Below are 57671 nucleotides of genomic sequence, written 5' to 3'. Positions count from 1 at the left end.
CGCCATATCCGTCATGGCCAGGCGCGAAAGCAGCCGAAGCGCCGAGGAGTAGTAGTAGGGCGGGCGCGCCGCATCGGCGCTGCGCCCCGGCTGCGCCTGGCCCGAGGCGCGGGCGCTGAGCCAGGCCACGCCCGCGATGCCGGGGTCGGCGGCATAGGGCGCAATCTCGTCCGTCCTGAGGTCCGCCCAGGCCGGCATGCGAGGCAGGGACGGATCGTGCCAGAAGCGGCTGGCGGCCTCGACCAGCGGCTCCGAACCGAAGCCGCCCCAGGCCAGGTAGAGAGGCACCCGCACGGCGTCGTAGGAGAAGCGGGGCGCCCGCCCGGGAGCGATCCCCGGACGGCCGGGCATGCTGCCCGACATCGCCACCCAGTCGGGCACCAGGCCCCAGCGCCCGAAGCGCGCGGAACGCGCCAGGCGCAAGCCGGAGGTCTCGAGCGAGGACCAGGCGGGCGAGGCGTGCACGCGGCGCAGCGCGTTGAAGGCGGGGTAGATGTAGTAGCTCGGATTCACCACCAGCGTATCGCGCTCGCGGAAGCCCATGATGCCGGGCAGCAGCACGCTGCGATCGCCGCTCTGGACCACGAGCTTGCCCAGGATGTCGCGGCACATGGCGACGGAAAGGGCGCGGTAGTTCGGCTGGCCCCATTTGTCCGCCGCCTCGGCCAGCGCCCAGGCCACGAAGAGGTCGCCATCCGTCGCGTTGTTGCGATCGGAGGGCCGGGGCGCCTCGCCGGGCCGGTGGCACCAGGCCAGGAGATGATCGTCCGGCCGGGAAAGGGTGGCGCGCGTCCAGCGCAGAAGGGTCGCGAAGGTTTCGGGCTCGTCGAAACGCACGGCCATGAGCATGGTGAAGCCCTGGCCCTCGGAATGCGAGACGCCGCCATTGTAGTTGTCCACGACCCGCCCCTCGGGCCGCAGGAAGCTGGTCTTGAAGTACTCCCACTCGGCCAGGGCCGCATCCCGGGGCGGGCGCGTCGCGGCATGGGCCGGGATGGCCGCCGCCGCGAGGGGGAGCGCGAGCAGACCTCGGCGCACAATCGAAGGTTGTGACGGTTGGCTCGAGGGCAATGACGGGGTCGGCAGCATCGTCTGGCTCGGCGGAGGGGTGGATCAGATTTCGACGCCCCAACGCCGACGGGCCAGCGGAGAAACTTAAGGGAATGTTGAGGTTGGGCTGTCCTATGTGGATATTTGTCGATCCAAAACGCGCTGTTTGAACCGGTAGCAGGGCCCGGGGGCGTTGCAACCTTAAGTTGCTGAGCGGCACGCGTGCATGTTCCTCACACGGCCATCATGGAATCGACAATTGTGCACAATGTCGTGTGCAACCTGGGGTTGCCGACCGCAGTTCTGCACGCCTCTCTGCCCGCCGGGGCAGCCCTCGACGCCTAGGCTGCCCGCAGCCTCTTCTGGGTCCGCGAATGCTGTTCCGACTGCCCCCACCCTTCCGCGTGCTGCCGCCGGCCAGTTTCGGAATCGACCTGCCGCCTGGCAGCGAGGAGCGGGCAGCCTCTCTGCTGGGCCGCCTGGCCAATCATTTTCCGCAGGGCGCGGCCCATGCGCTGCGGGTCGCGCAACTCGTCATGGCGATGTGGGAGACGGACCCGGAATGGGTCGGGCCCGCTGATGCCGCGCTGCTGGGAAGCCTGCTGCACGATGTGGGCAAGCTCTACGTGCCGCGTTCGATCCTCGAGTCGGATCAGCCGCTCGACGGGGCGGAGCGGGTCCTGATGATGGAGCATCCGGCGCTGGGGGCCGAGTTGCTCGCAGCCCAGGGCTTCGGCGAGGACGTGATCGCCGTTGCACGTGATCACCATGAGCGCTGGTCGGGTCCGGGCGGATACCCTTCCGGGCGGCCGGCGGCGTCTATGCCGCCCGTCGTGCGAGTGGTGGCGGTGGCCGATTCCTTCGTCGCCATGACGGAGCCCGGCCGCGGCTACCGCCCGCCGCTCAGCCACGCGGCGGCGCTTCGCGAGGTCGCGGCCTGCGCCGGCACGCATTTCGACCCGCGGGCAGCCGACTTGCTGGCGCGCAGCCTCGTGGCATGGCGCGAGATGGCGTTCGAGCCGACGGCCGAACTGGCCGGGGAGCCGGTCTTCTGGCCCTACGGCCGTGGCTTCGCCGCCACGGCGCCCGTGTCCGGGTTCTGACTCAGACGGGCAGGCGCAGCCGCGCGCGCAGGCCGCCCATCGGGCTTTCCTCCAGCAGGATGTCGCCGCCATGGGCACGGACGATGTCGCGCGCGATGGCGAGGCCGAGCCCCGTGCCGGTGGCCGAACCGCTGCTGAAGGGGCGAAAGGCATCGGCCCGTTCGGCGGCGGGGATGCCCGGGCCGTCGTCGTCCACGGTCAGCTCCGCCCAGCTGCGTCCGGCCTCCTGAGTGGGCCGGACGCCGATCGCGATGCGGCGCGCATGCCGCCGCGCATTGTCGAGCAGATTGCCGAGCGCCCGCTTCAGCGCATCCGCGCGGATCGGCAGGACCAGCGCTTCCGGCGCCGCCACGTCCACCGCCGCCCCGCTGCGCCGGGCCTTGGCCGCCATGTCCTCCACCAGGTCCACGAGGTCGGAAGGCTCGGGGGCCTCGGTGCGCTCGCCGCGGGCGAAGGCGAGGTAGCTTTCGACCAGCCTCTCCATTTCGTCGAGATCCTGGCTGAGTGCGGCGAGGTCCTCCTCGGTCTCCGGCGTGCGCGGCAGCATCACGAGGCCGAGGCGCATGCGGGTCAGCGGCGTTCGCAGGTCGTGGCTGATGCCGGCCAGCATCTCCGTCCGCTGGTTCACGAAGCGCAGGATGCGCTCCTGCATGGCGTTGAAGGCGATGGCCGCCTGACGGACCTCCCGCGCGCCCTCGGGCTTCATGGGGCCCGTCTCGCGGCCCAGGCCGAAATCCTCCGAAGCCTCGGCGAGGCGACGGATGGCGCGCACCTGGTTCTTCATGAACAGCACCGCGATCCCCGCCAGCAGCAGGGCCGAGCCGACCAGCCAGAGCACGAAGACGTAGAGCGTCGAGGTGAAGAGGCGCTTGCGCGGCGCCTCGACGCTCAGCACGCCGGAATGCAGCTGCACGCGGATGACCAGGGATTGCGGGTCGCTGCTCCAATCCGCGTCGAAGGCGTAGTTCATGCGCTCGCGCAGCGCAGCGTCGAGGTCTTCCTCGAGGGGCAGGAAGGGCATCCAGGCGGGGCGGGCAGGCGGGGTGCCGAGGCTCGCGCCGGGTTCGAAGCCGAGCGAGAGGCCGAGCCGCCAGTTGCCTTCGCGCAGGATCTCGGCCCGCATCTCCGGCGGCGCCATGTCGATGAGCTGGCCCACGAAGGCCACGTCGCCCGCCAGCGCCGAGGTGAGCCGGCGGGAGATGACGTCGAGATGTCCGCCGTAGAAGAGCTGCAGCGCCACCGCCTGCACGATAACCAGCGGCACCAGCATGATGAGCAGCGTTCGCGCCAGCAGCCCGCGCGGCAGCACGGTCGAGGCGCGGCGGGAGAGGTATTTGTCGGGCCGCCTCATGGGCCCGGTCTTAGCACATATCCCTTGTGGCGGATGGTGTGCAGGAAGCGCGGCTCGCGCGGGTCTGCCTCGATCTTGCGGCGCAGGCGCGTCACCTGCACGTCCACGCTGCGCTCGCCGGCGTCGGGGGTGCCGAGCGCCTGGGCGATCTCCTCGCGCGAGAGCACTTCGCCCGCGCGGCGGGCCAGCGCCGTCAGCAGCGCCGCCTCGCCGCCCGTCAGGCGCTGCGTGCCCTCGGGGCCGCGCAGCTCGCAGCGCTCCGCGTCGAACCAGCGCGGGCCGAGCTGGATGGGGCCGGAGGGCAGGGCGATGGCCGGCTGCGCGGGCGCGGCGCGGCGGAGGATGGTCTTGATCCGCAGCGCGAGCTCGCGTGGGTCGAAGGGCTTGGCCAGGTAGTCGTCGGCGCCGTGCTCGAACCCGGCCACGCGGTCGTCCGGTGCGCCGCGCGCGGTGAGCATGAGGATGGGCGTGTCCTGCCCCTCGCGCCGGAGCCGCTCGGCGAAATCCAGGCCCGTCTCGCCCGGCATCATGACGTCGAGCACCACGAGGTCGAAGGCCATGGCGCCGATCGCCGCATAGGCCTCCGCCGCATCCGCTGCGACGGCGACCCTGTGTCCCTGCTCGGCCAGGTAGCGCTGGAGCAGGGCGCGCAGGCGCGCATCGTCATCGACGACCAGGATGTCGGCGGTGGCTTCGGCCATGTTGCTTCCTTCAGGAGCGCCTGGCCTCGCCGGGGGCGAGGCGCGGGGCGGCGGCGGGCGAGAAGGCGGTGGTGGTGCGGCCCGGGGCGGCGGTGCGCTCCAGCTGCTCGAACTGCGCGCGGGCCTCCGTGCCCATGAGGCCGCGCATGACCTGGCGGAAGCCCTCGACCGCCTGCGGCCCGGCCTCGCGATAGGCGCGCAGCACCCATTCGCGCTGGGCGGCGAAAAGGCGGCGCTCCAGCTCCTCGCCCTTCTCGGTGAGGAACAGCAGGCGCTGGCGCTTGTCCTTCAGGCCCGGCGTCTGCCGGACGAAGCCCTGCTCGATCATCGGCTGCAGCACGCGGCCGAGCGACTGCTTGGTGATGTCGAGAATCAGCAGCAGGTCGCCCACCTTGATGCCCGGCGCGCGGCCGACGAAATGCAGCACGCGGTGATGCGCGCGGCCCATTTCCATGGTGGCGAGAATGCGGTCCGGCCCGGCGGTGAAGTCGCGATAGCCGAAATAGAGCAGGTCCTGGGCGAGGCGCAGTTCCTCCTCGCGCAGGAAGAGAAGGTTGCGACCCGCCCCGGCGCCGCGCGGCGCATCCGGCTTCTGCGGTTCCGGCCGTTCCGCCATGTTTGCCACGCTCCCGGAGTCTGTCAGCTTTGTTGACACGTTTTTTCCAGCCATTCCACGAAATGCGACGGCGAATCCGAGCCGCCCTGTCCTCCACAGAAGGCTTCATTAGGACGGCCCGCCTGATAAGGCGAGCATCCTAGGCAGGCCCCGCGCTTGACGAGACCCGCCCGGGCGGGGGATTCCTGCAAGCCAGCCGGAGACGGAGCTTGATGGGGTTTTTCGGGTCTATCCGTCGTCAGCTGGGACTCCTGGCCGGACTTCAAAAGGCCCGTGCCGCCCGGGCGGCCGCCCGCGCCGGGGACCAGGCCCGTGACGACCGCAACTGGCCGGCCGCCGTCGCCGCCTATCGCCGATTCATCGAGATCCGTCCCCAGCACGCGGGCGTCCTCGTCCAGCTCGGCCATGCGCTGAAGGAGAATGGCGACCTGCGGGAGGCGGAGGCCGCCTACCAGCGCGCCGCCGCGATCTCGCCCCGGGACCACGACATTCCGCTCCAGCTCGGCCATGTGCTGAAGTTGCAGGGGCGGCTCGCGGAGGCGCGGGCCGCCTATGCGCGCTCGGACGAGCTCGCGCCGGTGAACCATGCGGCGCTGGAACTGGCCTCGCTCTCCGGCCAGCCCGTCGCCCGCGCGGCGGTGCCGCGCGATGCCGGCCAACGTGCCCAGGACGAGGAAGCCGAGGGCCGCCTGGCCCAGGCGCGGGCCGAGGCCGCGGCGGCGAAGGACGATCCGGCGGCACATCGCAACCTCTCGGCCGCGCTGCTCCGCGCGGGCGAGCGTGAGGAAGCCATCCTGGCCGCCCAGGCCGCCTATGCCCTGACGCCCGACCGGCGGAGCTGGCAGGCCGTCCGCCGCGCGGGCGGCGCGCCGGCCATGCCGCCGTCGCGGCCCGATGCCGGGCCGCACCTCTACGACCTGACGGACCTGCTGAGCCTGGTGGAGGGCACGGGCCGCGCCACCGGCATCCAGCGCGTGCAACTCGGCCTCGCGGACGGGATTCTCTCCGACCCCGAGGCGGGCGGGCAGGCGCGCTTCGTCTTCCTGGCGGAGCGTTTCGGTCCCCTCTGGACGCTCGCGCGCGAGGATCTCGAGGCCATCATCCGCTACTGCCTGCACGAGCCGCACAATGCCGGGCGCGCGCGCATGCTGGTGCAGCGTGCGATGGACAATGCGATGCCGACGGATCTCTCCTCGGCGCGGCTCTTCCTCATCATGGGCGCCTTCTGGTTCTGGTCGGGCGCGCCGGCGGCGCTGGCGCGGCTGCGCCAGGCGGGGCTGCGCATCGGCGTGCTGGTCTACGACCTCATTCCCGTGACGCATCCCGAGCATACAACCCAGGGCACGGTGGACGCGTTCCGGCGCGGCCTGCAGGAGGGTGCGGGCCTCTGGGACTTCGCGATCACCATCTCCGAATATACCGCCCGCGAATTGCGGAAGGCGCTGGCGGAGATGGAGGCGCCCGAGATGCCGGTGCGCCCCATGCCGCTGGCCCATCGCTTCAGCACGCCCGAAGCCGTGCCGGCCGATGCCTTTCCCGAGGCCGCCGCCGATCTGCGCGGCCGGGACTACATCCTCTGCGTCGGCACCATCGAATCCCGGAAGAACCACGTGGCGCTCTTCCAGGCCTGGCAGCTGCTGATGCGCGAGGGTGCCGAGCCGCCGCCGCTGGTGCTGGTGGGGCGGCCCGGCTGGCGGGTCGGCGACCTGATGGCGCAGCTGGAGGCGACGCGCTTTCTCGACGGGCGCATCCGCATCCTGCACGGCATCTCGGATCCCGAGCTCGAGGGCCTGTATCGCGGCGCGCTGTTCAGCATCTTCCCCTCCTTCAACGAGGGCTGGGGCCTGCCGGTCGGTGAATCGCTGGCGCTGGGCAAGCTCTGCCTCGCGGCGATGGAGGGCGCCACGCCCGAGGCCGGCGCGGGCTTCGCCGAGCCCATCGACGCCTACAGCCCGCGCGACATCGCCGGGCGCGTGCGCCACTTCCTCGAGGACCGCGATGCGCTCGCGGCGGCCGAGGCGCGGCTGCGCGCGGAATTCGTGCCGCGCACCTGGGCCGACGTGACGCGCCATTTCCTGCACGAGGTCGCGGACTGCATGTCCCGCCCGCCGCCGCAGCGGCCGGAGCGCGAGGCGCCCAAGCTGGCGGAGGGCCAGGCGCTCTCCTTCGCCGCCGGGCCGGACGCGGCGGCCTGGCCGGCGTCCAGCCTCGCGCTCGGCGCGGGCTTCGACGTGCCGGAGGAGGTGGGCTCCTGGCTCATCGGGGAGTCGGGCACGATCCATCTGGAATGCGCGGCGCCGCTGCGGCTCTGGCTGCGGCTCGGCGCGGCGCCCTGGGCGCGCGACAACCATGCGGGCGTGGCGCTGGAGGATGGGCCCATCCGCTGGATCGGCCTGCGCGGGGGCGAGGATGCGACCCTCGCGATCGATGTGCCAGCCGGTCCGGTGACGCTGCGCCTGGTGCTGTCCGGGCCGCACGATCCGCCGCGGGGCGAGACGCGGCCCATCCGCGTGGCGCTGCGCGAGATCACGGCCGCGGCGCCCGAGGCGGCCGAGATCGCGCCGGCGCGGCTGGTGGTCTTCGGTGGCGGCGACCCAGGCTGGCACAGCCTGCTCGGCGAGGGCTGGGACCTTGCCGCCGATAGCGGCGGCGTCGCGGCGCGCGAGGCGCGGGCGGTGCTGCGCCTCAACCTGCCTGCCGCGCCCTCCGCCGAGATCAAGCTGTTGCTGCAGCTGACGCTGCGGCCCGGCGCCTCGGGCACGCTGCTGCACCCGGCCGGCACGCAGGAGCTGCCGGATTCCGGCGGCACGCTCCTGTTGCTCACCAGTGTCATGACCGATGCGAAGGGACGCGCGGAGCTGGTGCTGGCGATGGAGGGCGGCGGCGTTCCGCCCATCCGCCTCGCCTCGCTGCGCTGGGCGGCGGCGGACGACATGGCCGGGCGCCTCGCCATGCTGGAGGCGATGACGCTGGCCGATCCGCGCACTGGAACCACCCTTTCGCCCGAGCGGCTGCGCGCGCTGGAGGCGCGGCTCGCCGCCGAGGTGAAGGCCGGCCCCGCCGCGCTGCCGGGCGGGGAGGGCGGGCGCGCCGCGCTGCGCCTCGCCGCTGCCCGGAAGGGCTGAGGTGCGGCTTCTCCTCGATCTGCAGGGAGTGCAGGGCGCCGCGCGGCATGCGGGGCTCGGCCGCTACAGCCTGGCGCTGGCGCGTGCTCTCGTGCGCGGGCGGCGCGGGCACGAGATCTCGATCCTGCTGAACACGCGGCTCTCGGAATCCGCGGCGCGGCTGGTGGAGGAGTTCGAGCCGCTGCTCGGCCGCGATGCCATCCGCCGCTGGCACGCGCCGGACGGCTCGGCCGCGGGCAGCGATCCGCAATCGCCGCGCCGCCGGTTCGCCGAGCAGCTGCGCGCCCAGGCGGTACACGAGGCGGCGCCGGACCTGCTGCATCTCGGCAGCGTCTTCGAGGGCTGGCGCCACGACGTCGTGACCACCTGGCCCGACGAGTACGAGCGGCCTGTTATCGCCGCGACGGTGCACGATCTCATCCCGCTCACGCTGCGCGAGACCTATCTGGACGGCATGTGGCGCGATGCGGGGCTGGTGCCGTGGTATGCGCGTTGCCTGCGCGAGGTCTCGCTCTGCGCCCCGCTGCTGGCCAATTCCGAGGCGACGCGCGCGGAGCTTTTGCGCCACCTCTCCCTGCCGCCCGACCGCGTGCGCGTGATCGGCGGCGGTGTCGCGGCGGATTTCGCGCCGCCGCGCCTGGATGGTGGCGCGCGCGCGGCGCTGCTCGCGCGGTACGGCCTGCGCGAGGGCTTCCTTCTCTATCTCGGTGCAGGCGATCCGCGAAAGAACGAGGGCGTGCTGCTGCGCGCCTTCGCCCGCCTGCCCCCCGCGCTGCGCGCGCGCCATCCGCTCGCCATCGGCCATGTGAACCCGCCGCATCTGCGCGAGCAGGCACGCGCCGCCGGGGTCTCGGACAGCGAGATGATCTGCCTGCCCTTCGTGGAGGAGGCGGACCTGCCCGGCCTCTACGAGGCGACCGCGCTCTTCGTCATGCCCTCGCTGGCCGAGGGCTTCGGCCTGCCCATCCTGGAGGCCATGGCCTGCGGCGCGCCCTGCATCGCGAGCGACACTTCCGCCATGCCGGAGGTGGTGGGACGCGCGGACGCGCTCTTCGACCCGCGCGACGACGCGGCTCTGGCGGCGCTGATGACGCGGCTGCTGGAGGCGCCGGAGCTGCGCGCGGACCTCGCCGCCTATGGCCCCCGCCGCGCGCGCGAGTTCAGCTGGGACATGGTGGCCGCCCGCGCGTGGGACGCCTTCGAGGCCGCGCCCATCCGCCGCCTGGGCGGCAGGCCGAGGCGGCGCCGCACGCTCGCTTTCGTCTCGCCGCTGCCGCCGGTGCCGAGCGGCATCTCCGACTACGCGTCGGAGCTGCTGCCCGTGCTGGCCGAGCACTATGCCGTGACGCCCGTGACCGGCGCGGCGGTGGATGGCTGGCTCGCGGGCGCCTGGCCCTGCATGAGCGAGGCGGATTTCCTGCGCGACGGCGCGCGCTTCGACCGCGTGCTCTACCAGCTCGGCAACAACCCGCTGCATGCGCAGGCGCTGACCCGGCTGCTGCCGCTGCATGCGGGCGTGGTGACGCTGCACGATTCCGCGATCACCGACCTGCGCAATCACATCGACGCCCAGGCCGAGAGCGAGCCCCGCGCGCAGCGCCTCGTGCGGGAGGAGGGCTATCCCGCCTGCTTCTCCTCGCGCGTGCTGACGGGCGGCGCCGGGCCGCTGACGGATGCGCTCGCCGTGGTGCTGCATTCGGGCCATGCGCGCTGGCTGCTGGAGGCCGAGTACGGTCCCGCCATCGTGCAGGGCAGCGCCGTCATCCCCCATCTCCGCCAGCCGCTCCGCCTGCCCGAGCGCGAGGCGGCGCGGGCCGCGCTGCCATGTCCCCCGCGCGCCTTCCTGCTGGTGAGCTTCGGCCTGATGACGCCGAAGAAGCTGCCCGGCCGCGTACTCTCCGGCTTCGCCGCGATCGCGCGGAAGGATCCGGATGCGCGGCTGGTCTTCGTCGGCGGCTCGGAGGAGGGGACGGGGCCCGCCGTGCTGGCGGAGGCGGAGAAGCTTGGCCTCGGCGGCCGGGTGACGGTGACGGGGCGCGTCTCGGTGGATGTATACCGGCTGTGGCTCGCCGCCGCCGATGCCGCCGTGCAGCTGCGCCAGGACAGCCGGGGCGAGAGCTCGGGCGCCGTGAAGGACGTGCTGATGGCGGGCCTTCCGCTCATCGCCAACCGGCATGGCGCGATGGCGGAGCTGCAGGATTCCGGCGCACTGCTGATCCCGGAACCCGCGGCACTCACCGAACTGACGGATGCGCTGCTCGCCCTCTGGGGGGACCCTGCGCGGCGCCTCGAGATGGGGCAGGCCGCGCGGCGATGGGCGGAGCATGAGCTCTCGCCGCGCCGGATCGCGGCCGCCTATGCCGCCTTCATCGAGCGCGCCTACGACCAAGGGCCGAAGGCGGCGGCGCAGGCCATGCTGCGGGCGGGCGCGGAGCTGCCGCTGACCGGTGCCGATGCGGGCGCGCTGGGCGAGGCGCTCGCGGCCTCCTTCCCGCCGCCGCGCCAGCCGCGCGTCTGGCTGGACACGGCGATCGGCGCGATGGAGCCCGGCTTCCTGGCGCTGCTGCGCGAGGGCATTCCCGGCTGGCGTCCCGAGCCCTGCCGGCGCGAGGGCGGGCGCGTGGTGGCGGATCACGGCTGGGCCTGGCCGCGCCTCGGCCTGCCCGGCGCGCCGCCGGAGGAGGGAATGGCCGTGATCGCCCCGGGCGACTGCGCGCTGATGTCCGAGGGCGAGGGGCGGGACATCGCGCGCGCCCATGGCGCGCGGCTCCTGGATGTGCCGCGCGAGGATCTTCTCTCGCAGGGCGCGCCGACGCAGCGCGCCCTGGTTCAGCGGATGGTCCTGGTCTGACCCGTCAGGGCGGCAGGACGGTGATCCGCCCCGTCGCCTGCCGCGCGAAGAAGGCCGGGCGGTACATGTCCGAGACCTCGGCGCCGGGCAGCTCGAAGCGGCCCGCCGTCACGGCCCTGATCCGCACCGCCATCCGGAACTCGCGCTGATCCGAGGTGAAGGTGAAGGCAGCGGCGAGACGGTCGTCCAGCGCGGGCTGGGCATCGGGCTCCGGCAGCTCGCCGAGGCCCGGAAGGCCGGGCACGGCGCCGGGGCCGAGCCGCGCCACGATCTCCCATCCCGCGGGCAGGCCCTGCGTGATCATGGCCAGGTGCTCCTGCCCGGAATCGGCCCGCGCCTCCACGACCATGATGAAGGACTGGCCGGCCTTCAGCTGGTCGAGGTTCAGCGCCATGCCATCGAGGCCGACGAAGCGGCGGCGGATGGTCATGTTGTTCCGCCCGGCCGGAAGCGCCTCCGCCGGGATGCCCGTGACGGTGAGCACCACCGGCAGCGGCGCGTCGCCCAGGTTGCGGAGCGCGCCGCCGGCCGCGACCGGCAGCGAGCGCCCGGTGACGGCCTGCCCGTCGAAGCTGGCGCGGACGGGCCTCCCGTCGCGCCCCAGCGAGGCGGCGGCGAGCATGGCCCAGGCCTGCTCCTGCGTGGAGGCGGATTGCGGCGTCAACTCCGGCCCCGGAAGGCGTTCGAGGGCTTGGCGCTGCATCGCCGCGGGCGCATTGCCCTCCCGCAGCAGGACCACGAGCGCCATGGCGTCGCGCGCGGCGCTGCCATAGTCGTAGAGCCAGTCGCGACGGCCCGGCGCGGCCAGGGCGGCCGCGAAGGCGCGGTTCGCGCGCTCCTGGTCGCCGGCGCGGGCGAAGGCGGCGCCGAGCTGCGCGCGGGCCAGCGGCGTCGGCAGGCGGTCCATCATCTCGATCAGCCGGCGCGCCGCGCCCAGCCGGTGGCGCCCGGCGAGCGACAGCGTATTCAGCCGCGCCGCCTGGGCCGCGAATTCACGGGGATCGTCGGCCGAGGTCTCCTCCAGGCGTTCGTTGAGATCGGTGAGGGAAGCCTCCAGCGCGGCGTCCGCCACGGCGGCGCCGGCGGCGCGCGCGCGGATCAGCGCCTCGGCAGCATAGGCCGAGGTCCAGAACTCCGGCTCCGCCTGGGCCGACCAAAGGCCGAAGCTGCCGTCGAACCGCTGGCGCGAGAGGATGCCATCCACCACGCGCTGCAGCCGCGCCGCCTGCTCGGGCGTGCTGCCCTCGCTGATGGCGGCGCCGATGCCGAGCGCCTGCGAGGACAGCTGCTCCAGGCAGGCGAGCGGGAAGGCCTCCAGCCGGCGCAGCATGCCCTCCGCGTCGTAGCGGACGGGCGTGCCGAGGCGGGCGCGGGCGCGCCAGGCGCCGGGGATGAAGCGCGCGGCATCGGGCGCCAGCCGCGCCTCCTGGCCGGGCGCGATCTCCATGGTGGTGGCGGCTGTCGCCAGCCCGCGTGAGGAGCGAACCTCGATCCGCGTCTCGCGCGTCGCGGTGAAGCCGTCCGGCCCGGCGACCGCGATGCGCAGGATGCCCTCGCCCGAGCCGGTGGCTCGCAGCGTGGTGGCGGGCTGGGCGCGCGACCCGGTCGCGAGCCGCGCGGCGAGGCGCGTCGGGCCGCCGATGGCGATGGCGCCCTCGGTGGTCAGCGTCGCGCTCAGCTCGCCCGGCGGCAGTTCCAGGTTGTGCAGCAGGACGGGCATGGTCGCCTCGTCGCCCGGCGCGAGGAAGCGGGGCAGCAGCGGCTCGGCCAGCGCACGGTCGCGCACGGTGAGCGCGCGGCTCGCCGAGCCCACCTTGGGGCCCTGCCAGGCGACGGCCATCAGCCGCAGCTCGCCGGCGAAGTCGGGGATGTCGAGCGGGATGGTCGCGCGGCCGTTGGCATCGGTCGTCACCACGCCGCTGAACAGGACGACGTTGCGCTGGGGAATGCGCAGCGCGCCGAGATTGCCCAGCTCGTCGCCGCCCTGGCGCAGCGCCGTGGGCATGCCGTCGTCGTAGCGGATCAGGCGGCCGTAGTCGTCGCGGATGTCCGCGCCCAGCGTGCGCCGGCCGGTATAGTGGGCCAGCGGGTCGGGCGCGGCGAAGCGGGTGAGGCGCAGGATCCCCTCATCCACCGCGGCGAGGGTGAGCTTCACCTCGCCCTGGGCGCCCGCGATGGTCACCGGCAGCTCGATGCGCGTCTGCGGCCGCGCGAGGTCGGGTCCGCCGAGGCTCACCTCCAGCCGCCGCGAGGCGGGGTCGATCTGCAGCCACGCCAGGCCCAGCGCGCGGCCGGGCGCGTCCTGCGGCGCGCCGGGGCGGTAGACGGTGACGGCGGCATAGGCGCCGGCTCCCCAGGCGGGGTCGGCTTCCAGCGTCACCTCGCCGCCGGCCTCCGGCACTTCGATCTCGCGCAGCGAGACCAGCCGGTCTGTCAGGATGGCGAGGCTCGCGCGGCCGGCGAAGGGCGGCGTGATGCGCAGCGTCACCGGCTGCCCCGGGGCGTAGGAGGGCCGGTCCGCCGCGACATCCACCTTGTCCGGCACCTCCGCCGATTCACTGGCGACCCAGCCGGAGCGGAAGCGGAAGGAGGCGATGGCCATGCCGTTCGCCTCCCGCGCCTCCAGCCGGTAGCGGCCGAAGGGCAGGCTGCGCGCGAAGCGGGCGGGCTCCGTCGCGGTGGCGCGGGCGGTCGCCGTGTCCACCGGCTCGTCGGTCCAGATCGTCTCGTAGCGGGAGTAGCTGCCGCGCACGACCATGCGCCAGCTCGGCCGCTCGCGGACGAGGCGCAGGTTCAGCTCGGCGGCCTGCGGCTGGCCCTCGGGATTGGCGACGACAATCTCGAAGGCTGCCTCGGAGTTCGCGTTCACGGATTGCGGGCCGCGGATGCCCACCAGCCGCTGGGCGCCGGCCACGGCGATGTTGAGCTCCGTCCGCGTGCTGCGGCCGCCCGGCTCGTCCACCGAGATGGTGACCTCGCCGCGCAGGGGGCGCGTCGTGTCCGGCGCGCTGGGCAGGCTGAGCTCCAGCGTGGCGCGGCCGTCCGCATCCGTCTCGGGCAGGTCGGCGCCGATGAGGTCGGGACTGAAGCTCTCGTCCTCCAGGCCGAACTGGTAGTCGCGCAGCTCAGGGAAGGGGCTGCGCTGGGTGACGAGGCGCAGCTCCGCGCTGCCGGTCAGGCCCGAGCCGGGCGCGCCGTAGAGGAAGCGGGCGGTGACCGGGATGAGCAGCGGCCGGCCCGGAACCAGGGCGCCGGGAACGGGACCGGCCTCGACTGCGAGGCGCTCGGGCACGAAGGCGTCGACCCGCAAGCTCGCCTCGCCCACCGGGGGCGCGTCGGGGTCGGTCAGCGCTTCGATCTTCCAGACGCCGACCGGGGCCGCGCTGGGCAGGGTCACGGGCCAGTGGCCACCGTCGCGCACCACCGTCTCGGCGGCGACCTGGCCGTTGGGGCGGCGCAGGCGCAGCCGGAGGGGAACGTCGGAGGGCTGGCCGGCGGCATTGCGCAGCAGCGCCATGGCCTGGACCGTCTCGCCCGGCCGGTAGATGCCGCGGTCGAGCCAGAGGAAGGCGTCCAGAGGCCCCGGATGCTCGCGGCCCGAGACGCCGCGGTCGGAGAGGTCGAAGGCCGCGGCCTCGAGGTCCAGCGCCACGAGATCGTCATCCGTCATGGCATGCAGCGAGACGGGCGCCATCGGGCCCTCGCCGCGCAGCAGGGCGGCGGCGAAGCGCACCAGCCCGTCCTCGCCGCTCGTCTCCTCGGCCAGGATCTCGTTGTTGCGGGACATGAGGGCGACGCGGACGCCGCCCGCCGGGCGGGCCGCGCCGAGGCGGCGGGCCTGGACCGCCATGCCGCCCTCGCCGCGCCAGACGGTGAGGCCGAGGTCTGTCAGCACCACGGGCTGCGCGGCCGTCAGCTCGTCGGCATTGCGCGTGCCGTCATTGGGGCGGGCGATCAGCATGTAGAGGCCGGGGCCGGCTTCGCGCAGCTGCGGCGGCAGGGGGATGCTCAGGCGCTGGATCCGGTTGGCCTCGCCGCGCGGCAGGTCGACCGTGCCCTGCCAGACGATGCGGCCCCACGTGTCGGGCAGGTCGCTGGCGGTCCAGTTGTTCATCGCCTCGCCCAGGCGCCAGTCGCGCGTGAGGGGCACGAGGTTGCGCTCCGCGACGCGGACGATGCGGAGGTTCAGCGTGGAGAGGTTCATGGCCGCCAGCGGCACGCGGGCCTCCTGGCCCCGCGCCAGGATGAAGGCGCGGCTGTCGAAGGCGAGGCGCGGGCGCCGGTCCGGCATGGCGATGTTGACGGGGGTGTCGTTGAGCAGGCGGAGGTCGTCCTCCCCCGGCAGGCCGGCGCGCAGGATGACGCGGGTGGTCCGCCCATGCGGCAGGCCGACGACGCAGAGGCTGTCCTGCTCCCGCTGGAAGGAAAGGCCGGGCTGCGGCGGCTCCGCCCGGAGCCAGTCCTGGGGTTGCCAATCGCTGCGGCGGGCGGGCGGGACGGTGAAGGTGAAGCAGGCGCGGGCCGGCTCGGCCTCCGGTTCCAGGTTGAGACGGGCGATCAGAAGGCCGGCGGCGCGGCGGGCCTGGGTGAGGGCCTCCACGTAACGCTGCTCGCCGGGCGCGCGCTCCACCACCGCCTCCAGGGCCGCGATCTGCTGGGCAGGGCGGTTCAGGCGCTGCAGGGCTTCGGCGATGACCAGGAGCGAGGGGATCTCGGGCGGGCCGCCGGGGACGGACATGAAGTTCTGCCAGGCGGCGGAAAGCGCCCGCGCGGCTTCGGGCGGCGTGCGGCGGAGCTGGGCGCGGGCGAGCGAGAGCCACTGGGCGGGCGAGGCCTCGCCCATCGCGGCACGCTCTTCCCAGGCCTGGGCGGCATTCGCCCAATTGTTCTGGCGCTCGGCCGTGGCGGCGCGGGCTTCGGCGGCCGTGCGCTGCTGCGGGGTGCCCCCGGCGGGGAAGCGGCGCTCCAGTTCGTTGCGGTATTGCCCAGAATCCCGGCTGAGTCCGGGCAAATCGAAGGCATGTGCCGCAGGTGCCAGGAGCACGAGCAGGAGAAACACCCAGCGCCGCATGGAAAACTGTCCTTCCCTATTTTCCCGAACCAGGGCACGCTTTTTGAGCGGAATGGTTACGTTTCGTTGCTAATCTGCGGATTGGAATTCGACGAGGCGGATGGTGAATGGAAACCGCGTTGTGACGGTCCGCAACCTGCCTATCGTACACATGATTTCCCGCTGGGAGCTTGCGATTTCATGATCTTGCGCATTGCCGTGCTCGCGGTGCTGTTCGCGTTCCCTGGGCTTGCCCCTGTGGCGCTTGCTCAGCAAGCGGCCCCTGTGACGACGGATGCGGCGGTGGTGGGCACGGTGCCGGTCGAGATCATGGCCAATGGCACCGTCCAGTCCGAAAGCGTCGTCACCATACGAACGCGAGTCGACGGGCAAATCAATCAGGTTCATGTATCGGAAGGGCAGGTCGTGCGGCGCGGCCAACCGCTCTTCACGCTGGACGCACGGCTGAACCAGGCCCTACTGGCGCAGCAGGAGGCTCAGTTGCAGAGCGCGCGGGCCCTCGCCACCCGCACGCAGCTCGACGCGGCCCGCTACCAGAGCCTGCGCGGCGAGAGCTATGCCTCCCAGCAGCGGTTCGAGCAGGCCCAGGCCGATGCCGCCGCCGCCGCCGCGAACGTACTCGCGACCCAGGCGTTGATTTCCCAGACGCGGCTCAACATCGACTTCGCCCAGATCGTCGCCGAGGTGGACGGCGTTCTGGGCTCGTTGCCGCTGCGCGCCGGCAATTTCGTGCGCCAAGCCGAGAACGTCTCGATGGGAACCATCACCCAGACCAACCCCATTCTGGTGCAATTCAACGTGCCCGAGCGCTGGCTGGCCACCATCCGCCGGGCCACGAATGCCGGCCGGGCCATTCCCGTGCGCGCCCAGGCGGACGGCGACACCGAGCAGCCCGTGGCGGGCGAACTCGTCTTCGTGGACAGCCAGGTCGACGTCGCGACGGGCACCATCATGCTGAAGGCGCGCTTCGACAACGACCATGGCCGCCTCTGGCCTGGCCAGTACGTGCAGATCGTGCTGACCCCGGCGATGGAGGAGAACGCCATCACCATCGCCAGCGCCGCCATCCAGACAGGGCAGCAGGGCCGCTATGTCTTCGTGATGAACGAGGGAACGGCCCGCCGCCGCTCCGTTCAGGTGATGCGGATCGTGGGTGACCGGGCAGTGGTCCGGGGCCAGATCGCCGACGGCGAGAAGGTGATCGTCGATGGCGCGCAGCGCGTCGTGGATGGATCGAGGGTGGAGGAAAGGAACAGGACAAGCTCGGCCAATCCGCGCGTCTCGGCGCTGGAGACCGCCCGATGAACATATCCGAGCTCTGCATCCGCCGACCGGTCATGACCTGCCTGCTGACGGCCGCCGCCGTCGTGGCGGGCATCGTCGCTTATACCCGCCTGCCGGTCGCCGCCGTGCCGCGCGTGGACTTCCCCGTCATCCAGGTCTTCGCGACCTTCGCGGGCGCGAGCCCGGAGACGATGGCAACCTCCGTCGCACTGCCATTGGAACGCGAGTTCAGCACCATAGCCGGCCTGGACAGCATGAGCAGCGTCTCCGGCCAGGACACGCTGAACCTGACCCTGCAGTTCCAGCTCGGCCGCAACATCGACAGCGCGGCGCAGGACGTGCAGGCCGCGATGACCCGCGCCCAGCGCCGCCTGCCCATCGAGATGACCATCCCGCCGAGCTACCGGAAGGTGAACCCGGCGGATGCCCCCGTCCTGCTGCTGACGCTGAGCGGCGGCGACACGCCGCTGTACCGGCTGAACGACGTCGCCAGCACCATCGTCGCCCCGGCGCTGAGCCGCGTGCAGGGCGTGGCCCAGGTGCAGACCTGGGGCGAGCAGCTCTATGCCGTGCGCGTCCGGCTGGACCCTGACCGCATCGCGGCCATGGGCCTCGCCTTCGACACGGTGGGCCAGTCCATCGCGGCGGCGAACTCCAACACCCCGGTCGGCCTGCTGACCGGGCCCAGGCAGCAGCTGACGCTCCGCGCCAACGACCAGCCGCAGGACGCGGCGGCCTTCGGCGACCTCGTCGTCGCCGGCCGGGCTTCCGCTCCCGTGCGGCTCAGCGAGATCGCCCGTGTGGCGGACGGCGTGCAGAACGAGCGCGTGCTGAGCTGGCGAAATGGCGAGCGTGCCCTGGTTCTGGCCGTGCTCCGCCAGCCCGACGCCAACACCGTGGACGTGGTGGACGGGGTGCGGAACAGCCTGCCGGCGCTGCGCGCTGCGCTGCCGCCGGGCGCTGAGATCGGCGTGTTCCTCGACCGTTCGGTCTCCATCCGGGCCGCCGTGCATGACGTGCAGGAAAGCCTCGTCATCGCCATCGGCCTGGTGGTGCTGGTCTGCTTCCTCTTCCTGCGCCGCGTCTCCGCCACGCTGATCCCCTCGATCGCGGTGCCCATCAGCCTCTGCATGACCTTCGGGTTGATGTACGTGATGGGCTACGGCATCGACAACGTGACGCTGCTGGGCCTCACCATCGCCGTCGGCCTTGTGGTGGACGACGCGATCGTGGTGCTGGAGGCCATCGTCCGGCATGTCGAGGAAGGGATGCACCCCGTAGCGGCCGCCATGCGCGGCGCCAAGGAGGTGGGTTTCACCGTTCTCTCCATCACGCTGTCGCTGATCGCGGTCTTCCTGCCCATCCTGCTGATGGGCGGCGTGGTGGGGCGCGTGTTCAACGCCTTCGCCGCCACGGTCTCGCTGGCCGTCATCGCCTCCTGCGTCGTCTCGCTGACGCTGACGCCGCTGATGGCGAGCAAGATGCCCGCGCATGGCAAGCCCGGTCGGCTGGACCGCACGCTCGAGGCCGGCTTCGTGGCGATCGAGAAGACCTATGCCTATCTTCTGGGCTGGGCGCTGCGCATGCGGCTGGTGACCTGGCTGGTCTTCATGGGCTCGGTCGCCGCGGCCGGCTGGTTCGCCGTCCATATCCCCAAGGGCTTCTTCCCGATCGAGGATACGGGCCTGCTGCAGGTGAACACCGAAGGTCCGCGCGGCACCTCCATCGAGGCGATGTCCGAGATGCAGGGCCGCGTCGCGGAGATCTTCGCGCGCAATCCCTATACCGACGCCGTGGTCTCGACCGTGGGCGCGGTGGGCGGCTCGGCCTCGATCAACCAGGGCCGCTTCTTCGTCCAGCTGAAGCCTCGCGCCGAGCGGCCCGACATCCAGCTGGTGATCCAGCGGCTGCGGCGCGAGGCCGCCTCCGTGCCGGGCATGCGCGTCTTCGTGCAGCCCATCCAGAACATCAATTTCGGCGCCCGCCAGTCGCGCACGCTCTACCTCTACACGCTCCAGGGCCTGCGGCTGGATGAGCTCTACGACTGGGCGCCGCGGCTCGAGACCGCGCTCTCCCGCGTGCCGCAGCTCCAGGACGTGAACACGGACCTGCAGCTCGACAGCCCCGTGGTGCTCGTGAACGTGGACCGTGACCGCGCCACCGCGCTCGGCGTGTCGGTGGACCAGGTGCGGCTCGCGCTCTTCTCCGCCTTCGGCGCGCGGCAGATCTCCACGATCTACGGCCAGGCCAATGCCTATCCGGTGATCCTGGAGGCGCTGCCGGAGGACCAGCGGGACGAGTCCGGCCTCTCCAAGCTGTACCTCCGTTCCAATACGGGGCGTCTGGTGCCGCTCTCGGCGCTGGCGACGATCGAGCGGCGCTCCGGCCCGCTGACGGTGGGCCACCAGGGGCAGCTGCCCGCGGTGACCATCGGCTTCAACACGCCGCCGGGCGTGGCGCTGGGCGATGCGGTGAACGCCATCCGCGCCGTGGAGCGCGAGCTCGGCCTGCCGCCGACCATCGTGACGGGCTTCACCGGCTCGGCCCAGGTCTTCCAGCAGGCGCTCGCGGGCCAGGGCTTCCTGGTGATCGCGGCGGTGCTGATCATGTATGTGGTGCTGGGCGTGCTCTATGAGTCGCTCATCCACCCGCTCACCATCTTGTCGGGCCTGCCGGCGGCGGCGCTGGGCGCTTTCGCGACGCTGTGGTGGTTCAGCCTCGATCTCTCGGTGATCGCGGTGATCGGCACCTTGTTGTTGATCGGGTTGGTGAAAAAGAACGCCATCATGATCGTGGACGTCGCGCTGCAAAGGCAGCGCAGCGGCGAGACGCCACTGGATGCCGTCCGCCAGGCCTGCCTGCTGCGCTTCCGCCCGATCCTGATGACGACGCTGGCGGCCGCCGCCGGCGCCGTGCCCATCGCGGCCGGCTGGGGCGCGGCGGCCGAGCTGCGCCAGCCGCTGGGCCTCGCCGTCATCGGCGGCCTCGCGGTCTCGCAGGTGCTGACGCTCTTCGTGACGCCGGTGCTCTATCTCGGCTTCGACGGGCTGGCGCGGAAGTTCAGCCGCGGCCGGGGGGCGGTGCCTGTGGCGGCTCCGGCGGAGTAGCATCCGAGGCGGTGAGCGGCTTCTTCCCGCTCACCTCCGAGCCCACGTCGCGCGGCAGCCCCGCCGCGAAGGGCACGGCCATGACCACGACCGCCGCCGCGATCAGGAACGCCGCCGTGAAGTCGGAGGGCTGGAGCGCGCCATGCCCCGTGATGTGGCGCGACAGTTCCAGTGAGCCGGTCGCCAGCACCACGCCGATGGCGGGCGCCAGCTGCTGGGCCGTGCCGTAGAAGCTGGTCGCGGAGCTGAGCTGCACGCGCGAGACATCGGCGAAGGCCAGGGTGTTCAGCGCCGTGAACTGCAGCGAACGGAACAGGCCGCCCAGGGCCAGCACGGCGAACATGGCCGGGATGGGCCAGTCCGGCGTGAACATGGCGCCCGACGCGACGCCGAGCGTCGCCAGCAGCCCGTTCACGATCAGCACAGTCCGGAACCCGAAGCGACGCAGGATGGGGCGCGTCAGCGGCTTCATGAAGAAGGCACCCACCGCCGTCGCGAAGGCGACGAACCCGGCCTGCGAGGCGCTCCAGCCGAAGCCGACCTGGAGCAGCATGGGCACGAGGAAGGGCACGCCGCCCGCGCCGCTGCGGAAGAGGCTGCCAGCCATGGTGGAGTGCCGGAAGCTGGGGATCCGCAGCAGCGTCAGGTCGATGGCCGGGCGTTCCGCGTGGCGGCAATGGTGGATGGCCCAGCCGGTCAGGAGCAGGCCGACCAGCACCAGCCCCTCCGGCCAGCCCGTGGGGAAGATGCCGCGCCCGATGGTCTCGATGCCCGCCATCAGCGTGGCCAGCGCCGCGCCCACCAGCGTCAGCCCCTTCACGTCGGGCGGGCCGGGGTCGGTGCGGGGCAGGGGCTCGATCTTCCAGGCGACCATGACGATGCCGATGATCGCGACAGGCACGTTGATCCAGAAGACGCTGCGCCAGCCCCAGAGGTCCGTCAGCAGCCCGCCCAGCGGCGGGCCGGAAATGGGTCCGATCATGGCCGGCATGGTCAGCCAGGTCATGGCCGTCAGCATCTCGTCCTTGCGGATGCCGCTGAGCAGGAGGAGGCGCCCCACCGGCACCATCATGGCCCCCGCCATGCCCTGGACGACCCGCGCCACCACCAGCTCCGTCAGGCTGTCGGCGAAGCCGCAGGCCGAGGAAGCGAGCCCGAACAAGGCGATGGCGATGAGGAAGACCCGCTTGGCCCCGAAGCGGTCGGCGATATAGCCCGAGACGGGGATGAAGACCGTCAGTGCCACGAGGTAGGAAGTGATGGCCACGCCTAGCCGGGTCGGCTCCTCCCCTAGGTCGCGTGCCATGGAGGGGAGGGCGGTGACGACCGCCGCGCTGTCCAGGTTCTGCATGAACAGCGCGGAGGCGACGATCACCGCGGTAACGCGCGCATCGGCCATGGCCCGAAGCTAGTGCAAACCAGGGGCGAGTCGAAGCCGGGTTCCCGAAACGGCGGATTTCGGGCATTCGGGATGCTCGAACAGGACTTTTGCCCATGCTGCTTCTCACCCCCGGCCCCGTTCAGACGCACCCTTCCGTGCGCGCGGCCATGGCCGAGGACATCGCCCCCTGGGATTCGGCCTTCCGGCCCTTCTACACGCGCCTGCGTGACCGCATCCGCGCCATCGCCGGCGGCGTGGAGGGCGTGCACGTCACCCTGCCGCTGCAGGTGGCGGGCCACATGATCATGGAAGCGGCCATCCGCACCTACGTCCCGGCCGGCGGCGCGCTGCTGGTGCCGGTGAACGGGCAATATGCCGGCCGCGCCGTGAAGCTCGGCCGCCTCGCGGGGCGCGTGGTGGTGGAGCTGGAGGTGCCCGACACCCGCGGCGTGACGGCCGGGGAGATCTCGGCCGCGCTGGCCGCGCATCCCGAATGCAGCCATGTAGCGATGATCTACAGCGAGACCGGCAGCGGCATCGTGAACGACCCCGCCGTGATCGGCCCCGCCGTACGCGCGGCCGGCCGGCGGATGATCGTGGACGCGGTCTCGGCCTTCGGCGCCCTGCCGCTGGACCTCTCGAGGCAGCCGGAGATAGACGCGGTCATCTTCACCTCCAACAAGTGCCTGGAGGGTTTGCCGGGCTTCAGCTTCGCGGTCGCGCGCATCGACACGACCGAGGCCGCTTCCGGCAATGCGGGCTCCTGGAGCCTCGATCTCTCGGACGTGCTGGCCAACACGAATACCAACGGCCCGGGCAGCCTGCGCTTCACCGGCCCGGTTCAGAGCCTGCGCGCGCTCGACGTCGCGCTGGACCGCTTCGATGCCGAAGGCGGGCGCGAGCCGCGCCTCGCGCGCTACCGCGCCAATGCCGACATCCTCTACCGGGGCCTCAAGGCGCTCGGCCTTAAGCCCTATGTGGAGGAGGCGGAGCAGGGGCCGATCGTGGTCACCTTCCACCAGCCCGCGGGCTTTGTGCTGGCCGATTTCTGCGAGGCGCTGAAGCGCCACGACGTCATGATCAGCAGCTACTACACCAGCACCCAGCCGAGCTTCCGCATCGGTGCCATCGGCGATGTGGGCGCGGCTGACATGCACAAGTGCATCGCCGCCGTGGGCGCGGCGCTGGACGAGCTGGGCCTCAGCCAGGCCGCCTGACGGATCGCGCTGGCCCGGAGGCCAGCGCGCCGGAGTTCACTCCGCGACTTCGACCCAGCGCAGGTAGGGCCGGTCCGCCTTCCAGCCCTGGGGGAAGCGCTTCGCGGCGTCCTCGTCCGAGAGCGAGGGGACGATGATGGCCTTGCCGCCCTTCTGCCAGTTCACCGGGGTCGCGACCTTGTGCTTGTCGGTCAGCTGCAGGCTGTCGATCACGCGCAGCACTTCCTCGAAGTTGCGCCCGGTGCTGGGCGGATAGGTCAGCGTCAGGCGCACCTTGCGGGCCGGGTCCAGCACATAGACCGTGCGGACGGTCACCGAGGGATCGGCGTCCGGATGGATCATGCCGTAGAGCTGCGAGACGTGCCGGGACGGGTCCGCGATCATCGGGAAGTTCAGCGCGTGGCCCTGGGTCTGGTGGATGTCCTCCGCCCAGGCGTCATGCCGGTCGAGCGCATCGACGCTGAGGCCGATAACCTTCACGCCGCGCTTGTCGAATTCCGGCTTGAGGCGCGCGGCCTCGCCCAGTTCCGTGGTGCAGACGGGGGTGAAATCCTTGGGATGCGAGAATAGCACCACCCAGGAATCCCTGGCCCAGTCGCCGAAGCGGATGGGGCCCTGGGTCGTCTCGGCCTCGAAATCGGGCGCGACCTGGCCCAGGGTGAGCGGGATGCCGGTCTGCAGTGTCATGGCGCTATCCTTTGTCAGGTGAAGAAGTGAGCCGCCGCCACGAAGACAAGGGCGGCCATGCTCATCAGCGAAACGTCCCAGGCGGGCAGCCAGAGCTCGCTGGGGGCGTCTTGATCCTCGGCCTCGATGGGCCAGGCGTCGTGTTGCGGCGCGAAGCCGCTCTCAAGCACCGGCATGGCGCACCAGTCTCCCCGTGGTTCTGACCCGGTCCGCGAGCACCCGCGTGACCTGCCCGATGACGATCATGGTGGGCGTCGGTAGCTCGGCGCGGCGGGCGTCGAGCGTGCAGGTGCCCAGAGTGGTGTGAAGCGCGGCCTCGCCGGGCAGCGTGGCCTGGGCGACGAGCGCGACCGGGGTGGAGGGAGCCATCCCGGCGGCCAGCAGCCGCAGCGCCAGCTCGTCGAGGCGCGACAGCCCCATGAAGATGGCGAGCGTCCCGCCCGTGCGGGCCAGGGCGGCCCAATCCATCTCCGGCAGCGCGCCGTCCTCGCCATGGGCCGTAAGGAAGGTGACGGCCGAGGCGGTGCCCCGATGGGTGAGGGGAATGCCGGCGGCGGCGGGGGCGGCGAGGCCCGAGGTCACGCCCGGCACGATCCGCCAGCGGATGCCCGCCTCCTCGCAGGCCAGGGCCTCCTCGCCGCCGCGCCCGAAGATGAAGGGATCGCCGCCCTTGAGGCGCACGACGCGCTTGCCCGCGCGGGCCCCCGCCACGAGCCGGGCGTTGATGCGGGCCTGGGACACGGGGGCGGCGCCCTTCCGCTTGCCCACGGCCACGATCTCGGCGCCCGGCCGGACATGGCGCAGCACGGCGCGGCCGGGCAGGGCGTCATGCAGCACGAGATCCGCCTGGCCGAGTGCCTGGACGGCGCGAAGCGTCAGGAGGTCGGGGTCGCCTGGGCCGGCGCCGATCAGCCAGACCTCGCCCGGCGCGAAAAAGCGGCCTCCGAGGGCTGAATCCAGATCAACATCCATGGCGCGTCCAAATCCCAGTTTGACACTTGATATGATCGTATAATCGTGATTTCACCGTGTCTAGTGCATCAGGAGGCGGCCCCGATGAAGGTCAGCGGCGCGGAAATCATCAAGTCGGAGAGCGCAGGCCTCCGCGGCCCGATCGCCGAGGAAATCGGGCACGCCGGTGAAAAAGGTGGACTTTCGGAGGCATCCTACACGCTTCTGAAATTCCACGGGACCTATGAGCAATTTGATCGGGACACTGCGACCGAGCGCAAGCAGGCCGGCGAGGACAAGGACTGGTCCTTCATGGTCCGCGTCCGGGCACCGGCGGGGCGGCTGACGGCGGAGCAGTGGATCGCGCTGGACCGCCTTGCTGACACCCATGCCGACGGCACGCTGCGATTGACCTCCCGTCAGGGCGTTCAATTTCACGGCATCGTGCGGGAAAATCTGAAAGGCAGCATCGCGGCCGTCGACGCGGCCCTGCTGACCACCCTCGCGGCCTGCGGCGACGTGGTCCGCAACGTCATCACCAGCCCCGCGCCCCGGCGCGACGCCATCCATGCCCGGCTGGAGGCCGAGGCGCGCCGCCTCTCTTCCGCCCTTCTGCCCAAGAGCCGCGCGCATCACGAGATCTTCCTCGGCGAGGAGGCGGCCAAGGCGCCCGAGACCGAGCCGCTCTACGGCCCCACCTACCTGCCGCGGAAGTTCAAGATCGCCCTCGCCCACGCCGCCGACAACACGCCGGACGTGCTGGCCAACGACCTCGGCTTCGTCGCGGTGACTGACGGGAAGGGTGCGCTCACGGGCTGGATCGTGACCATCGGCGGCGGCATGGGCATGACGCACAACAAGCCCGCGACCTATCCCCGCATCGCCGATGCCGTGGCGCTGATCGGCCCTGACGAGGTGCTGGAGGTGGCGGAGGCCGTCGTGCGTCTCTCCCGCGACCATGGCGATCGCGCGGACCGCAAGCATGCCCGCCTGAAATACGTCCTGGCCGAGAAGGGCGTGGAATGGGCCCGCGCCCGCCTCTCCGAGGATCTGGGCCGGGAGCTCCTGCCCGCGCCGCCGCTGCCGCGCTTCGAGATCCCGGAGCACCTGGGCTGGCACGCTCAGGGCGACGGGCGCTGGTGGCTGGGCCTGCACATTCCCGCCGGGCGCATCGCGGATCGCGGCGAGCTTCGTCTCCGCACCGCCCTGCGCGAGGCGGCCGCGCGCTTCGGCGCCAACCCCATCGCGACGCCTCAGCAGGACCTGCTGCTCTCCGACATCCGCGAGGAGGATCGCGAGGCGCTGGACGCGCTGCTGCGGGCCCATGGCGTGCCGATGCCCGATACATTCTCGCCGGTCGCGCGGAACATGCTGGCCTGCGTGGCGCTGCCCACCTGCGGCCAGTCCCTGGCCGAGGGCGAGCGCGTGCGCCAGCCGGTGCTGGAGCAGGTCGAGGCGCAACTCGGCCGCGTGGGCCTCGGCGGCGAGCGGATCAGCCTGCGCCTGACCGGCTGCCCCAACGGCTGCGCGCGCCCCTACCAGGGCGATATCGGCGTGGTGGGCCGGGCACCCGGCCTCTACACGCTCTTCGTGGGGGGCGACTTCGCCGGTACGCGGCTGAATTTCCCCCTCGCCGACAAGGTGCCTCTGGCGCGCATCGGCGAGACGCTGGCGCCGCTGATCACGGCCTGGGCCGCCCGCCGCACGGGCGGCGAGGGCTTCGGCGACTTCACCGCGCGGCTCGGCCCCGAGGCGTGCCGCGCGGCGCTGACGCCCGCCATCGCCGCCGAGTGATACCATCGGCGAGAGGCATTCTCTGCTGCCCGGGCCGCGGCATGCGGCCAGCCGGCGGTCCGGCGTGCGAGCGGGCGAAAGGCCGACGGCATGAGCCGCATCAGAAGCGGTAGCGGACCGAGGCGCCGATCACGAAGGGATTGATGTCGGCGCGCGCGCGGATCAGCCCGCTGTTCACGCTGACATCCGGCTGCATCAGGATCCACTTGGCGTCGAAGTTGACGAGCCAGTTTGGCGCAACCTCGTAGTCCACGCCGATATTGGGCGCGACGCCGACGGAAGGGTCGATCCGCACGCGGTTCACCGGCGCCGTCAGCGTCCCGCCCTCGCCGTAGAACCAGGTGACGTTGAGGCCGACCCCGACATAGGGGCTAAGCCGCGCGCGGGGCAAAGGGTGGTACTGCACCGTGAGCGTCGGCGGCAGCGCCCAGACATGGCCGAGCCGCACATGGCCGAGCGCCGAGTTGGCGACGCTCACGTCATGCCGCGTGGTCGCCGCGATGAGGTTCAGCGCGATGTTCGGCGTGATGAAGTAGCTGACGTCGAGCTGCGGGCTCGCGCTGTTGCTCGCCTCCGGCGTGCCGCCGATGCGGCCGACATGCCCGCCATTGGTGGGCAGCACGCCGATCGCGCCGAAGCCGATCACCACATCGCCGGCATTCTTGCCGCGCGGCGCGTCCTGCGCGGCGGCGGTACCTGCGCCCAGCAGCAGCATGGCCGCTGCCGCATAGCTCGCTATCCTCATCTTCCGGGACCTTCAGAAATGTCGCAGCGATCCGCTGCGACATGTCCCCTAGGCGCCGGCTGGAAGGCCCGCCTTGCGTTAAATCAAGGGCTTCCTATTCCGCGCGGATGTTGGCGCGGTCCACCACGGTCTTCCAGCGGTCGATCTCGGCCTCCTGGAAGCGACGGAACTCGGCGGCGCTGCTCGCCACCACATCGAAGCCGATCTGGCTGAGGCGCTGGACGCTCTCGGGATGGCGCAGCGCCTGGATGCAGCCGGCTTCCAGCTTCGCCAGCACCGGCGCGGGCAGGCCGGCCGGCGCCATGGTGGCCTGCCAGGAGGTGACGACGAAGTCGCTGAGGCCCACCTCGGCCGCCGTGGGCACGTCCGGGATGGTCGGATTGCGGCGCTCGCTCGTCACCATCACCGGCTTGATACGGCCCGCCTGGATATGCGCCGCGACGCCCGAGAGGTTCTGGAAGGTCAGCTCGGTATCGCCCGCGATCAGCGAGGTCGCGGCCGCGGCGCCGCCCTGGTAGGGGACGTGCGTCGCCTCGACCCCGGCGCGCAGCTTGAACAGCTCCATCGTCATATGCTCGGACGAGCCGACGCCCGAGGTGGCGTAGGAGACGTTGCGCCCATTGGCCTTCAGCCAGGCCAGCACGCCGGCATAGTCCGTCGCGGGGACCTTGGCCGGATTGATGATCAGCACGTTGGGCGTCGTGACTGCCAGCGTCACGGTCTGGAAATCGCGCAGCGGATTGTAGGGCAGGTTGGGACGCAACGCGGCATTGATCGCGAAGACGCCGATCGAGCCGGTCATGAGCGTGTAGCCGTCGGCGGGCGCCCGGGCCAGGACCTGTCCGGCCACCGCGCCGTTCGCGCCGGGCCGGTTCTCGACCACGACGCTCTGCCCCAGGATCCCGCTCAGCTTGGAAGCGATGACGCGCGCGGTGATATCGGAGGGGCCGCCCGCCACGAAGGGCACCAGCATGGTGATGGGCCGCTGCGGCCATTCCCCCTGCGCGAGGGCGCCGGCGGGCAGCAGGGCGGGGGTCGCGAGCAGCGCCCGGCGGGACAGTCTCATGTGTTCCTCCTTCATCTTGCGTCCATCCTGCCTGGTCGGACCGTCTTGTCCAAGTGGCGCCGTTGGCTTCATATCCTGCCGACCAGGGAGACCTTTGCCAGGCATGTCCATCGATCTCGAGATCGCCCGCGCCGCGACGCTGAAGCCCATTGCCCAGATCGCGGAGAAGGCGGGGATCCCGGCCGATGCGCTGGAGCCCTACGGAAAGTACAAGGCCAAGATCGGGCTCGATTTCGTGGCCAGCGCGCGGCATGACCGGCCGATCGGCAAGCTGGTGCTCGTCACCGGCATCAGTCCGACCCCGGCGGGCGAGGGCAAGACGACGACCACGGTCGGACTCGGCGACGCGCTGAACCATATCGGCAAGCGGGCCATGATCTGCCTGCGCGAGCCCTCGCTCGGCCCCTGCTTCGGCGTCAAGGGCGGCGCGGCGGGCGGCGGCCATGCGCAGGTCGTGCCGATGGAGGACATCAACCTCCACTTCACCGGCGACTTCCACGCGATCACGGCGGCGAACAACCTTCTCGCCGCGATGATCGACAACCACATCTACTGGGGCAACACCCTCGGCATCGATACGAGACGTGTGACCTGGCGCCGCGCGCTGGACATGAACGACCGCTCGCTACGCAGCATCGTGGGCTCGCTGGGCGGCACGGCGAACGGCTTCCCGCGCGAGGACGGCTTCGACATCGTCGTGGCGTCGGAGGTGATGGCGGCCTTCTGCCTGGCCTATGACCTCGCGGACCTGCAGGCGCGGCTGGGGCGGATCATCGTGGCCAGCACGCGCGACGGAAAGCCCGTGACGGCGGCCGACCTCAAGGCCGATGGCGCCATGGCGGTGCTGCTGCGCGATGCGCTGGCGCCCAACCTCGTGCAGACGCTGGCGGGCTCGCCCGCGCTCGTGCATGGGGGGCCCTTCGCCAACATCGCGCATGGCTGCAACAGCGTGATGGCGACCACGCTCGGCCTGCACCTGAGCGACGTGGTGGTGACGGAGGCGGGCTTCGGCGCCGACCTGGGCGCCGAGAAGTTCCTGGACATCAAGTGCCGCCTCTCGGGCCTGGCGCCCGATGCCTGCGTGATCGTGGCGACCATCCGCGCGCTGAAGATGCATGGCGGCGTGGCCAAGTCCGACCTGGGGCGCGAGGATGTGGGCGCGGTGCGGCGCGGCATCGCGAACCTCGCGCGGCATGTGGAGAACATCAAGAAGTTCGGCCTGCCGCCCGTCGTCGCGCTGAACCGCTTCAACGCCGATACGGAAGCCGAGATCGAGGCTGTCCAGGAGGCCATGGCCGCACTGGGGACCGAGGCCGTGCTCTGCACCCATTGGGCTGATGGCGCGAAGGGCACGGTGGAACTGGCCCATGCGGTGATGCGGCGGATCGATGGCCGCGAGGCCGCGTTCAAGCCGCTCTATCCCGACAACCTGCCGCTCGCGGGCAAGATCCTCGCCATCGCGCAGGAGATCTATCGCGCCTCCGATGTCTCCATCCCCGACAGCGTGGCGGTGAAGCTCGCGCGGTTCGAGGCGATGGGCTTTGGCCATGTGCCTGTCTGCATCGCCAAGACGCAGTACAGCTTCAGCGCCGACCCCACCGCGCTTGGCGCGCCGGAGGGGCACGTGCTGCCGGTGCGGGACGTGCGGCTCTCGGCTGGCGCGGGCTTCGTCGTCGCGATCTGCGGCGACGTCATGACCATGCCCGGCCTGCCGCGCGTGCCGGCCGCAGAGAACATCCGCCTCGATGCGAAAGGCCGCATCGAGGGGCTGTTCTAGAGGCCTGGTTCACCGCTTCGGCCATCGGGCCGAAGCGGATCGGGCGCTTACGGCTCCAGCAGCTTCTCGACGGCGGCGGCGATGGCCAGCAGGCGCTGGTCGCCCATCGCCTCGCTCATCAGCATCAGGCCGGCCGGCGCCTCGCCCGGGATGTGGCAGGGCAGGCTGATGGCGCATCGGTCCAGGAAGTTGCCGATCGCGGTGTTCCGAAGCAGCAGCAGGTTGATGCGATTGTACTCGCTCTCCTCAGCCACGGCGGCGATGGCGGGCGGCGCCACGGGCACGGTCGGGCAGATCACCGCGTCGAAGGGCGCGGTACGCGGGGCGACGGCGGCGATGATCTCGCGCCGTGCCTTCAGGACATCGAGGTAGTCCGCGGCACTCATATGCTCGCCGCGCGCGATGCGCTTGAGGATGAGCGGGTCGTAGCGTGGGCCGTCGCTCGCGATCAGCTCCTTGTGCCAGGCGAAGGATTCGGCCGCGGTCAGGCCACCCTTGGCATTGACCTGCGGCAGGCGGTTGAGCTCCGGCAGGGCGAGGTCCACCAGCTTCACCCCGGCCTGCTCCAGCAGCGCGAGCGCGCGGGCATAGGGACGCGCGACCTCGCCCTCCATCCCGTCTTCGACGATGTTGTGCAGCACCGCGAAGCGCAGACCGCTCAGATTCACCTCTGGGAGGGGCGCCACGCTCTCCTGGCCGGAGATGAAGGCGTCCAGCGTGTGGCAGCAAGCGACGGAGCGCGCCAGCGGCCCTACCGAGTCGAGCGAGAAGGAGAGGGGCAGCACACCCTCATCCGTCACGCGCCGCGCCGTCGGCTTGAAACCCACGATGCCGTTGAGGGCGGCCGGGATGCGGCAGGAGCCGCCGGTATCGGTGCCGAGCCCGCCGAAGCCCATGCCTTCGGCCGCCGCCACGCCCGCGCCAGACGACGACCCGCCCGGCAGGCGCCCCGTCTGGCGATCCCACACCGATTTCGGCGTGCCGTAGTGCGGGTTCACGCCGAGGCCGGAGAAGGCGAATTCCGACATGTTGGTGCGGCCCAGCACCACGAAGCCCTGGCGCAGCAGCCGGTCCACGACCACCGCATTGGCGGTGGCCGGCGCCGAGCCGTCGCGCGCGACCGAGCCTGCCTTGGTCACGACGCCCGTCTCGTCGAACAGGTCCTTGATGGTGATGGGAATGCCGGCGAACCGGCTGGGCGCGCGGCCCACCAGGCGCAACTGGTCCATGGCCAGCGCCGCATCCCGCGCGGCCTTGGCGTGGATGGCGGTGAAGACCCGGGGGCCTTCGCCCTCCGCCATGCGGGCCAGGGCCTCCTCGACCAGCGCGGCCGAGGTGATGGTTCCGGCTTCGAGCGCTTCGGCGGCTTCGGCGATGGTCGGGAACGCGTGGCGCGGCATCTGGCCCTCCTGAATGGCAGGGCCGGACTATGCGAGGGGACGCGGCTCCGGGGAACCCGCCCCCCTTCAGATCACGAGCAGGGCGAGGGGATAGGCTGCAACTCGCCCAGCCGGCCGTCGACCACGAACTCGCCGAAATCCATCTTCAGCTCGTCCGCCACGCCGTTCTCGAAGTAGCGCATGCTGACCTCGTAGTCCGGTGTCGACGCGCCATTGGCCTGGGAGGAAGCGTTGCGGTCGAAGAAGGCGATCCGCATCCGCGCGCTGCCGAGCGTGGCTAGCAGCGGGAAGTTCGGGTTGGGCTGGGGCTGGGTCCAGCCGCCGGAGAAGAAGGTGGTGGTGTCCTGCGCGCCCTCGGCGCTGGTGCCGTCGAAGAGCGGCGTTGCGAGGATGCGCTGGCCGGCGCGGGCGGCGGCCAGGCTGCGCAGCGTGTGCACCATGGGCAGGATGGTTCCGCGCGGCAGGTCCTCGGCCTCGCCGCTCGGCTCGGAATACTGCACGCGGCCGCCCTCTGGCGTCAGCGTCGCCTCGCCGGCGATGCGGGAGGTGACGGCGCCTTCGGTCATCTGCGTGAGGGAGAAGCGGAGCCGGGTGCCGTCCTTGGATTCCAGCGTCGCGTAGTCGGAGCTCGTCTCGATCGTGTTGCCGTCGCGGTCGGAGAGCACCAGGGTGAACCGCTGGCGGGATGCCCAGGCATCGCAGGCATCCACCACCTCGAAGAGCATGATGCCCTCCGCGCGCGTGACGGATGCGCTGTCGCGCACGCTGTCCAGCGTGAGGCGATAAGCCGCGCGGTGGGCGAGCATGTGCTCGGTACCGGGCTCGTTCGCGGCGAGGGCAGGAGAGAGGAGCGCCGCGGAGAGCAGCGCCGCCAGGGCGGTTCGGAACTTCATATGGGAAATCATAGAGGAGAACCGTGACGGTGTAATCGGTATCGTCACGGGCCCCCTTTATGGAAGGGCCGTCATCAGCCGGACAGCTTCATCAGCCCATCCACCGCGACGCAGCCATTTTCGCGGCAGACCAGGGGGTTGATCTCCGCCTCGTCCAGCCGGTCGCCCAGCGCGGCGACGAAGCCCGAGAAGCGCGAGACGGCGCCAGCCACCGCGTCCAGATCCACCTTGGCGCTGCCGCGGAAGCCGTCCAGCAGCGGGAAGGCCTTCAGCGACTTCAGCATGGCCATGGCGCCCTCGGTCGAGACGGGGGCGATATCCAGCGCCACGTCCTTCCAGAGCTCCGCCTGCACGCCGCCGAGGCCGACCAGCACCATGGTGCCGAACTGCGGGTCGCGCCGGGCGCCGAGGATGAGCTCCACGCCGCGCGCCTCCATGCGCTGGACCAGGACACCATCGATGCGCGCCTGCGGCGCATGCTGGCGCGCGCCCTCCATGATGCGCGCGAAGGCGGCCGTGACGGCGGAGGCGTCGGCGAGGTTGAGCTGCACGCCGCCGACCTCGGTCTTATGTGCGATGTCCGGGCTGTCGACCTTGAGCACCACCGGGAAGCCCAGCGCCGTGGCGGCCGCGACGGCCTCGACTGCGGTGCGGGCGCGGCGCTCGTCCACCACGGGCAGCCCGGCGGCGGCGAAGGCGGATTTGGCGGCGGCCTCCATCAGCGTGGCCTCGCCGGCCGGGATGGCCTTGGCCGCCGTCTCGGCGGCGGTGTCGATCCGCCCGGCTGCGGGCTTTGGCCCATGGTGGTCGAACCAGAGGCTCAGCGCCTTCATCATCCGGCGAGAGCTGCGGAAGAGCGAGAGGTGGCGGCTGCCATCGGCCGCTTCCGGTCCCGCGCCCTCCAGGCTCTCGGGCACCCAGGCGACGCAGATGGGCTTGCCGGCGGCGGCGGCCATCGGGTCCAGCGTCTTCATGCGCGCCGGCGTCGCGGTCGGGGCGGGGTTGTGGTAGACGACTGGGAAGACGATGGCGCCGTACTGCTCGTCGGCGAGCATCGCTTCCATGCATTCCTCGAAGGATTTCGGATTGGTCGCCACCTGTGCCGTGAGGTCGCAGGGGTTACGCGGGCTGCCGAAATCCGGAATCGCGGCGCGCAGCACCTTCTCCGTTGCCGGAGCGGGCTGCGGCAGCTCGAGGCCCGCGAATTCCGCATGGTCCGCCGCCATGATGCCCGCGCCGCCGGAGGGCGTGACGATGCCGACGCCGCGCCCCTTGGTCTTGGGCGGCGGCGACTTCGCGAAGAAGCCCGCCGTCTCGAGCATCGCGTCGAAATCCTCGACCTCCAGCATGCCCGCGCGGCGGAAACCAGCCGACCAGGCGGCCGTGCTGCCCGCGAGCGAGCCGGTGTGCGACATCGCGGCCTTGGCGCCGATCTCGCCGCGGCCGAGCTTCAGCACCACGATGGCCTTGCCGAGGTCACGCGCCATGTCGCCCAGCGCGAAGAGGCGCCGCGCATCCCGCAGGCCCTCCACCACCAGGGCGACGCTGCGGCATTCGGGGATGGTGAGCTGGAAGGCCGCGAGGTCGCAGACGTCGAGGTCCGTCGCATTGCCCGCCGTGGTCATGTGACACATGGCGAAGCCGCGCTCGGCGGCCTGCATAAGGGCATAGCCCAGCGCGCCCGACTGGCTGACGACGCCCACACCGCCCACCGGCGCGGTGAGCTTCACGTAGTCCGGCATGAAGGTGCCGCCGGCGCGGAGCCGATGGTCCACGAAGCCGAGGCAGTTGGCGCCCAGCAGCGGGAAGCCGAGGCTGCGCGCCATGTCGCGCAGCTGCTGCTCCTCGACGGCGCGCTCGGGCAGGTCGGTCTCGCCATAGCCGGAGGCGTAGATGGCGGCGCCGCCGCCGCCCTTCGCGGCCAGGTCCTGCACGGCCTGGGCCACGCCCTGGCGCGGCAGCGCGATCACGGCGGAATCGGGAGCGCCCGGAATGTCGGCGATCGAGGCGTAGCAGGGGCGGCCGTGAAGTTCCTGGCCCGCGTATTTCGGGTTCACGCACCAGACGGGGCCGTCGAAGTCGCGCATGTTCTGCACGGTGCGGGCGCCGAAGCCGGTCGGCTCGGCGGAGACGCCCACCACGACGAAGCTGCGAGGAGCCAGAAGGCGTTGCAGGCTGGCTGGGTCGCGCAGCTTTTCCACGGCAGGCATCGAAATTTCTCTCCCTCGGATTTGATGCGTATTCCGGCCCAGCTGAAACGTTTCGACAAGCCCCTCCGCCGATCAAACCGCCAGCAGCGCGGGAATCGCGAGCCCGGCGAAGCGCCGGCCCAGCGCGGCATGGTGCGGCGCATAGGCCCCCGCGCGATCGAGCAGGTTGATCGTGCCGATGACCTCGCCGTTCCAGAGCACCGGCAGATTCAGAACGCTCTCGCAACCGAGCGAGAGGATGAGCGCGTGGTCGGCGAAGGTCGCGCGGATATCCTCCGCGTCGCGGCCGATGAAGGGCCGCCCCTCGCGCAAGAGCTGCCGCGTCCAGGCCGAATCCCGCACCTGCTTCGCGCCGCCCGCGGGGTATTCCGCCGGGCGGCTGCTATAGACGCGGGTGTTGAGATCGCGCGCGCGGTCATGCCGCATGATGGTGAAGAGGCGATGGCCGATGGCGCGGCGCGTCGCCTCCTCCAGCGCCACGAAGGTCGCGCCCGGCTGGCCAGGCGCGGCCAGCGCGGCGACGACGCCGTCCAGTTCCGTCATGCCATGCCCATCGCGGCGGGCAGCCAAAGGGCGATGCCGGGGAAGGCCACGACCAGCGCGAGCGCCACGAACATGGCGAGGATCATCCACGTCACCCAGGGAATGGTGCTCTCCATCGTGACGCCAGCGATGCGGCAGCTCACCATCAGGTTCACGGCCATGGGCGGCGTGAACTGGCCGATCGCGATCTTCATGGTGAGGATCACGCCGAACCAGGTCAGGTCCCAGTGGAAGGCCTGCGCGATGGGGATCAGCACCGGCAGCAGGATCAGGAAGGTCGAGACGCCGTCCAGGAACATGCCGATGAAGATCAGCGCGATCATCAGCAGCACGATAGTCCCGTACTCGCCGATGCCCAGGCCCACGATCCAGCCCGCGATGGGCTGCACGATTCCGAGCGTCGAGGTGGACCAGGCGAAGACGCTCGCAAGCGCGATGATGATGAGGATGACGGCCGAGATCTCGCCCGCCTCCACCAGCATCTCGTAGAGGTCGCGCAGCGTCATGCTGCGGTAGATGAAGAAGCCGACGAAGAGCCCGTAGAAGACCGCCATCACCGCGGCCTCGGTCGGCGTGAAGGCGCCGATCCGCATGCCGCCCAGGATGACGATCGGCGCGAGCAGCCCCCAGATCGCTTCCTTGAAGGCGCGCCAGACGGAGAGCTCGTCGCGGTCCGGGTTCTTGCCGCCGAAATCCTTGAGCCAGGAGATGATCAGGATGGGCACGATGATCGCGACGCCCGCGAGGATGCCGGGCAGCATGCCCGCCATGAAGATGGCCGGCACGGAGACGCCGGGCACCATCACCGCATAGACGATGAAGGCGATGGAGGGCGGAATCAGGATATCCGTCGCCGCCGCCGCCGCGACCGTGCCGGCGATGAAGGGGCGGGGATAGCCGTCCTTCACCATGCTGCGCGTCACCACCTGCCCCACGGCCGCCGAGGTCGCGGGGCCGGAGCCGGAGATGCCGCCGATCACCATCGCGACCAGCACCGCGACCGTCGCCAGCGCCCCGCGCCCCGCGCCCACCAGCGCGGTCGCGAAGCGCACGAGGCGCAGCGCCACGCCGGTGCGGTCGAAGACGCAGCCCACCAGCACGAACATCGGGATCGCGATCAGCGGATATTTCGCGATGCCCGCGTAGACATTGGTCGGCATGGCCATGAGCGTCTGGTTAGCGAGGGTGATCGCGAAGGCGCCGGCGAGCCCGAGCGCCACGCCGATCGGCACGCTGCCCAGCAGCAGGACCAGGAAGAGCAGGAAGAGGATCGCGCCGATCACCCGTTCTCTCCGCGCGCGAGCCGGATGATGCGCCCCGCCGCGCGCCCGATCACGAGCAGCGCCAGCACGGGCAGCCATACGCTGTAGAGCCATTGCGGATGGCCGAGGCCGGGCGAGAGAACCTCGAAGTCGTACTCGTCCATCACCATCCGCGCGCCGTACCAGGCGATGAGCGCGAAGCAGAGGATGAGCAGCAGCATGGCCACGATCTCGCCCACGCGCTGCCTCTGGGGCGAGAGCTTCTCGACGAAATAGCCGATGCGGATATGGCGCCCCGCGGCGGTGGCCAGCGCGGTGCCGACCATCGCGACGGCGACCATGAGGGCGACCGAATACTCCTCCGTGAAGGAGAAGGAGATGTTGGTGAGGTAGCGCGTCACGACATTGCCCGCCGTGATGAGCGCCATGGCCGCCATGGCCAGCGCCAGCAGCACGCGCTCCAGCGTGAGGGGGATGCGCGTGCGTGGATCGGCCGGCGCCGCGCCCGGGTCGAGATCAGCGGCCATCAGGGCACCATCGGCATCAGGCCGCAGCCCGGATCGCGGCTTCCGCCTTGGCCGTGATCTCACGGCCCACCGTGGCGGCCCACTTGTCGTAGACCGGCCGCAGCGCCGTGGCGAAGGCCTGCTTTTCCTGCGGCGAGAGGATCGTGACCTCCACGCCGCGCGTGCGCAGCTCCTTCAACGCGGCGTCGTCCGTGCCCGGGATGCCGAGGCCCTGTCGCGCGAGCGCGATGTTGCGCCGCGCGGCCTCGATGCCGCATTCGCGGATGAGCTGCTGGTCGGCCGGCGTGAAGCTCGCCATCAGCTGCTTGTTGAGGCCGAAGATCAGGGCGTCGTTCACGTAGTTCCAGATGGTCATGTGCTTCTGCGCCAGCGTGTCCATCCGGAAGGCAAGGAAGAGGTTGACCGGGTTCTCCTGCCCGTCCACCGCGCCGGTCGAGAGGGCGGGCTGCAGGTCGGCGAAGGACATCTGCAGCGGGTTGGCGCCGAGCCCGTTGAAGATGTCGTTGAAGATGGCACCCGCCGCGAAGCGGATCTTGAGGCCGCGCAGATCGGCCGGCGTGCGGATGGCGCGGCGGGAATTGCTGATCTCGCGGAAGCCGTTCTCGCCGAAGGAGACGGCGGTCACGTCGCGGCGGTCCATGATGCCGACCAGGTCGCGCCCCACATCGCCGTTGATCAGCGCGTCGAAGGCGCGGTGGTCGGGCATGAGGAAGGGAAGCTGGAAGATCCCGGCCTCGCGCACCTGGGGGGCGATGTTGATGGTGCTGAAGACGGCGAAGTCGATGATGCCCTGGCGCATGGCCAGCAGCTCGCGCGTCTGGTCGCCGCCGACGAGCTGGCTGCCGGGATAGACCTTCACGTTGATCCGCCCGCCCGATCGCTCGGTGATGAGCTCGGCCCACTGGAAGGCGCCCTCGGCGAAGGGGATGGGGCGGTTGCCGACGACGGACATCTTGTATTCGGGCCGGTACTGCGTCTGCGCGCGGGCGACGTGCGGCGCGGCCAGCAGGCTGGCGCCGCCGGCCAGCAGGTGGCGGCGGCTCGGGCTCATGGTCATCGAAGGCTCCTCCCAGGGGCGGCTTGTGCTGCCGCGTTTTGCGGCCCTCACCATGCGGCGGGGACTGCCGGGCGCGCAAGACGGGGGCAAGTTGCGCCCGGCCCTACTTGGCCGAATACTTGCCGGGAAGCGCGTCTGGAGGGACACGGATGTCATTCTACCGAGGCATGACCTGCGGAAACGTCACCCTGAAGGGGGATGGCGGCACCCCCATCACCGCCTATGTGGCCAAGCCCGAAGGGAAGGGGCCCTTCCCGGGCGTGGTGCTGATCCACCACCTGCCGGGCTGGAGCGAGCTCTACATCGAGACGACGCGCCGCTTCGCCCATCACGGCTTCATGGCCATCTGCGCGAACCTCTACGAACGCGCAGGCGAGGGGAACCCCGACGACGTCGCTGCCAAGGTCCGCGCCGAGGGCGGCATCCCCGACAGCCAGATGGTGGGCGACACCGCCGCCGCCGTGGCCTGGATGCGGGAGCAGCCGGAGAACAACGGCAAGGTCGGCCTCTACGGCTCCTGCTCGGGCGGGCGGCATGCCGTGATCTATGCGAGCCAGCGCCGGCATGTGGACGCGGTCGTGGACATGTGGGGCGGCCGCGTCGTGATGGGCCCCGAGGAGCTGAACGCCAAGACTCCCGTGGCACCCATCGACATGACGAAGGACCTCTCGGCCCCGCTGCTGGGCCTCTTCGGCAATGACGACCGCGCGCCGAGCCCCGAGCAGGTGGACCAGCACGAGGCCGAGCTGAAAAAGCACGGCAAGACCTACGAATTCCACCGCTATGACGGTGCGGGGCACGGCTTCAACTACTGGCACCGCCCGCTCTACCGGCCCGAGCAGGCCATGGACGCCTGGGGCAAGGTCTTCGCCTTCTTCCACAAGTATCTGGGGAAGTAGGGCGATGTGTACCTCGATCGTCGAGATCGTGGCCGCCGAGGGCATGGCGAAGCGGGGCGACGAGTGGTTCCCGCTGACCCAGGCGGTGGTGGCCTACGACCACGCACGGCATGCGAATCTGGGCGATGTGATCACCCTCGATTTCTTCAACACCGGCATGGAGCCGGGAGCCCGCGCGGCGGTGGAGCTGACGCTGGAGAGCGCCAAGGAACTGCGGGCGGCGCTGGAGCGGGCCATCGTGGCGGCGGAGTTTGAGGAAGCCGAGGTCAGGGGGAAGGGGGCCCTGCCGCGCGCGGCTTGACCCCCCGACCCACGGCTGTAGCGTCCCGCGCCATGGCCACGCACCGCTTCCAACCGACCCGCTATCACAACACCATCGGCACGGCCGAGCCCGTCCTGCGCGTGGCCGATGGCGACACGATCATCGCCGCAACCGTCGACGCCTCGGGCCTCGACGCGCATGAAGTCGCCGTCGCCAGCCGCCCCAATCCCATGACCGGCCCCTTCTTCATCGAGGGCGCGGAGCCCGGCGACACGCTCGCCGTCCGCATCGACCGGCTGACGCCGAGCCGCGCCACCGGCTGGACCTACTCGCCGCTCGCGCTGACCGTGCTGGATCCCGCCGCCGTCATCGACCGGCCGCCGGTCCAGCGGGTGGTCTGGGACATCAACCGCAATGCCGGGACGGTGCAGCTCCAGGAGCCGGTGAAGGGGCTCGAGGATTTCGCGCCCGAGATCCAGCCCATGATCGGCTGCTTCGGCGTGGCGCCGGCGGGCGGGCAGGCTCTCTCCACCGCGACCAGCGCCCAGAACGGCGGCAACATGGACTACCGGCTCTTCGCGCCGGGCACGACGGCCTGGTTCCCGGTCTCGGTGCCGGGCGCGCTGTTCTATCTGGGGGACGGGCATGCCTGCCAGGGCGACGGCGAGATCACGGGCACGGGTATCGAAACCTCCTTCGAGATGGAGGTCACCGTCCAGGTCCTGAAGCGCACCATCACCTGGCCGCGCGGCGAGACGGCGGAGGACATCTTCACCATCGGCAATGCCCGCCCGCTTGACCAGGCGCTGCAGCACGCCACGACCGAGATGTCCAAGTGGCTCGGCGAGGATTACGGGCTCGACGCGCGCGCCGCGAGCCACCTGATGGGCCAGGTGGTCCGCTACGACGTGGGGAACGTGTTCAACCCGGCCTATACCGTCGCCTGCCGCATCGCGAAGAAGTGGCTGACGAAGCGCTGATCACTTCCCGCCGGCGGCCACGCTCCGAAGCTGCGCGACCCAGCCAGGCCGCGTGTTCCGCCAGGAACCGGCGACCGCCGACCAGAGCGTGACCTCCTCCAGCTCCAGCAGCAGCCGGGCGTTCTCGGCCGGGCTGCGGGCGGCCTGCGCCTCGGCCACCCAGCCGGGGCGGCGCTGGCGCCAGCTCGGCTGCACCGCCTGCCAGCCCATGTTCTCTTCCAGCTGCCGCATATGGGCGGCCACTTCGGCGGGGGAGCCGGCGCGGGACACGCGCTCGACCCAGCCGGGCCGGATGCGCCGCCATTCGGGCGAGACGGCTTCCCAGGTCACGGCCTCCTCGAACTGGAGCAGGGCGGCGGCGACCTCTCCGCGCTGGGCGTGCAGGGGGGCGGGCAGGGCAAGCAGGATGGGGATGGCCAGGAGACCGCGGCGCGCGGGGAATTTCATCGTTTCCTCCATTCGTCATGGCGCTCGCGGATGATGTCAGGGCGTACGCCCGGGGTCACTTCGTTTCGGGGGGAGGCGCGGCCGGACCACATCCCGCTTGACGATGATGGGGGGGAGCGACAGTGTCGCAGCACATGCTCAGGAACCTGGACCTTTTCGATCGACGCCGACGTCGCTGCTCCCCAGCGGCGGCTCTTCCGGCTGCGCGTCGATCGGCGTCCTTCCGCACCGTGGCGGCCTCACCCTAGGCCCCACCTGCCGGAGCGGCCTCGGCCCGCATTCCTGAACCCCCGCAGCCCCCGGCTCCGGGGGTTTTCTTTTGCCCGAACCCCAGAGGACAGCATCATGAGCATTCGCGTCGGCATTGTCGGAATCAGCGGCTTCGGTGGTGGCGAGGCGATGCGCCTCGTCGCGAGCCACCCTTCCTTCGAACTCGTCTACGCCGCGGGCGAGGGCAGTGCCGGCAGCCGTTTGATGGACCGCTTCCCCGGCGTGCCGGCCGGGTTGGCCGGGCTGGTGATCGAGAAGTGGGATCCGGACGCCCTGCCGGAGCTCGACGTGCTTTTCGCCTCGCTGCCCACGGGCGCCTCGGCCGAGGCGCTCGCGCGCGTCCCCCGGCACGTGAAGATCGTCGATATCGGCGGCGACCACCGCTACGCCGAGGGCTGGGCCTATGGCCTGGCCGATGTCTGGCCTGACCGGATCCAGGGGCAGACCCGCGTCGCCAACCCCGGCTGCTTCCCGGCGGCGACGCTGAACGCCCTGGCGCCGCTGCTGGCCGAAGGGCTGATCGAACCCGGCAACATCGTGATCGACGCCAAGACCGGCATCTCCGGGGCCGGCCGGGGCGGCGCGGACAGCCGGTTCGGCTACGCCGAGAGCAACGAGAACCTCGTGCCCTACGGCCTGCTGAAGCACACTCATATGCCCGAGATGGCCACGACCATCGAGCGGCTGAGCGGCGGCAGCGCGGCCGGCCTGGTGTTCACGCCGCATCTGGTGCCGATGACCCGCGGCGTCCTCGCCACCATCTACTGTCGTGGCCGCGCCACCACGGAGCAATGCCTGGACGCGGCCCGGCGCTTCTACGCCGGGCGGGCCTTCGTCCGCGTGACCGACAAGCTGCCGCAGACCAAATGGGCCACCGGTTCGAACCTCTCCTTCGTCAGCTATGCGGCTGATCCGGAGCGCAACCTGGTGATCGCGATGGGCGTGGTCGACAACCTGGGCAAGGGAGCCGCCGGCCAGGCGGTGCAGAACGCGAACCTGATCTGCGGCCTCCCGGAAACCACGGGGCTGGATGGCGCGCCTGTCTGGCCGTAAGCGCGCCCTAGCCTGGCGTCAGCCGGATGCGCTTCTCGGCGGCGCCCTCGATGGCGTCGCGGCTGTAGAGCATCGGCACGTACCCGTCCCGTGCCCAGATCGGGAACAGGTCGCGGTAATGCGCGCTGGCCGGGTCGCCGGACTGGCCAGGGGAATTGATGGTCCAGCTCGCGTCCCAGTTCCCCACATCCAGCACCATCCGCCAGGAGACGCCGGACATCACGCGGAAGTCGGTGCCGCGATAGCCGTTGTTGTTGATCGTGAGGTTGGAGCCCCCCTTGGGTGCCGGCCCCACATCCAGCCTCGCCGCCAGTTCCGGCGGCGCGAGGCGCGAGAGCGGGTGGCTGAAATAGCCTTGGTGAATGCTGCCCCAGGCCCAGGCCGAGACGTCGTCGCCCAGCCGCTTCCTCGCTTCGTACCAGGCGGCGGCCAGCGTCGCCAGCAGCAGCGCGTCGCGAGCCGCCACGGGCTCCGCACCGAAGCCAGGGTCGTTCGCGGCCTCCAGCAGCTCCAGGTAGAGCTGCGTGTCCACCACGCCGACCATCCTCGCCAGCCCCTCGGGGCCGAGTGCCTGGGGGATGGCCGGCATCAGGTGGTTGGTGAACCAGATCTCGAAGAGCGCGGCCGGGCCGCTTTCGGCCGCCACGCGGTGGTCCCATCCGGCCAGCAGCGCCCGCGCTTCCGTCGCGCCTTCGCCCTTCGCCGCCGCCAGCAGCGCGCAGAGCCGCCGCGCGGGCACGCTCAGCACGTCCGTCTGCAGTTTCAGTGTCTCCTCCACCGACCAGCGCTTCTCGCCCGCCAGGGATTCCGAGAGACGCATGTAGCGGGCCACGTCCGTCCACTCGAAGCCGGTCTTATGGCGCCGGTGGTCGAAATTCGCCGGGAGGTTCATCTGGTTGGCCGAGCCCACCCAGCCGCATGCCGGGTCCAGGCTGCGGGGCAGGGTCGAGGCCTGGATGGTCCCCGCCCATTCATGGCTGCCGTCGCCGGGCACGGGCATCAGCCCGTCCCAGTTCGGCCGCACCGGGATCTTGGCCGCTGCCTGCCAGGCGATATGCCCTTCGACATCCGCCACGACATGGTTGGTCGAGGGCGCGCCCCAGCCCTCCAGCGCGGCCTGGTACTCGGAAAAATTCGCGGCGGTGAGGTAGCCGAGGCTCGCCATGTAGGCGGCCGTTCCCGGCTCCCACCACACCGAGCGCAGCGCATAGGCGCGACGTGCGGGGGCATCGATATGCAGCACCGGGCCGTGGCGGGTGAAGCGCATCTCGATCTCGGCCGGCGCGCCGCCGCGCACGGGGACGCTTTCCGTCACCACGCGCATGCGCTCCCAGCCCTCGCCATAGCGATAGAGCTCCGGATCCGCCTCGTTGAGCTCGTAGACGTAGAGATCCTCCTGGTCGGAGGGGTGGATGGTCAGCGAGAAGGCGAGCTTCTCGTTGTGCCCCAGGCTGACGCCGGGGATCGCCGGCTCGCCCGCGCCGATCACGTTCAGACCCGGCGCCACCAGATGCGCGACGTAGCGCAGCGAGGGCTGATCGTGCACGCGATGCGGGTCGCTCGCCAGGATGGCCCGGCCGGTGGTGGTGCGGGAGGGCGCCAGCGCCCAGTTGTTGCTGCCCCATTCGCCCGTATTGGCCAGCGGCTCCGCGGGCGTCGCGCTGTCGATCGGATGCGGCTCGCAGCCGAGCAGGTAGGTGCGCAGCACCTCGGGCGGGATGGCGTGCGGCTCCAGCCCCTCGGGCAGCTGCAGCGTCCATTCGGGCTGCAGGCCTTTGTGCAGCCGGTCGGCCGCCACGCCGAACTGGGCCACGATGTTCGAGCGCGCGACCTCCTGGTCGAGGTTCCGCACGCGGGCATGGGCGCGGCAGCGCACTACATCCTCCGCGCTCCACTTCAGGGGCTTCGTGCCGAGGGCGCGGAACTCCATGGGCAGGCGCGCGGGCTCGCGCTCCACCAGGTCGATATAGGCGTTGATGCCCGCCACGAAGGCGGTGGTGCGCGCTTCCGCTTCGGCGCCGTAGCTGGCCCATTCGGGCGCCATCTCGCCCCGGTAGAGCAGCAGCCGCGCCGCGCGGTCGCGCTCCACATAGCCCTCGCCGAGATCGCCCGCGAGCAGCCCAAGGCCGCGCTTGCGCCACAGGTCGATCTGCCAGAGCCGGTCCCGCGCGGCGTTGAAGCCCTGGAGGAAGAAGGCGTCGTGTTGGGTCCCGGCATAGATGTGCGGGATGCCCCAGCGGTCGATCAGGATCTCGGCGCCGGCCTCGAGGCCGGGGAGGGCGATGGACTCGTTCTCGATCTTCATGCGCCAGTCGTGGGCGCGCCTCCGGGATGCGTCAACGGGCCCGGATGAGTCCCGAGAGGTCGTAGCCCTGGGCCCGCGCGATGCCGAGCGCGCGCTCCATCTCCGCCGGCGGCAGCTCGGGCGTGCGGGACAGGATCCAGAGATTGCGGCGGTCCGGCGTGCCCACCACGGCCCAGCGATAGTCGGGATCCAGGCCGAGGACCCAGTAGTCCCCGTAGAAGGGCCAGAAGAAGGTGACCTTCAGCCGGGCATTCTGGCTCCCCGCGACGGGATAGGCGCTGCCCAGGGCCATGCGCCGCGGCCGCGCCGGGTCGAGCGCGTTCACGCATTCGTTCAGCACCGAGATCTCGCCGCCGGCGGCGGGCTGGTAGGTGGCCGTGACTTCCTCGCAGCGCAGGCTGGAGCTGTCCTGGAAGCGCTGGGGCAGCCGCGCCACCTCGTGCCAGCGCCCCGAATAGCGGGCCAGATCCACCGAGGCGACCGTCGTTGGTGGGGCGGGTGGCTGGCTGCCGCAGGCGGCCAGCAGGAACAGTGCGAGGAACGGCCACCGCGTCACGGAATGCTTCCTTCCGGCCAGGTCATGCAGTGGTCGAAGATCGCGCCGGCCGTCGTGATCCAGACCTTGTCGCGCTCGTCCGCGATCGTCGCAAGCGCGCGCCGCAGCGCCCGCAGCCGGTAAGGCTGGCCGATGATATAGGGGTGAAGCGCGATGCCCATGACCTGCGGAACGCCGTCGGAGGTCTGTTGGATGCGTTCGGCGAAATCGTCGATGAGCATCTGCGCGAACTGGTCCGCCCCGTCCTTGCGGGCGACGATGGCTGGGATGTCGTTCGCCTCCTGCGGGTAGGGGATGCTGAGGATCCGCCCCTTGCGCGTCGTCTTCCAGACCGGCTGGTCGTCCATGCACCAGTTGAGGCTGTAGCTGTACCCGGCCTCCTGCAGCAGGTCGGGCGTCACAGCGCTTTCGGCGATCCAGGGCGAGAGCCAGCCCCGTGGGGCGTGGCCCTCGTTCATCATGATGGCGGCCGTGGCCTCGGCGATGAGGCGGGCTTCCTCGGGTTCGGGCAGGGTGCTCTGGCGCTCGCTGTTGGTGCGGCCATGGCCGGCGATCTCGTCGCCGCGCAGGCGGTGGGCGTCCACCAGGGCGGGTGCGTGGGCATACATCGCGCTGTTGAGCAGCACCGTGCAGGGCAGGTCCAGCTCGTCGAGCAGCTGCAGGAGGCGGAAGGCGCCGACGCGGTTGCCGTACTCCCGCCAGGCGTAGTTCAGCACATCCGGCTGGGGGCCGCCGGGGGCGAGTTCCGCCCCCAGGCCCTCGCCGAAGGCGAAATGTTCCAGGTTCACGCCGAGATAGATGGCGAGCTTGCGGTCCCCCGGCCAGGATTCCGTGCTTCGGGCGCTCCAGGGAGAATAGGGAAAGCGGCCGTGATGGGGGAGCATGAGGTGACCTCCGCGATTCGGCCGCATCTTCGAAGGCGGCTCCGGCGCGGGCAAGCCGTGGCGCGGCAGGTCGACCTGGCCTAAACAGGCCGCGATGGAATCGCCTTGCAATGGTCAGGAGTATGCGTCCGCCCGGCTTCGGCCCGTGGCGCGGCGCTGAGGCGCGGATGGCGAGACGGAAGGGGGAGGGAGCCTGGCTGTCGGCCCAGGCGCGCAGCCAGGCCGGACGCATGGCGCTTCCCGTCGCGCTCGGTCTGGCAGCGACGCTGTGCCAGGCCGGCCTCGCCTTCCTGATTGGGCGGATCCTGGCCACGCTTCTGGGCTTTGCGGGTGGCGGATGGATGGAACTGGGCGCGGCGGGCGTCCTGGTCCTGGCCATCGCCGGGCTTTCGGTGGCGCAGGAGATGGCGCAACAGCGGGCCGGCGAGGTAGCCCGCGCCCGCATCCGCGCCACGCTCTTCGCCCGCCTGCTCGAGTTGGGCCCGGCCGACCGCCGGGGGGTCGGCGAAAAAGCGACCCTGCTGGTGGACCGCGTCGAGGCGCTGGACGGCTTCTTCTCCCGCTGGTTGCCCGCGGCCATGCTGGCCGTCCTCTCGCCGGCGCTCATCGCCGCGCTGGTCTGGCAGGCGGATTGGGTCAGCGCGCTGGTGCTCATCGCCATGGGTTTGCTGATTCCCGTTGCGATGGCGCTGACCGGAATCAGCGCGGCGCGCGAGAGCCGCCGCCAGTTTGACGTGCTGGGCCAGCTCGCGGGCCGCTTCGTGGACCGGCTGCGCGGCCTGTCCACGCTGACCCTTTTCAACCGGGCCGAGGACGAGGCGCAGGCGCTGGGCCGCGCCGCGGAGGAGTTCCGCTGGCGCACCATGCGGGTGCTGCGCGTCGCTTTCCTCTCCAGTGCGTTCCTGGAGCTCTTTTCTGCCTTTACCCTCGGCTACCTCGCCTGGCGGCACGGCGCGCTGCTGATCTCGCGCAACACGGGTGACCCGACGCTGTCGCTCTTCTGCATCCTGATGATCCCGGCCTTCTTCGCGCCGCTGCGTGCCTTCTCGGCCGCCTATCACGAGGCCATGTCCGCCCGCGGCGCCGCCGCGGAGCTCGGCCCGCTGATGGCGGCGCCCGCTACCGACGGCCTCCGGCTGGAGGAGGTGCCGCGCCGGGTCGCCGTGGTCTTCAACGAGGTGGAACTTCGCTACCCGGGCGCGCCCAGGCCCGCGCTTACCCGCCTCACCTTCGCGCTCGCGCCCGGCGAGACCCTGCTGCTGGCCGGACCGTCCGGTTCCGGCAAGTCCTCGGCCCTGTCGCTGCTCATGGGGTTCGCCCGGCCGACGAGCGGCCGCGTGGCGATCAATGGCCAGGACGTGATGCGCCTGCGCCCCGACGAGCTGCGGCGCATTTCCTCCTATGTGGGGCAGCGCGCCCATCTCTTCGGAGGAACGCTCCGGGACAACATCGCGCTGGCCCGGCCTGAGGCGCGGGAGGCCGAAATCCTGCGCGCGGCGGAGGCTGCCCGGGTGATGGAGTTCGCCGCTGGCCTGCCCCAGGGGCTGGACAGCTGGGTCGGCGAGGGCGGGCACGGGCTCTCCGGCGGGCAGGCACAGCGCGTGGCCCTCGCGCGTGCCTTCCTGCGCGATGCGCCGCTGGTGCTGCTGGACGAGCCCACCACCTCCCTCGACCCTGGCACCGAGGCGGAGGTGGTCGAGGCTATCCGGCGACTCTGCATGGGCCGCACCGCCATCATCGCCACGCATTCGGCGGCGCTGCTGCGATTGCCGGGCAGGATCATCGACCTGGGCGCCCGGCAGGGCAGCGATGGGGAGTTCGGGTCCCATGTGGGCTGATCTCGCGCGGGTCCTGCGCCTCTGGAGCGCACGCCGGGCCGCTCTCTGGGGAGGGCTCGCCATCGCGATGGTCTCCGCGCTGTCGGGCGCCGCATTGATGGCGATGGCGGGGCAAGGCGTGGCCGCCGGTATCGCGAGCGGCGGGATCTTCGGCCTCGCGGCCGTGGTCTGGGTGCGGCCCTTCGTGCTGTTGCGCCCCGTGCTGCGCTGGGCCGAGCGCATGGGCAGCCATGCCGCCGCGTTCCGCGCCCTGGCCGATACCCGCGTGTGGTTCTTCCGGCGCCTGGCCGAGCGGATGCCCGGCGGCATCGGGATGCGCGGCTCGGGCGATCTTCTGGGCCGCGTCATCGGCGATGTGGACGCGCTGGACCGGTTCTATCTGGGCGGTCTCCTGCCGGCACTGGCCGGGCTGGCCGTGCTGATCGCGATTGCCGCGCTGCTGGCGGGTGAGCCGCTGCTGATGCTGCTGGTCGTGCTGCCGCTGGCGCTGGCGCTGGCCTTGCCCTTGGTGCTGGCGCCCGCCGCGGCCCGCGCGGCCCACGGCGTGGCCGAACGCCGCGGCGGGTTGCGCGCCGCCGTGGTGGACCCGCTGGCAGGGCTCGAGGACGTGCTCGCCGCGAATGCCGAGCCACGCGCCATGGCGCGGCTGCGGGAGGCCGATGCCGCTCTGCTGCGGAGCCAGCGGCGCCTCGCCAAGCGTTCCGCCTTCGCGGGGGCGGCCGGAGGGCTGCTGACGCAGATCGCGGTCCTGGCGGCCTTGGGCTTCGGCCTGGCCACCGGTTCCGCCGTGACGGGAATGGTCGTGCTGGCCCTCTTCCTCGCCGTCGCAGCGGCAGAGGCGCTGGCCCCCATGCCGCGCGCGGGCGCGGCCTTGGCAGCGGCAGGGGCGGGCGCGCGGCGCCTCTTCGAAGCCGCCGACACGGCGCCGCCCGTCATCGAGCCGGACCGGCCGGCGCCACTGCCCGAGCGTAACGACCTCGCCATCTCAGGCTTGCGCTTCGGCTGGCGGGATGAGGCTGAACCGGTGCTGGACGGCCTCGACCTGACGCTGCGCGAGGGCGAGCGGGTCGCGATCCTGGGACCGTCCGGCATCGGCAAATCGACGCTCGCGGCTCTGGTTCTGAAATTCGCGACCCCGGCCGCGGGAAGCATCGCGCTGGGTGGAACCGATATCGCCTCCATCTCCTCGGCCGCGCTGCGGACCCGGATTACGAGCCTGTCGCAGCGCGCGCGGCTCTTCGACGACAGCATCGCCGCCAACCTGCGCCTCGCGGCGCCGGACGCGCCCGAGGCGGCGCTGTGGCGAGCCCTGGCCAAGGCGGGGGTGGCGGATTTCGTCCGTCATTTGCCCGAGGGCCTGGAAACCCGCTGCGGGGAGGGCGGCTCGCGCTTCAGCGGTGGCGAGGCGCGGCGCATCGCATTGGCCCGGGCGTTGCTGCCGCCGGCCGCGATCCTGGTGCTGGACGAGCCGACGGCCGGACTCGACGAGGAGGCCGAGCGTGCTTTCCTGGCCACGCTTCCCGCTGCCTGCGAGGGCAAGAGCCTGCTGCTCATCACCCATCGCCTGACCGGCACCGAGCCGCTGGACCGCGTCCTGCGCCTGGCCGGAGGCCGACTTTTGCCCGCGGCCGGGTAACCTTCCTGCCCTCGGCACGTTGTCCCCGCGTGAAGGATGGTTGACGTAAGCGAAACCTTCCCCGACTGAATTCCGGACCGTTCCTTGGGAGAATCGAGGATGAATCGCCGTTTGATGCTCGCTGCCGTCGCCCTGCCGCTGCTTGCGGGCTGCACGACGATTGACGCCCTGATGAATCCGGACCCGGCTTCGCAGCCGGCCCGGGTCGTCTTCTTCACCGAGGACAGCCCGACGCTGGACGAGACCGGCCGCGCGACCGTGCGCGGCGCGGCCGAGGTGGCCCGCGCCTATCCGAGCGCGCGGGTCAACGTCTTCGGCTATGCGGGGCCCGTCGGCGGCGTCGCCTTCAACCGGGTCCTGTCCGAGCAGCGGGCCCAGTATGTGGCCCAGCTCCTGCGCGAGAACGGGGTGGCGGCGGACCGGGTGTTCGTCGTGCCGCGCGGGCCGGTGCCCTTCGACCAGGCGCCGATCGAGAGCCGCCGCGTCGAGATCAGGATGGCGGCCCAGTAGGGCCGACTCGACTGGCGGGCTAGACTGCGGGGATCATGACGCAGGATCCCGCCAAGGTTCTCCACGAGGTCTTCGGCCATGCCGAATTCCGTGGCCGCCAGGCGGAGATCGTGGACCACGTGATGCGCGGCGGCTCCGGCCTCGTGCTCATGCCCACGGGCGGCGGCAAGTCGCTCTGCTTCCAGGTCCCGGCCCTGTGCCGGCCGGGCCTGGCCATCGTTGTCTCGCCGCTCATCGCGCTGATGGAGGACCAGGTCGCCGCGCTGCGCCAGCAGGGCGTGGCCGCCGGCGCGCTGCACTCCGAGCTTGAGGAGGATGACCGGCGCGAGGTCTGGCGCGGCATCAACGACGGCAGCCTCAAGCTTCTCTACATCAGCCCCGAGCGGCTTGGCATGGACGGCATGCTCGAGCGGCTGTCGCAGCAGCGCATCGCGCTGTTCGCGGTGGACGAGGCGCATTGCATCAGCCAGTGGGGCCATCACTTCCGGCCCGAATACCGCGCGCTCGGTTTCCTGCGCAGCGGCTTCCCGGAGGTGCCGCGCCTCGCGCTCACCGCCACGGCCGACGGCCGCACGGTCGAGGATATCCGCGCGCAGCTCGGCCTCGAGGACGCGCCGGTGTTCCGGGCCTCCTTCGACCGGCGGAACATCCATCTCGCCGCCGCGCCGCGCGAGCAGGAGCGCGGCCAGATCCGCGCTTTCCTGCGCGAGGCATCCGACGGGCGCGGCGCCGGCATCGTCTATTGCGGCACGCGCGCGCGGGCCGAGCAGACCGCCGAGTGGCTGCGCGCCGACGGCTATGATTCCATGCCCTTCCACGCCGGCATGCCGAGCGAGGACAAGCGCGACGCCCATCGCCGCTTCGCGCGCGGGGACGCGGTGGTGATGTGCGCGACCATCGCCTTCGGCATGGGCATCGACCGGCCGGATGTGCGCTTCGTGGCCCACCTCTCGCTGCCGCAGGGGCCGGAGGGGTGGTATCAGGAGATCGGCCGCGCGGGCCGCGACGGGCAGCCGGCCCGCGCCCTGCTGCTCTATGGCGCGGGCGATATCGCGCTGTCGCGGCACCGCATCCAGCAGAGCCCGGCCTCCGACGAGCAGAAGCGGATCGAGCGCGCGCGGCTCGATGCCATGGTCGGCATCGCCGAGGCGGGCACCTGCCGCCGCCGCGTGCTGCTGCGCTGCTTCGGCGAGGATCTCGCCGAGGATTGCGGGGCCTGCGACGTCTGCGCCGCTCCGCCGCGGTTGTACGACGGCAGCATCGCCGCGCAGAAGCTGCTCTCGGCCGCGATCCGCACGGGCTCGCGCTTCGGACTAGGCCATCTGGTGGACGTGCTCCGTGGGCGCCTCACGGACAAGGTCGCGCAGTTCGGTCACGACAAGCTGCCCACCTTCGGCGTGGGCAAGGACGTGGCGGAAGCCGCCTGGAAGGGCGTCGCGCGCCAGCTGGTGTCCCATGGCGCGCTCGACATAGCCGTGGAGAACCACGGCGAGCTGGTGCCGACCGAAGCCGCGCGACCCATCCTGCGCGGCGAGCAGCGCATCATGCTGCGCGAGGATTCGATCCGCCCGCGCGAGCGTGGCAACCGGCGCGAAGGGCCGCAGACGAGCTCCGACGATCCGCTCTTCGGCGCGCTGCGCGAGTGGCGGAAGGCGGAGGCCCGCACGCAGCAGGTGCCAGCCTACGTCATCTTCCACGACGCCACGCTGGCCGAGATCGCCGCGCGCCGCCCGGACAGCCTCGGCCAGCTCCGGGAGGTCCCTGGCGTTGGCGAGAGCAAGCTGGAGCGTTACGGCGAGGCGGTGCTGGCCGCGCTCAAGGCGGCGGCCTGATCCCCTGGCAGTCAGCCGCCGCGGTCGGCAAGCCCGACTTGCCGCGCCGGATGTCAGCGGCCTGGACTAGGCCTCCTGAAGCCTCCCCTCCGTGACCGTCAGCTTCCGGTCGTGGTGGCTCGCGACCGCCGGGCGATGCGCGATGGAGAGGATGGCGCTGCCGGGCAGGCGTTCCTTCAGCAGCTCGTAGAGCCGCTGCTCTGCCTCCGGGTCCAGGCTGGCCGTCGCCTCGTCCAGGAAGAGCCATTTCGGCTTGTGCAGCAGGACGCGAGCGAAGGCCACGCGCTGCTGCTCGCCCCCCGAGAGCTGCTGCGCCCAGTTCTCCTCCTCCTCCAGCCGCGGCGCGAGATGGGCGAGGCCCGTATCCTCCAGCGCCGCTCGGATCTCCGCATCGGAAAAGCTCTCGGCCGGCGCGGGATAGGCCAGCGCGCGGCGCAGGGTGCCGAGCGGCAGATAGGGGCGCTGCGGCAGGAAGAACGGCGCCTCGTCCTTGGGGAAGCTCACGCGCCCGGTGCCGAACGGCCAGATGCCTGCGATGGCGCGGAAGACGGTGGACTTGCCGCTGCCCGACTTGCCCGTCAGCACCGCGCGCTCGCCAGGGGCCAGGGTGAAGCCCGCATCGGTCAGCAGCACGCGGCCATCAGGCAGGCCAAGGTGCAGGTTCGCGACCTTCACCGCCGCGCCGTCGCTCCAGCCGGCACGCACGCCCTCGCCGGAATCCGCCGCCTTGTGCGCGGCCTCGATCGCGTCGCGGAAGCCAGTGAGGCGCGCAACGGTCGCCCGCCACTGGGTGAGGTCGGCGTAGTTGTCCACGAACCAGGAGAGCGCCGTCTGCACCTCGCCGAAGGCCTGGGCCGTCTGCGTCAGCCCGCCCAGCGGGATGGCTCCCGAGAAGAAGCGCGGCGCGGCGACGACGAAGGGGAACACCGTCGCGACCTGCGCGTAGCCCGCGGTGAAGAAGGTGAGGCGCTTGGTCGCGACCATTAGCGACCACCAATTGCCCATCAGCGCGTGGAAGCGGCCGAGCAGCATGCCCTTCTCCTCCGCCTCGCCGCGGTGGAGCGCGATGCCCTCCGTATTCTCGCGGAAGCGCACCAGCGCGTAGCGGAAATCCGCCTCCACCTTCTGCTGCTGCACGTTGAGCCTGATCAGCGGCCGCCCCACGAGATGCGCGAGCCAGGTGCCCAGCACGGAATAGATCAGCGCGACCCAGACCATGTAGCCGGGGATCTCGATGCCGAAGAGCGTCGCGGGCCCCGACAGCGTCCAGAGCACGAAGAGGAAGGAGAAGAGCGTCACCACGGTGCGCATCAGCCCGAGCCCCAGCACCAGGGAGGAGTCCACGAAGAGCTTCGCATCCTCGGCGAGGCGCTGGTCGGGGTTGTCGGTGCCGCGATCGGTCAGCGCGATGCGGTAGTAGGCTCGCTTCTCGAGCCAGCCGGCCAGCAGCGTCTCCGTGATCCATCGCCGCCACCGGATCTGCAGCGCCTGCCGCAGATAGAGCGCATAGACGGCGATGAGGATGTAGATCGCCGCGATCCAGGCGAAGCCCGGCATCAGCCCGCTCTCGGTCTCCTGCCAGGTGAAGAGCAGATGGAAGAAGGCCGAGGCGTCGCGCGCCTCCATGGCGTTGAAGAACTCGCGGTTCCAGTAGGACAGCATCACCGTCATGGCGACGAGCGCGAGGTTCAGCACGACGACCGTCAGCAGCAGCAGGCGCGCGCGCCATTTCTCATCGCTCCGCCAATAGGGCAGGGCGAGCGACAGCCCTTCGCGGACGGGTTCCAGGATTTTCTTCATGTGAGGGGCCTCACGCGGAGGTGTGGGTCCATTCGCCGGCGAGGCGCAGCGCGTCGGGATGGCCGGGGGCGAGGCGCAGCGCCTGCTCCAGCAACCCGTGCGCGGTTTCCCGCTGCTGCAGGTGGAAGGCGGTCTCGGCGGCAGCGATCATCGCCTCCGCGCCGTTGGGGGCGAGGCCGGCGATGCGGTGCTGTTCGGCCGTGGGATGCGGCGTATTGGCGAAATATCCCTCGCGCCGCGCCAGCGCCCCGGCGAGGTCGCGCTCGATCATGAGGCGCATGGCCGGGCGCAGGCTTTCCGGCATGGCGTCGAGCGCGGGGCGCGCGGCGCGGGCGTAGCTGCGATAGAGGAAGCCCGGGTCGTGCGCGGTGCTCGCGCCGTCCCAGATGTGGTGCGAGGCGCTGTCCCAGACACGATAGGCGAAGAGGAGCTCCGGCAGGCATTCCAGGTGCAGCCCCTGCAGGACCGCCTGCTGGAGGAATTCCCAATCCTCGAAATAGACGCGCTCGGTCGTGTAGCCGCCCATCCGCTCCCAGGCCGCGCGGCGGATGAACATGTTGTTGTCGCCAAAGCAGTTCCAGAAGAGGCCGACCGATGGGCAGGCGCCGATCGGCGCCCAGGTGCCGGGCCGCGTGCTGCGGAACCTCGGCGGGGGACCGGAACCGAGGAAGGGCTGGAGCTGGCAGGTGAGGATATCGGCGCCCGAATGCTCGGCGGCGGTGACGAAGGTCTCGATCTGCTCGGGCCAGGCGGCGTTGTCGTCATCCATGAAGATGATGTAGTCGCCGCGCGCCTCGGCGGCCGCGCGGCGGCGGGACGCGCCCTGCCAGGAATTGGTCGCGTTGTGCAGCACGCGCCAGCCACGCGCGGCGAAGCGGGGCTTCAGGGCCTCGATGTACTGCCGCGTCGCGGGGTCGGTGCTGGCGTCGTCCACCAGCACCACCTCGAAGTTGGGATAGGTCTGCGCCTCCACGGCCGCGACGGCGTGGGCCAGCGGTTCGTAACGGTTGAAGGCAGCCATGCAGACGGAGACGAGGGGCGGATCCGACCGCCAGTCCCCTGGCCTGCGGGCCAGTGGCGGGGGTTTCAACGCGCCCTGCCATTCCACCCAGAGCTCGCGCACCGCCGGCGGCGTCATGGCCGGGCGCGCGGGGGCGGCGCCGTGCTCCAGAGCCCGGCCCATGGCGGCGGCAAGCGTCGCGGGTGCGCGCTCGTAGAGAACCGTCGCGTGGTCGGCCGCGTCCACCAGCTCGCCGATGCCGCCCACATCCGGCGCCAGGAAGGGCAGGCCGGCGGCGAGGCATTCGAGCACGACGTAGGGCGCGTTCTCCATGCGCGAGGCGATGACGGCGAGCCGCCCGGGCTCGGCCAGGAAGGCGCGCGCCTGATGCGGGTCGAGGTCGTTCACCACGCGCCAGGGCACGGGCCAGCTCGCCGCGACGCCGGCCAGCCAGGCCAGGCCGTGCAGCCCCTGGTCCATGAAGCCCACCTTCCCGAGGAAGGTGATGCGCTCCGGCCGCTGGCCCGCGCGAAGCAGGCGCCGGACCGCCTCGCAGAAGAGGCCGAGGCCCTTGCGCTCCTCCAGCCGGCCAAAGAAGACCAGCTCCGTCACCGGGCGCGGCTCGTGGCTGGGCTCGGCGATGGGGAAGCTCATCGGCATGAGGTTGGGCATGACGCGATGGCGCGCGGGCAGCTTCCAGCCCATCTCCGTTACGGCGTCGAAGATGTATTGCGACGGCGCGATGGCGATGTCCGCCCCCTCGCAGCTCTGCCGCTCCATCCAGTCGAGCTCGATCTCGGCGTGGTTGTGCAGGTACTGCGCGGAATGGGCGAAGTGCCAGAGTGTGGGTCCGTGCATCTGGCAGACCAGCGTGGTGTCCGCGAAGGCGAGGCCGCAGCGCTTGGCGACCGTCGGCCAGTAGCCGATGCCGCGCATCTCGTGGAAATGGATCGCGTCGAAGGATCGCGTCTTCAGCCATTGATAAGCGCCGAAGGAGCATTCCTTCTCGTCGCCCTCCAGGCCGAGCGAGACGAAGTCGATGCCGTGCGCGCGGTAGTGCTCGCGCCAGCGGGCGGCGGGCTCGTTCTCCGAATAGGCAGGCGGGAAGAGGACGGTCACCTCGTGCCCTGCGTCCGCGAAGGTCTCGGCGGCGGCGAGGAAGGCGGTGCCGACGCCGCCGTTGCGGACGGGCCCGACGAAGTCGAGGGTCAGCAGGCAGATGCGCTGGCGGCCCATCAGGCAGACGCCGCGGCGAGCGTCCAGCCCGCCTCCTCGCGATGGGAGGTCATGCGCCATCCCGCATCGGCCAGCAGCCGCCCGAGCGCGCCGGGGCCCATGAACCACCAGACGGGATGGGCGAGGGAGGCGGCGCGGGCCGTCTCGCGCGTCAGGCGGCCCGGCACGGCCCGGAACTGGTCGAGCGCGACGCCCTGCCGGGTGAGGGCCTCGTCCAGCGCTGCCGCGCGCGCAGGGTCGAGCTCCCCCGCATGCCAGAGCGTGTCCTCGCCGAAGCCTGCCTCGGCCAGCGCCTCGTCCGCCACGACGGTCTCGGTGCGGAGCAGGAGGCGGGTGGCGCCGGTGCCGCGCAGGGCCGCGAGGCGCCGGATGGGGTCGCCGTCCAGCCGCGCCAGGCTCTCGCCCGTGCAGACGAGATCCACGGGGCCGAGGCGCTCGCGGATATCCGCGACCTCCAGCTTGCCCCGCATCCACCAGGGGCGGCGCGCATTGGTGTGGGCGTCCTTGGGGGGCGCGGTCGGGTCGAGCGCGGCGGCCGAACGGGCGAGGATCTCTCCCGCGAGCTCGGGCGTGCCGCGCCGGATGGCGGCGCGCGCCAGGAGGCCATCGGTGTCCTCCGGCCGCTCGGGCGAGAAGGCGTGGATGGAGGCGGCGCCCGCCTCGGCCCCCGCGAGGAGCAGGGCGGGAACCTCCGTCGCGTCGTCCCAGGCCAGCAGCACGTGCCGGCCGGCGCAGGCGAGGGCGAGGGGCGCCTCCAGCGGGGAGGCGGCCGGCAGATCCGGGGCGGGGGGCGGGGGCCCGGGCGCAACCTCCGGCGGGGGGAGGGCAACGACAGACGGCGCTTGTGCCTTGGGCGCGCTGGGCGTCCGGCGGAACAGGCCGAGAATCGATGTCATCCGGCACTCCCTTGAGGCAGGCGCAAGCGTATCACGCCGCGCATCGCCTCGGTGGGAACGGGCTTGCCTTTCCGCAGGATCTCGAGCCGCCCGGCCGCCGAGAGGCGCACGGCCGCCAGCCGTATCGGGCCGAGGAGCGGCCGCCAGGCTTCGGCCTCCAGCTTCTGGGCGACATCGGAGGGGCTGATGGAGGCGCCGGGCCCGGCGGCTTCGCAACAGGCCAGGATCGCGGCTTCGATGGCCTCGGGGGCATGACTCGGCATGGGTGCCATCAATGGCGATGGCGGGCCTCGGCGCAAGGGGCATGCGGCCCGTCAGCCTTGCCCTTTTGCTCGTCGCGTCCTATCCGCCGGGCAGCCTCTTCCGGAAGGACTCCCATGCCCGCCATCGCCGACATCATCGCCCGCGAAGTGCTCGACAGCCGCGGTAACCCGACCGTGGAGGCCGAGATCATCCTGGAGGACGGCGCGCGCGGCCGCGCCATCGTCCCCTCGGGCGCCTCGACCGGCGTCCATGAGGCCGTGGAGCTGCGCGACGGCGACAAGTCGCGCTACGGCGGCAAGGGCGTGCTGAAGGCGGTCGCCAATGTCGAGGGCGAGATCTTCGACGCCATCGGCGGCATGGACGCCTCCGACCAGGTGAAGATCGACAGCCTGATGATCGAGCTGGACGGAACGCCCAACAAGAGCCGCCTCGGCGCCAATGCCATGCTGGCGGTCAGCCTTGCGGTGGCGAAGGCGGCGGCGCAGGCCCATGGCCAGGCGCTCTACCGCTATGTCGGCGGCACCTCGGCCCGCACGCTGCCGGTGCCGATGATGAACATCATCAACGGCGGCGCGCATGCCGACAATCCGATCGACATCCAGGAGTTCATGATCATGCCGGTGGCGGCCGGCACCGTGGCAGATGCGGTCCGTGTCGGCGCCGAATGCTTCCACGCGCTGAAGAAGGCGCTGCATGACGCCGGCCACAACACCAATGTCGGCGACGAGGGCGGCTTTGCCCCCAACATCGGCAGCGCGGAGGAAGCGCTGGCCTTCATCGCCAAGGCCTGCGAGGCCGCCGGCCACCGCCCGGGCGAGGACGTGATGTTCGCCCTGGACTGCGCCTCCAGCGAGTTCTTCAAGGACGGCAAGTACGTCATGGCGGGCGAGGGCAAGACGCTCGATGCCGGCGGCATGGTGGACTACCTGGCCGGCCTCTGCGCCAAGTTCCCCATCATCTCCATCGAGGATGGGTGCGCCGAGGAGGACTGGGCCGGCTGGAAGCTGCTGACCGACAAGCTCGGTGCGAAGGTGCAGCTGGTGGGAGACGACCTGTTCTGCACGAACCCGGAGCTGCTGCGGAAGGGCATCGAGGCGGGCGTGGCGAACTCCATCCTCGTGAAGGTCAACCAGATCGGCACGCTGAGCGAGGCGCTGGAGGCGGTCGAGATCGCGCATCGCGCGGGCTACACCGGCGTGATGAGCCACCGTTCGGGCGAGACCGAGGACAACAC

General features: G+C 71.3%; 43 protein-coding genes (2 of these 43 only partly in view). 17 read left to right on the top strand and 26 right to left on the bottom strand.

Going from position 1 to position 57671, the window contains the following annotated elements; all coding sequences use genetic code 11:
• Window positions 1-1038 carry the 5' portion of a glycosyl hydrolase family 8 gene (locus WJM96_RS11135; protein WP_424812559.1) on the bottom strand. It extends 33 nt beyond the left edge of the window, so the window shows 1038 of its 1071 coding nt (coding positions 1-1038); the start codon lies at window positions 1036-1038; the stop codon falls past the left edge of the window.
• A gap of 386 nt (window positions 1039-1424) precedes the next feature.
• Here WJM96_RS11135 and WJM96_RS11130 point away from each other — a divergent pair, with 386 nt between their 5' ends.
• Window positions 1425-2153 carry an HD-GYP domain-containing protein gene (locus tag WJM96_RS11130; RefSeq protein WP_424812558.1) on the top strand — a complete coding sequence of 243 codons (729 nt, stop codon included), beginning with the start codon at window positions 1425-1427 and terminating at the stop codon, window positions 2151-2153.
• 1 nt (window position 2154) lies between these two features.
• On the opposite strand, the gene WJM96_RS11125 is transcribed toward WJM96_RS11130, so the two are convergent.
• The 3 genes from WJM96_RS11125 to WJM96_RS11115 are packed head-to-tail and all read right to left on the bottom strand — an operon-like array spanning window position 2155 to window position 4821.
• Window positions 2155-3504 (bottom strand): ATP-binding protein, encoded by a 1350-nt coding sequence (locus WJM96_RS11125; RefSeq protein ID WP_424812557.1) that lies wholly within the window; start codon window positions 3502-3504, stop codon window positions 2155-2157.
• The gene (locus tag WJM96_RS11120; RefSeq protein ID WP_424812556.1) at window positions 3501-4205 is read right to left on the bottom strand and encodes a response regulator; all 705 of its coding nucleotides are present in this window, start codon (window positions 4203-4205) and stop codon (window positions 3501-3503) included. The genes WJM96_RS11125 and WJM96_RS11120 overlap by 4 nt, the downstream gene beginning before the upstream one ends.
• A 10-nt stretch (window positions 4206-4215) precedes the next feature.
• Complete coding sequence (locus WJM96_RS11115; protein ID WP_424812555.1) at window positions 4216-4821, bottom strand: MarR family winged helix-turn-helix transcriptional regulator; 606 nt, start codon at window positions 4819-4821, stop codon at window positions 4216-4218.
• Between the two features lie 212 nt (window positions 4822-5033).
• On the opposite strand from WJM96_RS11115, the gene WJM96_RS11110 reads away from it, so the two are divergent.
• Entirely contained in the window at window positions 5034-7946 is a 2913-nt protein-coding gene (locus WJM96_RS11110; protein ID WP_424813095.1) for a glycosyltransferase, read from the top strand.
• A 1-nt stretch (window position 7947) separates the two neighbouring features.
• Window positions 7948-10797 carry a glycosyltransferase gene (locus WJM96_RS11105; protein WP_424812554.1) on the top strand — a complete coding sequence of 950 codons (2850 nt, stop codon included), beginning with the start codon at window positions 7948-7950 and terminating at the stop codon, window positions 10795-10797.
• A 4-nt stretch (window positions 10798-10801) separates the two neighbouring features.
• Here the strand turns inward: WJM96_RS11105 and WJM96_RS11100 are convergent, their stop codons facing one another.
• Window positions 10802-15868, bottom strand: coding sequence for an alpha-2-macroglobulin family protein (locus WJM96_RS11100; protein ID WP_424812553.1), 5067 nt, complete (start codon window positions 15866-15868; stop codon window positions 10802-10804).
• Between the two features lie 264 nt (window positions 15869-16132).
• Here WJM96_RS11100 and WJM96_RS11095 point away from each other — a divergent pair, with 264 nt between their 5' ends.
• Entirely contained in the window at window positions 16133-17173 is a 1041-nt protein-coding gene (locus WJM96_RS11095; protein WP_424812552.1) for an efflux RND transporter periplasmic adaptor subunit, read from the top strand.
• Window positions 17170-20259 carry an efflux RND transporter permease subunit gene (locus WJM96_RS11090; RefSeq protein WP_424812551.1) on the top strand — a complete coding sequence of 1030 codons (3090 nt, stop codon included), beginning with the start codon at window positions 17170-17172 and terminating at the stop codon, window positions 20257-20259. Before WJM96_RS11095 ends, WJM96_RS11090 begins: the two co-directional genes overlap by 4 nt.
• Here WJM96_RS11090 and WJM96_RS11085 read toward each other — a convergent pair.
• Window positions 20213-21658 (bottom strand): MDR family MFS transporter, encoded by a 1446-nt coding sequence (locus WJM96_RS11085; protein WP_424812550.1) that lies wholly within the window; start codon window positions 21656-21658, stop codon window positions 20213-20215. The genes WJM96_RS11090 and WJM96_RS11085 overlap by 47 nt on opposite strands.
• Window positions 21659-21753: 95 nt before the next feature.
• On the opposite strand from WJM96_RS11085, the gene WJM96_RS11080 reads away from it, so the two are divergent.
• Window positions 21754-22857 carry a 2-aminoethylphosphonate--pyruvate transaminase gene (locus WJM96_RS11080; RefSeq protein ID WP_424812549.1) on the top strand — a complete coding sequence of 368 codons (1104 nt, stop codon included), beginning with the start codon at window positions 21754-21756 and terminating at the stop codon, window positions 22855-22857.
• A 36-nt stretch (window positions 22858-22893) separates the two neighbouring features.
• On the opposite strand, the gene WJM96_RS11075 is transcribed toward WJM96_RS11080, so the two are convergent.
• Genes WJM96_RS11075 through cobA form a run of 3 tightly spaced genes read right to left on the bottom strand, consistent with a single transcriptional unit; the run spans window position 22894 to window position 24516 of the window.
• Window positions 22894-23526 (bottom strand): peroxiredoxin, encoded by a 633-nt coding sequence (locus WJM96_RS11075; protein WP_424813094.1) that lies wholly within the window; start codon window positions 23524-23526, stop codon window positions 22894-22896.
• Between the two features lie 32 nt (window positions 23527-23558).
• Window positions 23559-23720 carry a hypothetical protein gene (locus WJM96_RS11070; RefSeq protein WP_424812548.1) on the bottom strand — a complete coding sequence of 54 codons (162 nt, stop codon included), beginning with the start codon at window positions 23718-23720 and terminating at the stop codon, window positions 23559-23561.
• Window positions 23707-24516 carry a uroporphyrinogen-III C-methyltransferase gene (cobA, locus tag WJM96_RS11065; protein WP_424812547.1) on the bottom strand — a complete coding sequence of 270 codons (810 nt, stop codon included), beginning with the start codon at window positions 24514-24516 and terminating at the stop codon, window positions 23707-23709. Before cobA ends, WJM96_RS11070 begins: the two co-directional genes overlap by 14 nt.
• A gap of 84 nt (window positions 24517-24600) precedes the next feature.
• Here cobA and WJM96_RS11060 point away from each other — a divergent pair, with 84 nt between their 5' ends.
• Window positions 24601-26289: an NADPH-dependent assimilatory sulfite reductase hemoprotein subunit gene (locus WJM96_RS11060; protein ID WP_424812546.1), complete on the top strand. Its 1689-nt coding sequence runs from the start codon at window positions 24601-24603 to the stop codon at window positions 26287-26289.
• A 100-nt stretch (window positions 26290-26389) separates the two neighbouring features.
• Here the strand turns inward: WJM96_RS11060 and WJM96_RS11055 are convergent, their stop codons facing one another.
• Together WJM96_RS11055 and WJM96_RS11050 are read right to left on the bottom strand one after the other, a co-directional pair.
• Window positions 26390-27034: an OmpW/AlkL family protein gene (locus WJM96_RS11055; RefSeq protein ID WP_424812545.1), complete on the bottom strand. Its 645-nt coding sequence runs from the start codon at window positions 27032-27034 to the stop codon at window positions 26390-26392.
• A 94-nt stretch (window positions 27035-27128) separates the two neighbouring features.
• Window positions 27129-28100 carry a Bug family tripartite tricarboxylate transporter substrate binding protein gene (locus WJM96_RS11050; protein ID WP_424812544.1) on the bottom strand — a complete coding sequence of 324 codons (972 nt, stop codon included), beginning with the start codon at window positions 28098-28100 and terminating at the stop codon, window positions 27129-27131.
• 103 nt (window positions 28101-28203) lie between these two features.
• Here WJM96_RS11050 and WJM96_RS11045 point away from each other — a divergent pair, with 103 nt between their 5' ends.
• Complete coding sequence (locus WJM96_RS11045) at window positions 28204-29877, top strand: formate--tetrahydrofolate ligase (protein ID WP_424812543.1); 1674 nt, start codon at window positions 28204-28206, stop codon at window positions 29875-29877.
• A 47-nt stretch (window positions 29878-29924) separates the two neighbouring features.
• Here the strand turns inward: WJM96_RS11045 and WJM96_RS11040 are convergent, their stop codons facing one another.
• From WJM96_RS11040 to dctP, 7 genes are all read right to left on the bottom strand, one after another.
• Entirely contained in the window at window positions 29925-31277 is a 1353-nt protein-coding gene (locus WJM96_RS11040) for an amidase (RefSeq protein WP_424812542.1), read from the bottom strand.
• A 71-nt stretch (window positions 31278-31348) separates the two neighbouring features.
• Window positions 31349-32170 carry an EipB family protein gene (locus WJM96_RS11035; RefSeq protein ID WP_424812541.1) on the bottom strand — a complete coding sequence of 274 codons (822 nt, stop codon included), beginning with the start codon at window positions 32168-32170 and terminating at the stop codon, window positions 31349-31351.
• 74 nt (window positions 32171-32244) lie between these two features.
• Complete coding sequence (locus WJM96_RS11030; RefSeq protein ID WP_424812540.1) at window positions 32245-34380, bottom strand: acetate--CoA ligase family protein; 2136 nt, start codon at window positions 34378-34380, stop codon at window positions 32245-32247.
• Between the two features lie 72 nt (window positions 34381-34452).
• Window positions 34453-34923, bottom strand: coding sequence for a GAF domain-containing protein (locus WJM96_RS11025; protein ID WP_424812539.1), 471 nt, complete (start codon window positions 34921-34923; stop codon window positions 34453-34455).
• Window positions 34920-36206 (bottom strand): TRAP transporter large permease, encoded by a 1287-nt coding sequence (locus tag WJM96_RS11020; protein ID WP_424812538.1) that lies wholly within the window; start codon window positions 36204-36206, stop codon window positions 34920-34922. Before WJM96_RS11020 ends, WJM96_RS11025 begins: the two co-directional genes overlap by 4 nt.
• Window positions 36203-36712, bottom strand: coding sequence for a TRAP transporter small permease (locus tag WJM96_RS11015; RefSeq protein WP_424812537.1), 510 nt, complete (start codon window positions 36710-36712; stop codon window positions 36203-36205). Before WJM96_RS11015 ends, WJM96_RS11020 begins: the two co-directional genes overlap by 4 nt.
• 16 nt (window positions 36713-36728) lie before the next feature.
• On the bottom strand, window positions 36729-37769 hold the full coding sequence (gene dctP, locus WJM96_RS11010; RefSeq protein ID WP_424812536.1) for a TRAP transporter substrate-binding protein DctP: 1041 nt from the start codon (window positions 37767-37769) through the stop codon (window positions 36729-36731).
• 149 nt (window positions 37770-37918) lie between these two features.
• Between dctP and WJM96_RS11005 the strand changes: the two genes are divergently transcribed.
• From WJM96_RS11005 to WJM96_RS10995, 3 genes are read left to right on the top strand one after another with little or no spacing between them, the layout of a single operon-like run.
• The gene (locus WJM96_RS11005) at window positions 37919-38668 is read left to right on the top strand and encodes a dienelactone hydrolase family protein (RefSeq protein WP_424812535.1); all 750 of its coding nucleotides are present in this window, start codon (window positions 37919-37921) and stop codon (window positions 38666-38668) included.
• A 4-nt stretch (window positions 38669-38672) separates the two neighbouring features.
• Complete coding sequence (locus WJM96_RS11000; RefSeq protein WP_424812534.1) at window positions 38673-38969, top strand: DUF6295 family protein; 297 nt, start codon at window positions 38673-38675, stop codon at window positions 38967-38969.
• 32 nt (window positions 38970-39001) lie between these two features.
• Complete coding sequence (locus tag WJM96_RS10995) at window positions 39002-39910, top strand: acetamidase/formamidase family protein (protein ID WP_424812533.1); 909 nt, start codon at window positions 39002-39004, stop codon at window positions 39908-39910.
• On the opposite strand, the gene WJM96_RS10990 is transcribed toward WJM96_RS10995, so the two are convergent.
• Window positions 39911-40357 (bottom strand): hypothetical protein, encoded by a 447-nt coding sequence (locus WJM96_RS10990; protein ID WP_424812532.1) that lies wholly within the window; start codon window positions 40355-40357, stop codon window positions 39911-39913.
• Window positions 40358-40702: 345 nt separating this feature from the next.
• On the opposite strand from WJM96_RS10990, the gene argC reads away from it, so the two are divergent.
• Window positions 40703-41680 (top strand): N-acetyl-gamma-glutamyl-phosphate reductase, encoded by a 978-nt coding sequence (argC, locus tag WJM96_RS10985; RefSeq protein ID WP_424812531.1) that lies wholly within the window; start codon window positions 40703-40705, stop codon window positions 41678-41680.
• 7 nt (window positions 41681-41687) lie between these two features.
• On the opposite strand, the gene WJM96_RS10980 is transcribed toward argC, so the two are convergent.
• Genes WJM96_RS10980 through WJM96_RS10970 form a run of 3 tightly spaced genes read right to left on the bottom strand, consistent with a single transcriptional unit; the run spans window position 41688 to window position 45425 of the window.
• On the bottom strand, window positions 41688-43985 hold the full coding sequence (locus tag WJM96_RS10980) for a penicillin acylase family protein (protein ID WP_424812530.1): 2298 nt from the start codon (window positions 43983-43985) through the stop codon (window positions 41688-41690).
• Window positions 43986-44016: 31 nt separating this feature from the next.
• On the bottom strand, window positions 44017-44541 hold the full coding sequence (locus WJM96_RS10975; RefSeq protein ID WP_424812529.1) for a lipocalin family protein: 525 nt from the start codon (window positions 44539-44541) through the stop codon (window positions 44017-44019).
• Window positions 44538-45425: a polysaccharide deacetylase gene (locus tag WJM96_RS10970; RefSeq protein ID WP_424812528.1), complete on the bottom strand. Its 888-nt coding sequence runs from the start codon at window positions 45423-45425 to the stop codon at window positions 44538-44540. The genes WJM96_RS10975 and WJM96_RS10970 overlap by 4 nt, the downstream gene beginning before the upstream one ends.
• 230 nt (window positions 45426-45655) lie before the next feature.
• On the opposite strand from WJM96_RS10970, the gene cydD reads away from it, so the two are divergent.
• The 4 genes from cydD (at window position 45656) to recQ (ending at window position 51241) form a co-directional block, all read left to right on the top strand.
• Window positions 45656-47263 (top strand): thiol reductant ABC exporter subunit CydD, encoded by a 1608-nt coding sequence (cydD, locus tag WJM96_RS10965; protein WP_424812527.1) that lies wholly within the window; start codon window positions 45656-45658, stop codon window positions 47261-47263.
• Window positions 47253-48899: a thiol reductant ABC exporter subunit CydC gene (cydC, locus tag WJM96_RS10960; protein ID WP_424812526.1), complete on the top strand. Its 1647-nt coding sequence runs from the start codon at window positions 47253-47255 to the stop codon at window positions 48897-48899. Before cydD ends, cydC begins: the two co-directional genes overlap by 11 nt.
• Window positions 48900-48998: 99 nt before the next feature.
• The gene (locus WJM96_RS10955) at window positions 48999-49409 is read left to right on the top strand and encodes an OmpA family protein (RefSeq protein ID WP_424812525.1); all 411 of its coding nucleotides are present in this window, start codon (window positions 48999-49001) and stop codon (window positions 49407-49409) included.
• Between the two features lie 35 nt (window positions 49410-49444).
• Window positions 49445-51241, top strand: a complete 1797-nt coding sequence (recQ, locus tag WJM96_RS10950) for a DNA helicase RecQ (protein ID WP_424812524.1) — start codon at window positions 49445-49447, stop codon at window positions 51239-51241.
• Between the two features lie 66 nt (window positions 51242-51307).
• Here recQ and WJM96_RS10945 read toward each other — a convergent pair whose 3' ends face one another.
• The 4 genes from WJM96_RS10945 to WJM96_RS10930 are packed head-to-tail and all read right to left on the bottom strand — an operon-like array spanning window position 51308 to window position 56436.
• Window positions 51308-53041, bottom strand: coding sequence for an ABC transporter ATP-binding protein/permease (locus WJM96_RS10945; protein WP_424812523.1), 1734 nt, complete (start codon window positions 53039-53041; stop codon window positions 51308-51310).
• Window positions 53042-53051: 10 nt separating this feature from the next.
• A complete protein-coding gene (locus tag WJM96_RS10940; RefSeq protein WP_424812522.1) occupies window positions 53052-55277 on the bottom strand; it encodes a glycosyltransferase in 2226 nt (741 codons plus the stop codon).
• Complete coding sequence (locus WJM96_RS10935) at window positions 55277-56173, bottom strand: hypothetical protein (protein WP_424812521.1); 897 nt, start codon at window positions 56171-56173, stop codon at window positions 55277-55279. Before WJM96_RS10935 ends, WJM96_RS10940 begins: the two co-directional genes overlap by 1 nt.
• Window positions 56170-56436, bottom strand: a complete 267-nt coding sequence (locus WJM96_RS10930; RefSeq protein WP_424812520.1) for a DUF3253 domain-containing protein — start codon at window positions 56434-56436, stop codon at window positions 56170-56172. Before WJM96_RS10930 ends, WJM96_RS10935 begins: the two co-directional genes overlap by 4 nt.
• A 114-nt stretch (window positions 56437-56550) precedes the next feature.
• On the opposite strand from WJM96_RS10930, the gene eno reads away from it, so the two are divergent.
• Window positions 56551-57671, top strand: partial view of a phosphopyruvate hydratase gene (gene eno / locus WJM96_RS10925; RefSeq protein ID WP_424812519.1) — the 5' portion only. It continues 157 nt past the right edge of the window; 1121 of the gene's 1278 nt are visible here — the first part of the coding sequence; the start codon lies at window positions 56551-56553; the stop codon falls past the right edge of the window.

Origin of the sequence: Roseococcus sp. YIM B11640, from assembly GCF_049727625.1 — a bacterium.
In the GTDB taxonomy this organism is placed as follows: domain Bacteria; phylum Pseudomonadota; class Alphaproteobacteria; order Acetobacterales; family Acetobacteraceae; genus Roseococcus.
The sequence above is the reverse complement of the archived record's forward strand: the minus strand, read 5'-3'. Positions and strand labels throughout refer to the sequence as shown.

Coding starts and splice junctions, on each gene's coding strand:
- WJM96_RS11130 (WP_424812558.1), top strand. CDS start 1,425: ATGCTGTTCCGACTGCCCCCACCCTTCCGCGTGCTGCCGCCGGCCAGT.
- WJM96_RS11125 (WP_424812557.1), bottom strand. CDS start 3,504: ATGAGGCGGCCCGACAAATACCTCTCCCGCCGCGCCTCGACCGTGCTG.
- WJM96_RS11120 (WP_424812556.1), bottom strand. CDS start 4,205: ATGGCCGAAGCCACCGCCGACATCCTGGTCGTCGATGACGATGCGCGC.
- WJM96_RS11115 (WP_424812555.1), bottom strand. CDS start 4,821: ATGGCGGAACGGCCGGAACCGCAGAAGCCGGATGCGCCGCGCGGCGCC.
- WJM96_RS11110 (WP_424813095.1), top strand. CDS start 5,034: ATGGGGTTTTTCGGGTCTATCCGTCGTCAGCTGGGACTCCTGGCCGGA.
- WJM96_RS11100 (WP_424812553.1), bottom strand. CDS start 15,868: ATGCGGCGCTGGGTGTTTCTCCTGCTCGTGCTCCTGGCACCTGCGGCA.
- WJM96_RS11090 (WP_424812551.1), top strand. CDS start 17,170: ATGAACATATCCGAGCTCTGCATCCGCCGACCGGTCATGACCTGCCTG.
- WJM96_RS11085 (WP_424812550.1), bottom strand. CDS start 21,658: ATGGCCGATGCGCGCGTTACCGCGGTGATCGTCGCCTCCGCGCTGTTC.
- WJM96_RS11080 (WP_424812549.1), top strand. CDS start 21,754: ATGCTGCTTCTCACCCCCGGCCCCGTTCAGACGCACCCTTCCGTGCGC.
- WJM96_RS11070 (WP_424812548.1), bottom strand. CDS start 23,720: ATGCCGGTGCTTGAGAGCGGCTTCGCGCCGCAACACGACGCCTGGCCC.
- cobA (WP_424812547.1), bottom strand. CDS start 24,516: ATGGATGTTGATCTGGATTCAGCCCTCGGAGGCCGCTTTTTCGCGCCG.
- WJM96_RS11060 (WP_424812546.1), top strand. CDS start 24,601: ATGAAGGTCAGCGGCGCGGAAATCATCAAGTCGGAGAGCGCAGGCCTC.
- WJM96_RS11055 (WP_424812545.1), bottom strand. CDS start 27,034: ATGAGGATAGCGAGCTATGCGGCAGCGGCCATGCTGCTGCTGGGCGCA.
- WJM96_RS11050 (WP_424812544.1), bottom strand. CDS start 28,100: ATGAGACTGTCCCGCCGGGCGCTGCTCGCGACCCCCGCCCTGCTGCCC.
- WJM96_RS11045 (WP_424812543.1), top strand. CDS start 28,204: ATGTCCATCGATCTCGAGATCGCCCGCGCCGCGACGCTGAAGCCCATT.
- WJM96_RS11040 (WP_424812542.1), bottom strand. CDS start 31,277: ATGCCGCGCCACGCGTTCCCGACCATCGCCGAAGCCGCCGAAGCGCTC.
- WJM96_RS11035 (WP_424812541.1), bottom strand. CDS start 32,170: ATGAAGTTCCGAACCGCCCTGGCGGCGCTGCTCTCCGCGGCGCTCCTC.
- WJM96_RS11030 (WP_424812540.1), bottom strand. CDS start 34,380: ATGCCTGCCGTGGAAAAGCTGCGCGACCCAGCCAGCCTGCAACGCCTT.
- WJM96_RS11025 (WP_424812539.1), bottom strand. CDS start 34,923: ATGACGGAACTGGACGGCGTCGTCGCCGCGCTGGCCGCGCCTGGCCAG.
- WJM96_RS11015 (WP_424812537.1), bottom strand. CDS start 36,712: ATGGCCGCTGATCTCGACCCGGGCGCGGCGCCGGCCGATCCACGCACG.
- dctP (WP_424812536.1), bottom strand. CDS start 37,769: ATGACCATGAGCCCGAGCCGCCGCCACCTGCTGGCCGGCGGCGCCAGC.
- WJM96_RS11005 (WP_424812535.1), top strand. CDS start 37,919: ATGTCATTCTACCGAGGCATGACCTGCGGAAACGTCACCCTGAAGGGG.
- WJM96_RS11000 (WP_424812534.1), top strand. CDS start 38,673: ATGTGTACCTCGATCGTCGAGATCGTGGCCGCCGAGGGCATGGCGAAG.
- WJM96_RS10995 (WP_424812533.1), top strand. CDS start 39,002: ATGGCCACGCACCGCTTCCAACCGACCCGCTATCACAACACCATCGGC.
- WJM96_RS10990 (WP_424812532.1), bottom strand. CDS start 40,357: ATGAAATTCCCCGCGCGCCGCGGTCTCCTGGCCATCCCCATCCTGCTT.
- argC (WP_424812531.1), top strand. CDS start 40,703: ATGAGCATTCGCGTCGGCATTGTCGGAATCAGCGGCTTCGGTGGTGGC.
- WJM96_RS10980 (WP_424812530.1), bottom strand. CDS start 43,985: ATGAAGATCGAGAACGAGTCCATCGCCCTCCCCGGCCTCGAGGCCGGC.
- WJM96_RS10970 (WP_424812528.1), bottom strand. CDS start 45,425: ATGCTCCCCCATCACGGCCGCTTTCCCTATTCTCCCTGGAGCGCCCGA.
- cydD (WP_424812527.1), top strand. CDS start 45,656: ATGGCGCTTCCCGTCGCGCTCGGTCTGGCAGCGACGCTGTGCCAGGCC.
- cydC (WP_424812526.1), top strand. CDS start 47,253: ATGTGGGCTGATCTCGCGCGGGTCCTGCGCCTCTGGAGCGCACGCCGG.
- WJM96_RS10955 (WP_424812525.1), top strand. CDS start 48,999: ATGAATCGCCGTTTGATGCTCGCTGCCGTCGCCCTGCCGCTGCTTGCG.
- recQ (WP_424812524.1), top strand. CDS start 49,445: ATGACGCAGGATCCCGCCAAGGTTCTCCACGAGGTCTTCGGCCATGCC.
- WJM96_RS10945 (WP_424812523.1), bottom strand. CDS start 53,041: ATGAAGAAAATCCTGGAACCCGTCCGCGAAGGGCTGTCGCTCGCCCTG.
- WJM96_RS10940 (WP_424812522.1), bottom strand. CDS start 55,277: ATGGGCCGCCAGCGCATCTGCCTGCTGACCCTCGACTTCGTCGGGCCC.
- WJM96_RS10935 (WP_424812521.1), bottom strand. CDS start 56,173: ATGACATCGATTCTCGGCCTGTTCCGCCGGACGCCCAGCGCGCCCAAG.
- WJM96_RS10930 (WP_424812520.1), bottom strand. CDS start 56,436: ATGCCGAGTCATGCCCCCGAGGCCATCGAAGCCGCGATCCTGGCCTGT.